The sequence below is a fragment of the Serratia sp. EWG9 genome, assembly GCF_019913725.1.
Taxonomy (GTDB): Bacteria; Pseudomonadota; Gammaproteobacteria; order Enterobacterales; family Enterobacteriaceae; genus Serratia; species Serratia ureilytica.
This window is the reverse complement of the sequence record NZ_JADNRO010000007.1, coordinates 226,573-284,243: the sequence shown is the minus strand read 5'-3', so window position 1 is coordinate 284,243 and position 57,671 is coordinate 226,573. Positions and strand designations below refer to the sequence as shown.

Sequence of the window (57,671 nt, the reverse complement as noted above, 5' to 3'; positions counted from 1 at the left end):
TTTATCATGGTGATACCCAGCCTGTTTTTTTGGATATTGGTTTTTCTGACCTTATCTATTTTTTGATTCTTTGATGTAAAAAAAAGCACCCGCGAAGGTGCTTAAAATGAAGCGAATTAAAAAATAGGAAGGGATGATTATGAGTTGTTATTACAGTTTAGAGATGATCTGCAATCCGCTGGAAATCAGCGCATCGACGGCCAGACCAATACCTTTACCGATGGTGCCGACAACGGTTTTGGCATCCGGGTTAACACCGGCAATCGCGGAAATGGTATCAATACCTGTACCTACCGCACTGCCAATCAGTGTGCCTACGTCACCAAAAAAACCAGCACCGTTAACTTGTTCAATTTCTACTGCGGATAGTTCTTTCATGATTGAAACTCCTTTTTCAGTTAGCCCTTTACTTCAGGCAATTTCATTATTGCAAATCAGGTCATTTTTTCAATAAAACTCGCGCTGTTTTTTTATACTATTGTGTTTTTTGTTAGATTGATTTTGCATCGTTAGATTATATATTGCCGAAGCCTGGGTTTTTATATATTACTCGCCTTGAACGGCGGCGGTTTTATGAGGTTATTATTTTAAATCGGAATGATATATACCAGAAGGGAGACCTTATGAAGGTATTGACGACGCCGGAAAGACCTTTCCGGTATGATGAGCTTGCGGATAAAATCATCCGGGAGGCCAGGAGCCGCTTGGGCTGCGCCGTTCTGCGGTTTTTAGACTGCATGATCCTGGGTTATGGCCCGCCGGTGATAGTCTTTGATATCTATAATAATCACGGTAAGTTGCAAACGTTCAAAGTCATTCTTCCTCTTGGGAGCGACAAGCAGCTAAAAAAAGATCACCTCGGGTTGGTTTCCTGCCTGGAGGCTAAAAAATTGATGAGGATAAAAAAAATATAAATCATCCCGCTCGTCAACGATGCCGCGTTATCTTTCTGCGCTGCGCATCACTCCTGAAAAATCGTTACTCCTACCAGGCATTTCTTGCGCGGGCGGCCGATGGGTTCGCCTTCTTCTTTTTTGTTGCCGTCGACATGAAAGGGCGGGAATCACTTACTGCCATAAAGTGTAGCTTTTTTTTATGCAATTTTTTTACAATAAAATGAATATGGTTATACTCTGTTTAATAGGGTCTGCGATGACCCCGCCGCCTCGTGCGAAAAAAGCATTATCCTGCCTTTATCATAAGTAAATTCCTAATGCATAAACGGATTCTCTTAACAATCAATGTCGCGCAATGTTATGTTCTATATTATGTGTTTTTTCGATATTTATCTGGATATATTGCGCTCTTGGAGTAAAATTAACGTATCAGAGAAAAATCTTAGCACCGTGATGCTGATGGCAATGATGCCTTATAAATATATCTTACGATAACAATTTCCCTTGCGAAGCGCGGCCGCTTACCGCGTCTTGCTTTTGTATGCTCTCCAGGGCAGATGATTTATATAACCCTATATATAAAATGCACTTTTGCGAGGCAAGGTCTTTTTTGCTTCGCCTATAACGCTTTTTTATTAAAAAGCACGTTAAAACAAAAAATAATCACAGCAATGATATTGCAGTAAGGAGAGTGAGCAAGCGTAGTCAAAAGGGAGGTTTGTTAATGGAGCGCGTCAATATCGCTATTGTGGATAAAAATCAATTCTTCAAGCTGGGGTTGAGTCTTGCCTTGCAAGAAGGTTTTCTCACGAATGGCATTAAGGCCAAGATCACGGGAGAAGAACGTGCCAACATCATATTCAGGGCGCCGGACAAGCGGGTGTCCATAAATTTTTGTCATACCCAGCTTTTGCAGGGCAACTTTTCTTCTATTCCGCTCTATTTTTCAATATTGGAGCATAAAAAGACATTCCCTAAAATTCATTGCAATTTGGAAGCCGGAAGTATTACGCGCAAAGACAGCGTGGCGGCGATCGTGGACAAGGTCATGTTCTGCTATCGCAAGAAAAATAGTTTGGTTTCAAGCTATTGCCCGCGTTGTCGTACCCAGTTGACCTTTAGCGAGGGGAAAGTGTGCCGTTTAATCCATCTGGGCTATTCACAAAACCAAACGGCGATGTTGCTCGGCATCAGCCCGAAAACGGTGAGTATTCATAAACGTTCGGCCATGAGAAAACTGAACATCGATAATAATATTGAATTCTTGCGCTGGTTAAAAATGCACAGCGACTCTTGTTAATCAGGGAAAGGAAGCGAACGGTCCGGCGCCGTATTATCAGCGGCGCTGAGCGGTCATCTTTTATTGATTTCCGCCCGGCATGGAATCGGTTTTATAGGGAGATAAAACATGGCTGTCTTTGTGAGAGAAGCGGTTTCTCATAATCATTTCAAATTATTGCAGGAGCTTTATGGCAGAGATTTGGGCGGGGAGCGTTTCCTGCACTGGAAGCATTTGCTCGATCCGCATTGTGGGGCGCAGATGGAAAAAACGGGCATATTTTACAAGGATCAAGAACGCTATCTCGGGATGTTTGTGTCCAGTTTTTATCCCTTTAAAATCAATGAATTGTCTTTTAATGTCAATATGCTTGGCGATCTTGGGATCCACCGTCAGGTCAAATCTTCCACCGTCTTGAAAGATTTTTTCCTGCAGGCCAGGCGTTCGGATGTGGCGGCGGATATCTGCTTTTCCGATGACAGGAAGATCAGGGTTTATGAAAAGATTTTTAGAAAGTATTTAACGACCAATACGCAAATTTATCCCTTTGTCGAATTAACCTTAAAGCCTGATAAGTTTATGGCCTTTCGTTTTACCGAGGGCGACCAAGCGCGGCAGGCCAGCTTTATCAATAATCTGGGGCGAGAAAAAGATCATCGCGCATTTGAATATATTGAAAAACATCCTCTGTATCATAAAATTCATTATATCAATAAAGGCAATCTCTACGCTGTGATTGGCTGTTCCAGTGAGTGTGCCGAACTTTTGGATATTTCCAATCCTTCCAGGGAGTGTTTTTCCTGGGCCATCGGCGTTTGTCGGCACCTGCATAGCCGTTGCAAAGTGATGATCCCTATTGGTTTTTACAAGTCGATTTGCGCTCAGGCGGCGGAGGTCATTGCAGAAAAGCGCATCAACATGCTGATCGGTTATTACTCAGAAAAGATAAGCGAGCTGATGCCGAAAGAGGTTTGGGTATGCCGCATGGATCGCCGTTAAGCAGGGCACGTGTATTCTAAATGGAGTGTTTGTCATGGAAGAGATTCCTGTATCACCCTATTCAAAAGTTTTTATCGATGAATATGACCGCCATCCAGGGGGCTGTAATTACAACGTATTGGTGCTGCAGCGTATTGAGGGCGCGCTGGATCCCATCAGATTACAAGCTGCGCTGAATGCGCTGGTGCAAGATCATGTCCTGCTGAACAGCCATATTCATGAACGGAATGGCGAACTGTATTGGCGTCGCAATGACGCAATCCATCCTTTGCAGCATTACACGGACCGCACGCTGCTGACCCAAGTGATTCGCCAGCCCTTCGACATTTACCGCGGGCCGCTTTATCGTTGGGCGCTTTTCGCCGAGGGGCCGGGGCGCTATACCCTGGCGCTGGTGGGCCATCATCTGGTGATCGACGGCGCGTCTTCCGACGAGTTTTTCTCATTGGTGAGCCAGTACTATGGTCAACAGCGGCTATCGACCCGCCTCGAGGCGGCCGAGATTGCCGCCATCAACCGGCAGCTGCAGCGCGAGGTGGAACAACTGGCCGCCGATGGAGCGCTGGCCCACTGGCGGGCCGAAGCGGCAAATTTGGGCGCGATAGACGTGCCCTTTGAGAAAAGCGGCGCCGTGCGAAACGATGAGGCGGCCGAGCTGCGTTTCCAGGTGCCCAAAGCGCAATGGAAAGCGCTGAAGCAGAGCGCGGGAATACGGCGAATGAATGACTTTCTGGCGTTGCTGGTGCTGTGGGGCATCTTGATGGCGCGCAGCGGCAATCAGGAAACGGTCTATATCAGCTATCCGGTGTCGATAAAAAAGGGGCAAAGATTTGCGCTTGGCGGGCATGTCAACACCAGCGTGATGCCCCTCTCGCTGCGTGACGGCGAAGGCTTCGCCGCCGTTTATCAACGCGCGCTGGCGTTTATTACCGCCGCGGCGCCGCACTCGCGCCAACGGTTTAACCAACTGCCCACGCAACAGGTGGTGCAGGCGTTAGGGATCCGCGCGATGCCGATTTCCTTTGCCCAAACCAACCTGCGCGATGCGGCATTGGCGCTGGCCGATTGCGCCACTTCGCCGTTGTTTGAAGCCAACCACGATATGGCCAGCGCGTCGCTTTCCCTGGAATATGAGGATCGGGCCGACAGCGATGCCTTGCAGTTCCGGCTGCGTTTTCGTCAGGACATGTTTGACGAAGATGACATGCGCGACTGCGCGGAACATTTCATGCGCTTGATGCAAGCGGCGATGCGCGCGCCTGACGCGCCTTTACGCCACCTCGCCTTTTATCCCGCCGCCGACATGCCGCCAGATGACGACGCGGCCCCCGCGTTGCCGAGAGAAACCCTCAGCGCCCGGTTTGAGGCGATCGCGCTGCGTTATCCGGATAAGATTGCGCTGGAGTTTGAGGGGCTGCATGTCAGCTACCGTGAGCTGAACGGCATGGCGAATAGCCTGGCGCGCGAAATTACGTTCCGCTACCAAGCGCTGACCGGGGGCGCCCCTCAGGCGGACACGCTGATTGCGCTGTACAGCGAGAAAAGCCTGGAAATGGTGGTGGCGCTGCTGGCGGTGCTGAAAACCGGTGCGGCCTATGTGCCGCTCTCCTGCAATTATCCTCAGGCGCGCATTCGGCATATTCTCGAAGAAACGCGCGCGCCGGTGCTCATCGCCGGGGAAAGCCTGCAGTCGGCCGCCGAGGCGCTGGCGGCGATGATGCCGCACGCCGTGTCCGTCCTCACGCTGGGCGATCTGAACCGCCTGCCGCACGAGCGGCAGAATCTGCCGGCCGTCACCGGCGCCGACCGGCTCGGCGCGGTGATCTATACCTCGGGATCGACGGGGATCCCGAAAGGCGTGATGCTCGAGCAACACGCGATGTGCGGGTTGGCGACCGCGTCCGGCATCGCTGTCACGCCCGATGACGTGTTGCTCTTCCTCTCGAGTCCGGCGTTCGATGCGGCGACGTTCGAGGTGTGGGGCGCATTGCTCAACGGCGCCAAATTGGTCGTCGTGCGCGACACGGAGGATATCGCCGGCGATGTGCCGCAGCTGGAAGCCTTGCTGCGTCGGCAGCAGGTATCGATTCTGTGGGCGACGCGCAGCCTGTTCGATCATCTTTACCTCAGTCACCCCGACCTGTTCGCCGGGCTGCGCTGTCTGCTGGTGGGCGGGGAAGCGCTGACCGCCACGCTGATGCAGCGCCTGGTGCGGCAAGCCAACCGCCCGCAGCAGGTCATCAATGGCTATGGCCCGACGGAATGCACCACGTTCACCACGATGTACGCCATCGCGGCGGACGAAACCCGCAGCAGCATCCCGATTGGGCGAGCCATACCGGGGCGCGAACTTCATGTGCTGGATCGCTGGCTGCAGCCGTTGCCGCCAGGGCTGGCCGGCGAGCTGTATATCGGCGGAGACGCGCTGGCGCGCGGTTATCTCAACCAGCCGCAGCAGACGCAAGAGCGTTTCATTACGTTGAACGGGCGACGCTTGTATAAAAGCGGCGATCGGGTGCGAGAGTTGCGCGACGGCAATCTGGAGTATCTCGGCAGAAACGATTGCCAGGTAAAAATCCGCGGTTTCAGAATTGAACTCAGCGAAATAGAAAATACGATCAATGCGCTGGAGGGCGTCGAGAAATGCGTCGTGGTGGATGTCGTCCATCGCGATAGCAAGCGCCTTGCCGCGTATGTGCTGATGGCGCGGGGCGAGCCGCTGGATCCTGCCGATTTGCGCGCCCGGCTGGAGCGGATCCTGCCGGATTACATGGTGCCGTCCAGCTATGTCGCGCTCGACGAGATACCGCTGACGGTGAACGGCAAGCTGGATCGCACGGCGCTGCCCGCTCCGCAATTCGCGCAAAGCGAGCGATATGCCGCGCCGCAGAATGCGCTGGAGGCGTTGATTTGCGCCCTGTGGGCGGAGATCCTCGGCGTTGAACGGGTTGGGGTGGATGACGACTTCTTTCGTCTGGGCGGCGATTCGATCCAAAGCATCGTGTTCACCAGCGAATTGAGCAAGTCGGGCTATCACAGCAACTCGCGTGCGGTGTTCGAAACCCGGAATGCGCGGGCGCTGGCCAAGCGCATCTTGCAGCAACGGGACGCGATTGCGCCGCTCAATGAACAGGGCGAGCTGCAGGGCGAATTCGAATTGCTGCCGATTCAGCGCTGGTACAACGAGCAGCCGCCGCAACATCGCGCTTTCTTCAACCAGACTTTTTTGGTGCGGGTGCCGCCGATGTCCGCCGAGCGCGTGGCCGATCTGGTCAACGGGCTGGCGTCGCGCCATGACATGCTGCGCGCGCGGTTTAGCGCCGACGATGCCGGCGCGCTGGTCGCGCAGCGCTATCTGTCGGTGGCCGACGGCGGCCCTTCATGGGGATACTATGACCTGGCGCTTTGTCGCCAAAGCCGCGCCGAACTTCTGCATCAATGGCAATCGGGGTTTGATCCGGTAGAAGGGCCGCTGTGCCGCTTCGTCTACATTTTCGACAGCAGCGCGCCCGGCTACGCGTTGATGTTCTGCGCATTCCATCATCTGATCATCGACGTGGTGTCCTGGCGCATCATTGTCAGAGACATGCGACGATTGCATCAGGGGGAATCGCTGTCGGCGAAAGGCACCAGCTACCGGCAGTGGGGCGAGACGTTAAGGCACTACGCGGCGAGCCGGCATGACCAATGCGCTTACTGGTTGGCGATGATCGCCGGGCAACCCGATTACGCCACGCTCAGCGAGGGGGCGCAGAGTCCGGCGTTTTGCCGCTTAGAGTGCGACGCGGCGTTGACGACGCTGTTGATGGACACCTGTCATCAGGCCTACCGCACCTCGACCCGCGAGGTGTTGCTGGCGGCGCTGGCGCCGGTGCTGCAGGCCTGGCATGGCCGTGCGGACAGTTACCTGACGCTCGAACACCATGGCCGCGATATCAATGACGATAAGATCCAGCTCGACGACACCGTCGGCTGGTTCACCGCCTTACTGCCTTTGCGCATCACCGCGCATCAGAGCCCAAAACACACGCTGCGCGCCATCAAGGACACATTAAGAAAGATGCCGGATCACGGCATCGGCTATTCGGCGCTGAAATACGGTTCAGCGTCGGACGACGAAGCGATAGCCTGTCTGCGGCGCCACCGCTTGCCGGCCATTTCATTCAACTATCTCGGCGTCTTTAACGAACAGACTGACGACGCCTTGTGGGCCTTGATCGACCAAACGGCGGATCTGGAAAACGGCGCGCTGCCGGCGAGCGACAATGTGCTGGATCTGGTGCTCTACGTGCACGGCGACCGGCTGAGCATCGTGATGTCGGGCTTATTGCCGCAGGCGACGCTGGCCCGGATCGGTTCGCACTATAGGGCGAGCGTGTCGGCGCTGGTCGAACACTGTTGCCACGAGGCGAGCCAGGGCGTTCGCCTCGCCAGCCCGGGGGACTTCCCCCATGCCGACGTCAGCCTCGCCGAGTTGGACCACTGGCAGCAACGTCATCGCATCGCCGCCGTTTTCGAGGCTACGGTTACGCAGCGGGAACTGATGTATTTCAACCGGCTTAACCGCGAGTATCAGATCGATCAGGCCGTTTATGAGGTGGCCGGCCCGCTGCAGCCGGAGGTGTTGAACCAGGCCTGGTCGCTGGCGCTGCAGCGATTTGAAATGCTGCGCGCCGGGTTTGGCGATCAAACCCGCCGTGGGCGGCCCAACGTCTTCATCTGCGAGACGCTGCAGGCGCCGATCGCGATCGAGGATTGGACCGATGCGCCGCCGTCCTCGCTGGAAGAAAGGATGGAAGCGCTGTTGGCCCGGGAACGAGAAACCTCGTTTGAGCTGGATGCGCCGCCGTTGATCCGCTGGCGCCTGATCAAGTTGAACGCCGATGAGCACTATCTGGTGCAGACCTTTAACCATATCTTGTTCGACGGTTGGTCCCTCGGCGTTCTGTTCGAACACTGGTTCAACGACTACCTCACCTTGCTGGAAGGGCGCGCGCGGCGCTGGAAATTAACCGATTTGAGCCGTTCGCCGCTTATGTGCGCGCGCACGGCGACGATCCCGAAGCGCAGGCGTTCTGGGCGGACTATTTGCGCGGAGCGCCGGTCAACCAACGTTTGCCGTTGAGCGCTTCGCCGGATGCCGCGCCGCAGGGGCGACGTATGCGGCAATATGGCGCGGAATTCACCGCGGAACAGGTGGCAAGCCTCACCGCGTTTTGCCGGCGCCAGGGGATCACGGTCAATCAACTGACGCAGCTGGCCTGGATGCTGGCGCTGGCCGAAGCGCTGGCCTGTGACGATATCGCGATCGGCACGACCATGAGCGAGCGCCCGGCGGATATTGAGCAGGTGCAGACGCTGTTTGGCCTGTGTGTCGCCAGCCCGGTGCTGCGCCTGCAGGCGATTCGCCGCCGGCCCATTTATGCGTTGCTGGCCGATATCGCGGACTCCCAGACGCTGAGGCAGAAGTACGCCTTTTCCGAACTGAACCGCTACGACGAACAATGGGTGCCCACTTCGCCGTTCGGCAGCCTGTTTGTGTTTGAAAACATGCCGCAACCGCAGAAGGATCCGCGCTTGCCGTTTACGTTCCGGGTGACGGATATCGTCAGCGGCAGCAACCACCAAACGGTGCTGTGCTTGTTCCCCGAAGCGGAACGGCTCGCCATTTCACTGTTTTATGATTCTCACGAGATAGCTCAGGAGGCCATCGTTGCGGTAGGACGCCGTTTTCAGGCCATTGCGCTCGCGATCGCCCACCTTCCGCCCGACAGCGAAATCCGCGCCGAAGACGGGATTATCCAGGCGGAGGAGGCGTGATATGTGGCTTGCTATCGACGGCAAAATAAAATACCGGGCGATCGTGAGCGATCTTGACGGAACCTTGCTGGATCCTGCCGGGCATCTGTCTGATCTGACGGTGGAAACGCTCAATATCCTGCATGCCCGCGGGCTGGAAATCGTCATCGCGACAGGCCGTTGCGATGCGGATGCGCGCGGGATTGTGGATGGCTTGGGGTTCTCGCCGGCGATCGTCTCCTGCAATGGCGCGATGGTCAATATCGAGGGGCGGCCGGTGGCGGATAAACGCTATTTCCTGCCTCGCGACAGCCAAATGATGTTGATGGATTACCTCTTCGCCTGTCCGCTCCACGTGACGTTGTTCACCCAGGAAGGATGGATGATGGCCGAAGAGAATCCGCATTTTGCCGACTATATCAAGACCTCGGGCGTCGCTTGCCGCTATGTCGAACCGGAGGCGATGAAACGGCAACCGATCCTGAAAGTGCTGCTGCAGGGTGAAGCGGCGCTGATCGAGCGGTTTTACGACGAGGTCAGTCAGGCTTTCGGAAAAACGCTGTCCATCTGTAAGTCCTCTGCGGAAACGATAGACATCATGGATAAGCATATTTCCAAGGCCAGAAGCGTGGCCGACTATCTGAGCGCCAAACAGATAGCGATGCGCGATTGCCTCTCTTTCGGCGATGCGATGAACGATTTGGACATGCTGCGCTGGGCCGGAACGGGGGTGGTGATGGGCAATGCCATGGGCGAATTGAAGCGCGCGCTGCCGTTTAACCCGATTGCGCTGCCCAACAGCCGCAATGGCGTCGCCGATTATCTCTGCCGTGAGTTCGGCCTGTTCTGACATTGTCACCGCCGCGCGGGTGAACGCATTGGCAACAGGGTCTTTCGTGGGCAGATAACAAGGAGGTGAACAAACAGTGAGGGTTTCATTTTTTCATTACTAAACATGTCGATAAATACAAAGGAGACAGTATGAAAGAACTGACTGAAGCAGAAGTCATGGCGGTTTCCGGCGCAGGCATCGCTTCCGATGCCGGCAAAATCCTGGGCAATGGCATTGGCGCCATCGTAGATGCCGGTACCGGTCTATTCGGGATCCACGCGGATGCGGCGGGCGCCGGCGCCAAACTCGGTGAGGGCATTGGCGCCGTCATCGATGCCGGGATTAGCGCCTTCTCGCAGCTGTTTGGCCGTAAATCGTCATAAGCCCGGCCCTTAATGAAAAGTGCCCGCAAGGGCACTTTTACTTCGCTCATGTCGGGAGCCGGAAGAACGGCAAAGGGAGAGTTCATGGCGAATAAAATCATCTTGATCATGGTCATCAATCTGTTCGTGGCGGTGGCGTTGGCGGTGTTTAACTTTATCTATATCCAAAAGAAGGTGGATATACGCGCCCCCAATGACGCCACGCCCTTTCAGGTGACCGAGAAAGCGCAGGGCAGGATCGTCTCCATGCAGCAGACTTCGGTATTTCTGAACAACAATCCTGTGGTGGCGTTTACCTTGGAAATCAACGCCAGGCGCAAACAGTTTACGATCGCTGACCATCGGGAGGTGGTGCTGTATATCGCCATGAGCCGTTATGAGGAAAACGGCGTTTACAGCCTATTGCTGGGCGAGAACGACAGAGACGTGGCGTTCGAAAAGGACAGCTTTGGCTATCCGATACGCTTTCATCAGGTGCTCTAGGCGCGCGGAAGGTTTCCTGCCGCCAGGCGGCGTAAAAGGGATTTGCCACGGACAAAGGGGGAGGAAAAAATGCTGAAACGCATCGGATACATCGCGCTGATTTGCCTGGCCTTAATCGGCGGCCGGCAGGCCATGGCGGCAGAGGAAGACCGCTGCTTTGCGGACGAACATCCCGCCTTGCACACCGTTATTCCTTGTTATAACAATCAGTTGGCCATATTGCCTCTGTCATATTCGTTAAAGGGCGTGGATAACGGCCATGACGTGTCGATACGCCATTATCGGTTGATGTCGCAATCCTGGTCGCCGCAAGACGCCATCCGGCCGACGCAATGGTGGCACGATGTGGATATTTATATCCCCAACGGGGCGCTTGCCCGTAAAGCGTTGGTGCTGATGAGCGATGACTGCGCTTGCGCCGCCGCAGGGGCGAGCGGGCCAGGCAAGCAAAATGCGGCGTTTTCCGTCGCTACGCCGGCGGCCTTGGCGGCGGAAAGTCACACCATCGTGATTGTCGTCAACCGGCTGCCTTATCCGTACCTGGAATATCAAAATGAGGGGCTGCGTCGTGCGGGGGAGGACAGCCAGGCCCGAGGCTGGCGATTGTTCCTGGACGATGCGGATGAATACTTGATGATGCCGCTGGCGATCCCCATGACGGCGGCCTTGTCGCAAACCATGACGCTGGCGCAGCGCGAATTGAGCCGATGGGGGATAGATAAATTCATCGTGGCGGGCGCGGCGAGCGGCGCAACCGCGGCGTGGCTGGCGTCATTGTCGGATGAGCGCATCGATGCCGTCGTCGCCATGTTCCCGGATGGGGTCGCGGCGCGGCAGGTCTTGAAGCATACCTATCGTACGTATGGCGGCCGTTGGCCGTTGGCGTTTCATCCTTATTACCAACTCGGCATCGATCGGCGCATAGAGACGCCGGCGTTCGACAAACTGATGCAAATAGCGGATCCCACCGCTTATCCGCCGCCGACGGCGGGAGAGCGGCCAGCGGCGGCGAAATATGTCATCATCGCCAGCGGCGACGAACGTTATCCGCCGGACAGCACGCGATTCTATTTCAGCGCTTCACCGGGAGAGATTTCGCTGCGCGCGATTGCCGATGGGGATCGCGCGGCAAGCCGGCCGGCCGCCGAACGCGCCATACTGGCGATGATCAAGCGCCGCCAGCGCGATATCGCGTTGCCGACGATCGAGGTGCAAGGCAGCGCCGCGGATGCTGCGGTGCGCACGCTGCGTTTTTCCGAACCGCCGGCCACCGTGCGACGTTGGAGCGCGCACAACCGCACGGCCCGAGATTTTCGTTATTCGTGCGGCGTACGCTTTACCCCGGAGCCGTTGGCTACAGCGGAGGCCGATCGCGGCGAGTTTCGTCTGGCCGCCCCGGCGCAAGGCTGGGAGGCCACCTTTATCGAGGCGGTGTTCAACGATGGGTTTATCGCGACCACGCCGGTCTTTATCACGCCTGACGATAACTATCTGTCCGCCGTTCCCGCGGGCGATGGTCTGGCGTGTGAAACCCTACCCGGCAGAGGGCTGGGGGAAGATTATCGCCATGACGATTAATTAGCGGCGCCGAAAAACAATAAGGCGGCAATGCGTTATTATGCGCGACAGAGCGCATTGTCGCCTTGTTTTCGAAATAGTGAACGGCGCCAGACAGAATATTTCTGCGTAACGCCATTTTCTCGTTGTCACATGACCGCGCCGGTTTCACGAACGGCGAATGCCTTATTCTCCTTCCTGTTCGATAAACCGTTATCGCCATGCTTTTCCTATTCTTCTGCTCCTCTTTCTGCCGCCGCGTCGTGATGCCTTTCGTAATATAACTGTCATTTATTTCAGGGCGAGTTTTATCGCCCGGCTTTCATTTTACGGCGATGTCGCCCGATTTTCCGGCTGAGGGGGAAATGAGGAGGATCTGGCGAAAGCGCCTTCGAATAGCGCGAGAATAAATTCCCTGGCGGCCAGATGATTGAATCAAGAAACGCCGATTTGGCGGTTTTTTCAAAATAAAATTAAGAATGATGCTAATTCTATTTGGGGTAATTATCTTTTCTCATCTTTACATTGATTTTATGTATTGCTAAAGGGGGAAAGCTAAGCATAATTAACTGTGAAAGGAGCGGAGCTCCTATTCTCCCTGTCCGGGTTCTCCGTGGCGGGGATATTTTGAAGTCTGTCTAATCAAAAGGAGAAGTACCCATGATGGAAAAAAAAGTGATTATGTTGGCATTTGTCGCGGCAGCGTGTTCAAGCGCTTTACCTGCTCTGGCAGCAGATGGTCAGGTTAATTTTACCGGGAATATTGTCGATGCTGCGTGCAAGGTCACGAATGACTTGAGTAATCCATTAAATGTTGTTTTGGGTGATGTGGCCCGAACGGCATTTGCGGGTGGCAAGGGATCAACGTCCAGCGCGACAAAATTCACGCTGGAAGTCACCGATTGTCCGGATACGGTAAAAAGCGCCACCGTTAAGTTCGACGGCGCGGCCGATAACGGCGACAGCAACGTATTGCAGCTGACCCAGGAAACGGATGTCGCTACCGGCGTCGGTATCCAACTGTCTGATATTTCTAACAGTGTTCTGCCGCTTTACACGGCGTCGACGGCTTATCCGTTGGCTTCCGGCAGCGGCGTGAAAAATAACCTCGATTTTACCGCCCGCTATATTTCCACGCAGGCAGATGTTACCGCCGGTAAAGCCAATAGCGTCGCCACCTTTACGCTGAATTATAACTGATAATATTTTCTTGCCCGCTGGTTCACAGCGGGCTGTATTGTCTCGGAGATAATATTATGCGTTTTAATCGCTACGGCGCCTTAGCGGCTTTCATTATTTTATTGTTTGCGTCTACGGTTCACGCCGGCGTGGTGATTGGCGGTACGCGGGTGATATTCAACGGCGAAAAAAAAGAAGCGTCAATCAGCGTGGAGAATCCGGATAAAGAACCGTATTTGATTCAGTCCTGGCTGGAGAATCAACAAAGCGGGGTGGATAAAATCGCGTTTATCGTTACGCCGCCTTTATTTCGGCTGGACGGCAACCAGGAAAATATGCTGCGCATCGTGAAAGTGGGCGATGACTTACCGAAAGATAAAGAAAGCTTGTATTGGATGAATATTAAATCCATTCCTTCAACAACCCAGGCGGGTAAATCGAATACGCTGCAAATAGCGGTCAAGACCCGCATTAAATTGATTTATCGGCCAGCGCCGCTGCTCCGCCAGGTGCCCGAAGAAGTGACGCAGCAGCTGAAATGGCAGCGTGTCGGTTCAGAATTAAAACTCACCAACCCAACGCCTTATTATATGAACTTTCATTATGTCCGCATCGGGGGGCGGGAAATGAAAGAGGTGGCGTATATCGCGCCGATGAGCAGCGAAATGTTTGCATTGCCCGTGGCGGGCGCAACGTCGGTAAGCTGGAAATTAATTAATGATTATGGCGGCACAGGGAAAGAACATCAGTCAGGTATTTAATCTGTAAGGGAAGGCAGACAGAGGGATAAAACATTTCAATAATGGAGCTAATGAATGATAACTCAAAAGCGTATATTAGCGAAGCGGGATGCTTGGCTGAAACGCATAGCCTTATTCACGGCAACAACGGCGGTATGCGGCAACATGGCTAATCCCGCCTTCTCTCGTGACTATTTTAATCCGGCGTTGCTGGAAACCGGGCGCTCAGGTCAGCAGCACGTCGATCTGTCGATTTTTGAAAATGGCCAGCAGGTTCCCGGCACGTATCGGGTCGATATTTGGGTGAACGACATGCTGCTGGAAACGCGCGAGGTGTCGTTCGCTCGGCGGGCCGGCAGCGACGAGAAGGCCGATCTGCAGCCTTGTCTGACGCGGGAAGATCTGAAACGGCTTGGGGTGAAAGTTGAGCTGTTTCCCGGTTTGGCCGGTGCCGATCGCTGCGCGAATTTGGCCGCGATCCCGCAGGCCTCGGCGCAATTTCAATTTAACCGCCAACGCCTGATGCTGAGTATCCCCCAGGCGGCGTTGGAAAATAAGGTGCGCGGATACGTTCCGCCGGAACAATGGGATGAAGGCCTGCCGGCGATGCTGCTGAACTATGGCTTCACCGGCAGCAACAGCAAGGGGCGCGATCGATTCACCCAGAGCGCAAGCAGTTATTACCTCAACCTGCGGCCGGGCTTCAACCTGGGCGCCTGGCGAGTGCGGAACTACACCACCTGGAGCTACAACAGCGCCGGCGGCGGGCGAGCGTCGGAGGATCGTTGGGACTCCGTCTATACCTACGCCCAGCGCAATATCATCCGCCTGAAAAGCTTGCTGACGCTCGGCGAAAGCAGCAGCCCGTCCGATGTGTTTGACAGCGTGTCGTTTCGCGGCGCGCAGCTGGCTTCCGATGACGACATGTTGCCGGAAAGCCTGCGTGGTTATGCGCCGGTGGTGCGCGGCATCGCGCGCAGCAATGCGCAAGTGGTCATTCGCCAAAACGGCTATGTCATCTACCAGAGTTACGTTGCGCCGGGCGCGTTTGAAATTTCGGACATGTACCCGACCGGCGGCAGCGGCGATTTGGAGGTGACTATCAAGGAGGCGGACGGCAGCGAACAGCACCTGACCGTTCCCTTCGCCAGCCTGCCGGTGCTGCAACGCGAAGGGCGGCTGAAATATGCGCTGACCTCGGGGCAATACCGCACTTACGATCACAGCGTGGATAAAAAGATCTTCTCGCAGGCCAGCCTGATTTATGGCTTGCCCGCCGGTTTCACCCTGTATGGCGGCGGCCAATTCGCCGGGCCGTATCAATCGCTGGCATTGGGTCTGGGCAAGAACCTGGGCGAGTTCGGCGCCCTGTCGGCCGACGTCACCCAGGCGTGGGCAAAGCAGGAGCATCAACCGAAAAGCGATGGTCAGTCGTGGCGCGTGCGGTACAGCAAAAATATCGTCGAGACGGGGACGAACTTCGCCATCGCCGGCTACCGCTATTCGACCAGCGGCTACTATGGGCTGCAGGAAGTGCTGGACACCTATCGCAGCGGCAACCGTTACGCCCCGATAGACCGCCGCAAAAATCGCGGCGAAATCACGCTGAACCAGAATTTATGGGAAGGGGCGGGGTCGCTTTCACTCAGCGCGGTCTCCGAAGACTATTGGGGCTCCGAGCGCAATATGCAGTCGCTGAGCGCGGGTTACAACAATAGTTGGAATGGCATCAGCTACGGTTTTAACTACAGCTACAGCCGGAATTCACAGGCTACTTACGGCGATTCGAACCGCGGGCGCATTTACGATCGCGATCAGATCTTCGCTTTCAACATCAGCGTGCCATTAGAGAAATGGCTGAGCAACACCTACGCCACCTACAACCTCAACACCAGCAAAAAAGGCAATACCAGCCATACGGCGGGCCTCAACGGCACGGCGCTGGCCGGCGGCAACCTCAGCTGGAGCGTACAGGAAGGGTATGGCAGCCAGGGCCAGGGCAACAGCGGCAACGCCAACGCCGACTGGCGCGCGACGTACGGCGAACTCACGGCGGGCTACGCCTACGATCGCAGTCAACAGCGCGTCAACTACGGGGTGAAGGGCGGGGTGATCGCCCATGAAGACGGTGTGACCTTCGGTCAACCGTTCGGCGAAACCGTCGCCCTGGTACAGGCGGCCGGCGCGAGCGATGTGGCGGTCGGCAATCAGGTCGGGGTGAAAACCGACTGGCGCGGCTACGCGATCGTTCCTTACGCCACGCCTTATCGCAACAATTCGATTCGCCTCGATGTCGACAGCTTGCCGGATGATGTCGATCTCGAGTTGACGAACCAGTCGGTCACGCCGACTCGCGGCGCGGTGAGCCGGGCGAATTTCAAAGCCAACGTCGGCAGACGGATTTTGATGAAGGTGACGGACTCGCAGGGGGCACCCCTGCCGCTGGGCGCCAGCCTGCGTCTTGCCGAGGGGGCGGCTCAGCCGTTCCTGGTCGGCGGCGACGGCGTGGTCTATCTGACCGGCATGGCGGAAAAGGGCCTGCTCATCGCGCAGTGGGGCAGGAATGGCGAGAACCAATGCCGCATCCGTTACCAGTTGCCGGCGGAGCCGCCGTCAGCGGGTCTCCAAACCCTAAACGGCGTTTGCCAATAGATCTCGCTCTATTTCCATCATGACTTTTAAGTGAGAGTGAAAATGAACGTTTTTCTCAGGATATTCGGTTACGGCGCCCTGGTGTGGCTGGCGACGCTCACGACGGCGGTTTATGCCGGCACCTGTACCACCAACGCGAAAACCGCCCGTATGGGGTTGCTGACGCTGGCCGTGGATCCGCGCATTGAAGTCGGCGAGCAGTTGGCTGTTCGAACCGAGAACAGCATTAACGGCACGACGTTTTCTTTTCTTTGTTCCGGTTCGGTCGCCTATCGCTCCATGTCGCCGCTGACGCCGAGCGCGCTGCCCGGCGTATTTGAAACGGGCATCGAGGGCGTGGGGGTGACGATTTCAGACTTATGGCAGAGCAATAAGAACGTGCCCGTCAACACGGCGATTTCGCCCAACTTGCTGACGCCGTGGATCAATCGAAACGATGTTCGGCTGACGTTTATTAAAACCGGCCCGATCAAAACCGGCGGCGATATGGGCGGGAAAATTATCGCCAGATATTATCTGGATTCGACCTCCATTTTGGATATCAGTATTTCCGGCATGAAGGTCATTCAGAAAAGTTGCCTGGTTGATTTGAACTATAAAAATCAAACGGTGAATCTGGGCAGCCCTAAACGCAGCGAGTTTAACGGCGTCGGCAGCACGGCGGCGTCTTCCGAACGCAATTTTTCCGTGGTTCTGCAATGTCAGGAGGACAATATTCCGGTTCAGGTCACGTTCGAGGCGGCCGGAAATTCGCCAGGCGTGGGAATGATTGATATCGCCGACGGCGCCGATGCGGCGAAGGGCGTCGCCGTGGAAGTGTTGGATGAGAACCGTAATCCATTAACGTTTTCCAGACCGATCAATTACCACACCGCGGCTGAAAAAGAGATCAGGATCCCCTTGATGGCGCGCTATAAGCAAACGGGAGCCATTAGCCCCGGACAGGCCGACGCGGTGATGACATTCACCATTACGCAGAATTAAAGAGACCCCTATTAAAAATATAATGTCGTCTGTTCGCGCGACATTATTGGTGGCATCAGGCGCTGCAGGCCGATGCCAATGCAATGACAACACGCATGTATGGCAGTGTTTGTCCGTTTAAATATGGAGATTAACCAATGAAAGAACTGTCTGTTATCGAAATGAATGAAGTGTCAGGCGCTTATTCCTGGGATATGAGCAATGGACTGTCGGGGCTGATTGGCAGCGCCGTCTCCAATGCCGCGGAAGCCGTTTCATCCATCGCTCTGGGCGCCTCCGTGGGCAGCATGGCGGGCGCCGTCATCGGCGGTAAGCACGGCGGCGACGGCGGCGGCCTGCTGGGCGTCGGCTCGATTGGCCAGGGCGTCGGCATGGTCGCCGGCGGCATCCTGGGCGGCGTAGCCAGCGGCGTGGCCGCAGCCGTTATTGGCTGGGACACCACGCTGGAATACTCCAAAAAAGGCCTCGATGGGCTGATTAACGGCACCATCAGCTAAATCCATACGCGGTCCAAAGCCGCAGCGTTCTCGCTGCGGCTGTCTCCCGGTCAGGCAAGCGCAGGTTCTTCCTATGAGTGATAATAAGAGCAGGAATATTTTCCGCCAGGAGGCGGTCAATTATCAACGTCAAAGATGGACCGGCAGGGCGCTGTTAATTTCCGGCGCGTCGAGCCATGTGATTGCCGCCACCTGTTTCACTTTTATTCTGATCCTGGCGGGCGCACTCTATTTTTGCGAGTACACGCGCCGGGTCGATGTTGAAGGCGAGGTGATCAGCATCCCGCATTCCACCAATGTGTTTTCCTCCCAATACGGTTACGTGAGCCAGGCATTCCATAAAGCCGGTGACGTCGTGGAAAAGGACGAGCCGCTGTATGTGATTGATGTCTCGAGAAGCACCACGTCCGGCAATGTCAGCCATATCGCGGCCAGCGAAATAAGCAAACAGATTAGCAATCTGGATTCGATAATCAGCAAGCTGAATAAAAATAAAACCGCCATGCTGGATAATTTACGCAAACAGATCAATAGCTATGAAAACGCCTATAAAGAAACCGAGAAACTGAACCTCAGCGCCAAAGAGGGGATGGATAAAATGCGCGATAGCCTGAAAAATTACGAACACTATTTGACGAAAGGCCTGATCACCAAAGATCAGTTAAATTATCAGCGCTCGCTCTTTCAACAACAGCAAAGCTCGTATCAGGCGCTCTACAGCCAAAAGATCCAGCAAAATATTCAACTGTCGCAGTTGCGCAGCGATTTGCTGATTCGCGCCGCCGATTACGACAATCAGATATCGCAAAGCGAATCGCAACGCAGTGATTTACAACGCCAGCTGGCGGAGTCCAATGCCGGCGGCCAGGTCATTATCAAAGCGCCGCTCAAGGGGAAAATCGAGTCGCTGAGCGTGACCGCCGGGCAGGTGGTCGAGAGCGGAAGCAGTCTGGCGCAAATCAAACCGATTGATAACATCAAATATTATCTGGTTTTATGGCTGCCGAATAACAGTTTGCCCTACGTGAAAATCGGCGATGGCATCAACATTCGCTATGAAGCCTTCCCGTCGGATAAATTCGGTCAGTTTCCGGGAAAAATAGAATCCATCTCGTCGGTCCCCGCCTCCCCGCAGGAAATGTCGGAATACAGCAGCGGAAATAAAAGGGAAAGGAACGCCTACTACAAAGTGCTGGCGTCCATCAGCGACACGCAATTCAGCGATAAAGGCAAATATCTCGAAATCAGCAGCGGGCTGCAGGCCAGGGTCATCGTCTTCCTGGATAAGAAACCGCTTTATCAGTGGGCGATCGCGCCTTTGTATGACATAAAAAACAGCGTCGTGGGGCGAGTCGATGAAGGACAATAATCTCTTTGAACGGATCAACGAGAAGTTAACATTCTCACTGCGCAAGCGGGTGCCGAGCATCTTGCAGTCGGAGTCATCGGAATGCGGCCTGGCGTGCCTCGCCATGATCGCCTCCTATTACGGGTTTAATGTGGATATGCTGAGCCTGCGGCAGCGATTCGGCATTTCCACCCAGGGTGCGACCCTGGGGACGATCTCTCAAATCGCGTCGCAAATCCAGCTGAAGACGCGCGCCTTGTCCTTGGACATCGACGAAATCAATCAGCTGAAAACGCCCTGCATACTGCACTGGAATATGAATCACTTCGTGGTGTTGGTTAAGGTGCAGCGCGCCGGTTTTGTCATTCACGATCCGGCCTTCGGGCGCAGAGTGATCGGGCTGCAGGAGATGTCGAATCACTTTACCGGCATCGCGTTGGAGCTGTGGCCCGACAGGGCCTTTCAAAAAGAGACCCTCAAGACCCGTTTGCGCCTGCTGGATTTGATGAAAAACATCGAGGGCCTGCCGGGGACGCTGCTCAAGATCTTTGCGTTATCGATAGTCATCGAATCGGTCAACCTGCTGCTGCCGGTGGGAACGCAACTGGTGACCGACCATGTCATTCAGGCGCATGACTACAGCCTGCTGACGGTCATCTGTTTGGGGCTGATCTTCTTCACCTTGTTCCGCGCGGTGGTCAGCATCGCCAGGGCCTGGATCTCCATCGTGCTCGGGACGCTGACCGATATTCAGTGGAAGACGACGCTGTTTGAACACCTGATGAAGCTGCCGCTGGATTTTTCGAAAACGGCACCTGGGGGACATTCAATCGCGCTTTTCCTCGCTGGATGCGATCAGAACCACCTTTACCAATAATATCGTCAGCGGGATCATCGACGGCATCATGACGGTCGGGCTGTTCGCGATGATGATGGTCTACGGCGGCTGGCTGGTCTGGGTCGTGGCGGGCTTCACTCTGATCTACATCCTCATCAGGATGATGACTTACAGAACCTACCGTCAATTCTCGGAGGAGCAGATCGTCAAGGCGGCCAAGGCCAACTCGCATTTCATGGAGACGCTGTACGGCATCTCGACCGTCAAGGCGCTGGGCATCAAGGAAACGCGCTCCAGCTATTGGCTCAATCTGAACGTCGACGCCGCCAATACCAATATCAAAATCACCCGATTCAATATGATGTTCGGCGGGATCAATACCTTTATCACAACGCTCGATCAGGTGGCGATCCTGTGGCTTGGCGCCATGATGGTCATCGACAATTCCATGACGCTCGGCATGTTCATGGCGTTCAATGCCTATCGCGGCCAGTTCTCTCAGCGGGCCTCGAGCCTGATCGACCTGGCGATCGGCTTGCGCATGCTGTCGCTGCACAATGAGAGGATATCCGACATCGTTTTTACCGATGCGGAGACGGAGTCCGCGCCGCGACAGGTTTTCCCCTCGGGCACGGGGATTGCCATTGAGGTAAAAAATCTTACGTATCAATATGACGCGCTGTCGCGGCCGATCTTCAAAGACCTGAACATGCGCATTGCGGCCGGCGAAAGCGTGGCCGTCGTGGGCGCCTCCGGCGCGGGCAAGACCACTTTGCTGAAGGTGATGTGCGGTTTGCTCAGCCCCACTTCCGGCCAGGTTTTGGCCGACGCGATGGATATCCATAAAGTCGGGGTGAATAACTACCGTAACGCGATCGCCTGCGTGCTGCAGGACGACCGGCTGTTCTCCGGGTCCATTGCGGAAAACATCAGCGGGTTTGAGGTCAATGCCAATAAAGAGCTGATCATGGCCTGCGCGATACACAGCAATATCCACGATGAAATCATGCAGATGCCGATGGGCTACGAAACCCTGATCGGCGAGTTGGGCAACGGCATCTCCGGCGGGCAAAAGCAACGCCTGTTTATCGCGCGCGCCCTCTATCGCCGCCCGAGTGTGCTGTTTATGGATGAAGCGACCAGCCATCTGGACGTTGAGAATGAGTCGGCGATCAACCGGGCGATATCTTCGCTGAATATTACGCGCGTGATCGTCGCCCACAGAAAGTCGACCATCGACTCGGCCGACAGGGTAGTGGTGCTGGGGGGCGAGAGCGGCGCGCCGGCAGGCGGCGGTGAATAAAGGGCGCTTGCCGGCGCTGGGGCGAAGCCGGCAATGCAGGCTGTCCCCACGGCGAAAATCGCGGTAAAATGCAGCAGTTGACCCTATCGCATTCCATCAGGCCGTCGAACCCGCTATGAAAACGCGCAAACCGCGCCGCCCGCCCGGGCGGTGGATCTATTACATCCTGCATGAAGACATGCTGTGGCCTTGCCCGGTCAAATGGGAGTGGGAGAGCGGCTATAACGCCTGGCTGCCGTTTTACTATTCCCCCACGCTGGAATTCGTCGCCGGCAACCCCGCCCGCGCCACCAAGGTCAGCAGCGGCCGACGTTAAGCGGGCCGCGCGTGCTGCTCGCCTTGCCGCCCGACGTCCGCTCACCTAAGATCATCTCATCACCCACAGGTTTTCCCGGAGCCCCCATGTTGACTCTGTTTCGCACGTCTCTTTGCGGCGCGGTGGCATTGCTGCTGCTCGCCGGTTGTCAGCAGACGGCGCATAAACCGGCGCCGCCGCTGCAGGCGCAGCTGGATCACATCGCTTCGATGCTGGCCGGCGGACACTTCCTGCGCGTGGACTGCGGGCGCAGCGAGATACCGGACGACGTGAAGCTGCAGCGCACCGCAATGCGCGCGGCGCAGCGCCGCGGCTGGGACACGCAGGCGGCAGGGTATCGGCAGTTGTCGGCGCTTACCCAGGCGCGTTACCTGACCCTGCAACAGGACAATCAGCTGCTGACGGAAAAATGCGCTGCGCTCAGCCGCAGCACCGCCCGCTTTATTGCGGCGGCGCAGGCCGATCAGGAAGATTACATGGAGTAGCGCGCCGGCATGCCTTTCGGGCGCGCTTTATGGGCGCCCCAAAATTCTTTGCAGGATAACGATTTATCGATCATCATTGAAATGATGTTTCACTTTTACCCATCGAGCCCATCTTGAACCTGTATGCCGCACTGCGTCAGCGCGTGGAAAATACGCGCTGGTACGCCAAACGGAAAAGCTACCGCGTGCTGTTCTGGCGCGAGATCACGCCACTGGCGGTGCCCATCTTTCTGGAGAACGCCTGTGTCCTGCTGATGGGGGTGCTGAGCACCTTTCTGGTGAGCTGGCTCGGTAAAGAGGCGATGGCCGGGGTGGGGCTGGCGGACAGTTTCAACATGGTGATCATCGCCTTTTTCGCCGCGGTGGATCTCGGCACCACCGTGGTGGTGGCCTTCAGCCTCGGCAAGCGCGATCGCCGGCGGGCGCGAGCGGCGGCGCGTCAGTCGCTGGTGCTGATGACCGGCGTGGCGCTGCTGTTGGCGGCGGGCATTCACCTGGCGGGCGAGCCTATCATTGATGTGATCGCCGGCGCGGCCTCGCCGGAGGTGAAAGCGCTGGCGCTCTCTTACCTGCAAACCACGGTGTGGAGCTACCCGGCGGCGGCGATTGCGTTGATCGGCAGCGGCGCCCTGCGCGGCGCGGGCAACACCAAGATCCCGCTGCTTATCAATGGCGGCATGAATATCCTCAATATCATCATCAGCAGCATCCTGATTTACGGCATGCTGGGCTGGCATGGCCTGGGGTTCGTCGGCGCCGGGCTGGGGCTGACGATTTCCCGCTATATCGGCGCCATCGCCATCCTCTACGTGCTGGCGATCGGCTTTAATCCGGCGCTGCACATCACGTTGAAAAGCTATTTCACGCCGCTCAAAATGAGCATCCTGTGGGAAGTGCTGGGGATCGGCATTCCCGCCAGCGTCGAGTCGGTACTGTTTAACGGCGGCAAGCTGTTGACGCAGATGTTTGTCGCCGGCATGGGCACCAACGTGATCGCCGGCAACTTTATCGCTTTCTCCATCGCTTCGTTGATCAACCTGCCGGGCAACGCGTTGGGATCGGCCTCGACCATTATCGTCGGTCGGCGGCTCGGCAAAGGCGAGATCGGCCAGGCGGAGCGGCAGCTGCGCCATATTTTCTGGCTGTCGACCCTTGGGCTGACCGCCATCGCCTGGGGCACCGCGCCGCTGGCCGGGGTGTTCGCCGCGTTTTATACCTCGCAGGATGATGTGAAAACGGTGGTGAAAACCCTGATCTGGCTCAACGCCGCCTTTATGCCGATCTGGGCCGCTTCCTGGGTCTTGCCCGCCGGGTTGAAAGGCGCGCGCGACGCCCGCTTCGCCATGTGGGTGACGATGCTCGGCATGTGGGGGTGCCGCGTGGTGGCCGGCTACGCGTTGGGCATCGAACTGGGCATGGGCGTGGTGGGCGTCTGGTTGGGGATGTTCCTCGATTGGGCGGTGCGCGGCGCCTTATTCTACTGGCGCATGGTCAGCGGGCGCTGGCTGTGGAAATATCCGCGAGCCAGGCGCTCGGACGCCGGGTGACGATCCGCCGCCGACAGCCGCGGCAAGGTCAATACAGCAGCGTCATCGCGCTGAAGAACAACAGCGTCAAGGCGATGATGATGAGGTTTTGCGTGGCTTTGCGCACCAGTTTGCTGGCGCTCAGGCGGCTATCGATGACGTAGAGCAGCGGCACCATCAGCAGCACATAGGCGAACATCAGCATGGCGGTAAAGGGCTGCAGGTTCATTCATGTTCCTCCTGGGCGTCATCATGGCCGATCAGGTGTATCAGCACGGCTTGCGTCTGGCGGTGCTGGCCGATAAAGGGCGACGTGGCCGGCGACGCCGGCGCGAACGTCAGGCCGGCGCGTCGCGTTTTCACCGCCGCTTGCAAAATCTTCTTTCGATGCTTCCGAGTATGGTCGACCATGCGCCTCCGAATAGGGCCGCCCGAAGGCGGCCGATCGTTGTATTGCCCATTAAGCTGGAGAGGATCGCAGCCGCTGCCGGGGCCGCAGAGGTATAATATTGCGAATGATAACCATTATCAATAATGGAAATGAAAAAATTAAGGGTATTGTGAGGGGGCAGCCGGCGGGGCGGGAAAAGAAAAAGCACGCCTTGCGGCGTGCTTTGCGGGGTACTAACGGCGGTGGTTACTTCTGATCGGGCAGGGCGTAAGCGACCACGTAGTCGCCCAGCTTGGTGCCGAAGGAACCGTGGCCGCCGGCGTAGATCAGCACGTACTGCTTGCCGTTGACCTCATAGGTCATCGGCGTCGCCTGGCCGCCGGCCGGCAAGCGCGCTTCCCACAGTTTTTCACCGTTGGTCACGCTGAAGGCGCGCAGGTAGTTGTCCGCGGTGGCGCCGATGAAGAACACGTTACCGGCGGTGGTCACCGGGCCGCCCAGCATCGGCATGCCCATTTTGAACGGCAGCGGCAACGGTGAGCTGTCGCGCACGGTGCCGATGCGTTTTTTCCACACGATGTCGTTGGTTTTCAGATCCACGGCGGAAATGTAACCCCAGGCCGGCTGTTTGCACGGCAGGCCGAACGGCGACAGGAACGGGTTCAGGGTGACGCCGAACGGCACGCCATACTGCGGCTGTACGCCGGACTCGGTACCGCTGCCGCCTTTGTCGCCTTCCGGCGGCTCAATCGGGTTGCCTGGGCCGCGCGGGATCAGTTTGGAGACGAACGGCAGCGCGATCGGGTTGGCGATGGCGATTTCGCGATCGGTATCGACGGCCAGGCCGCCCCATTCGAACATGCCCAGGTTACCCGGGAACACCAGCGTGCCCTGCTCGGAAGGCGGGGTGAAGGTGCCTTCATAACGCAGGCTGTGGAACATCACGCGGCAGACCAGCTGATCATAGATGGTCGCGCCCCACATGTCGGCGCCGGTCAGTTTCTTCTCAGGACGGAAGGTCAACTCGGAGAACGGCTGGGTCGGTGACAGGCGATCGCCCTTGGCTGGGCCCTGCGGTACCGGTTTCTCCGGCGCCGGCACCACCAGTTCGCCGTTGGTGCGGTTCAGCACGAAGATGTTGCCGGTTTTGGTCGGCACATAGATGACCGGCACTTTTTTACCGCTCTTGTCGGTAATGTCCGCCAGGGTCGGCTGCGCCGGCACGTCCATATCCCACAGGTCATGGTGGACCGTCTGATAGAACCAGGCCAGTTTGCCGGTGGAGGCGTTCAGCGCCAACAGGCCGCTGGCGTAGCGTTCCATTTCCGGGGTGCGATCGCCGCCCCAGATGTCCGGAGTGGAAACGCCCATCGGCAGGTAAACGATATCCAGCTTGGCGTCATAGGCGGCAGGCGCCCAGGAGTTCGGCGAGTTCGGCACGAAGTGGTGCTCGTCCGCCGGGATGGCGTTCGGATCTTTCGCGCCCGGATCGAAGGCCCACAGCAGCTTGCCGCTGTTGACGTCGAAGCCGCGGATCACGCCGGAAGGCTCGCGGTTGGAGTAGTTGTCGGTCACGGCACCGGCGACGACGATCACTTTATCGGTGATCACCGGCGGCGAGGTCGGCTCGTAGTTGCCCGGCGTCGCATACGGCATATTGCTCTGCAGGTTCAGCTCACCGTTGTTGGCGAAGTCCGGGCAGGGTTTGCCGGTTTCGGCGTCCAGTGCGAACAGACGGCCGTCGTTGACCGGCAGAATGATGCGGCGTGCGCACATCGCCGGAGCGGCGTCGCCGGCGGCGCCTGCGGCTGCGGCGGTTTCGTGGTAAGACACGCCGCGACAGGTGATGTGCTGGAAGGTTGGGTTGTATTTCAGCTGCGGATCAAACTTCCATTTTTCTTTACCGGTGGCGGCATCCAGCGCGAACAGCTTCTGGTGCGGCGTACACATGTAAAGGGTATCGCGGATCTTGATCGGCGTGACTTCGTTGGTGATCTCACCCGGATCGTTGGCGGTCTTCAGATCGCCGGTCTGGAAACGCCAAACCTCTTGCAGCTGGCCAACGTTTTTGTCGTTGATCTGGCTCAGCGGCGAGTAACGGGTGCCTTCCTGGGTGCGGCCATAGGCCGGCCAGTCGGCGCCGGTGGCGTCTTTCGGTTGTACCTGGGCGGCGTCAAGGGTGCCGTTAATCTCTTGCGGATCGTTGAACACGGCATAGGCCAGCGCGATGACGGTGATCGCCAGCGCCGCGCTCAGCGCGCCGTAGGCGAATTTGCCGTTGGCCACCAGCTTGCGGTAGATAAACGGCAACACCAGCCACAGGCCGAAGAAGAAGGTGACGTCCAGGCGCGGCGTCAGCGCCCAGAAGTCCGGGCCCACTTCCCACAGGGCCCAAATCGTGGTGCCCAGCAGGAATACCGCGTACAGCAGCAGCGCGGTGGCGCGGCGGCGGAACAGCAGCCAGGAAGTCGCCAGCAGCACCAGCCCGGCGATGATGTAATACAGCGAACCGCCCAACTTGGCCAGCCAGATGCCGCCGCCGAGCAGATAAAGCCCGCTCAGCGCGGCAAACAGCGCCGTTATGACGATAAGCGGCGATAGTGACGCTTTATTTTGCATAGCAATACCCTTACCAAAAATGAAAGTCCCCGATTTAGAGATTAAGCCAAATCGGAAAAAACACGCGGTTTCTCCCTATTATTTCAGCGAGAAGCCGCTAGGGTGACGTAAAACCCATCCCGTTTTTTAACCTTAAGGTGCTTTGCCTTATTCAAAGCGATAAGACAAGGTGGCGCCGCCACCCCAGTTGCGCCCCGGCGCCGGCTCGAAGTAGCGGCCGTTGCCTTCGTTGACGATCACCGAACCGACGTATCGGCGATCGAAAACATTGTCCACCCGGCTGAACACGTCCAGCGCCCAGCGGTTCCAGGTAAAGCGATAACCGGCGTTTACGCCGGCCACGGTGTAAGAGGGAGCCTGCGCGCTGTTGGCGTCATTGGCCTGAATGTCGCTCATGTAGCGCAGCTCCGCGCCGGCGTGCCAGCCTTCCGGCGGGGCATAGGCCAGCGAGGCGTAGCCCATGTTGCGGGCGATGCCCGGCAGGCGATTGCCGGCGGGAATGGTTTGGGCCGGGGTACAAACGGCTTTGCCGCACATCTCGCTGCGGTAGGTGGCGTCCAGCAGCGTCCAGGCCATATGCAGGCGCCAGTCCAGCGCGAACTCTTGATCCAGCGCCAGTTCCAGGCCGCGCCGCCGGGTTTTGCCGGCGTTGGCGTAGCTGGTGCGCCCACCGCTGCTTTCCGCCACCACCAGCTCGTTGTCGGTATCGGTCTGGAACAGGGCGGCGCTCACCAGGCCGTTGCCGAGGCGCAGTTTGCTGCCCAGTTCGACGGTGTCGCTGGTGGACGGCTGCAGGCCGATGTTCAGGCCGGCCTGGCCGTCGGGGCGATAGGAGAGTTCGTTGATGGTCGGGGTTTCAAAGCCGCGGCCGGCTGAGAGATAAACGTTCCACGCCGGATTGATTTTATAGTTGAGCGAGCCCATCGGCAGCCACTGGTGGTAGCGTTTGCTGCCGCTGTCGTCGCCGTTGCGCGGCGTGATGTAGTAGTCGGTCGAGTCGAAGCTGACCGTGCTGTAGCGCAGGCCGGCGTCCAGCGTCCAGTGCGGCGTCAGTTGCCAGGAGGTTTGCAGGTAAGGATCCAGGTTCCAGATGCGGTTTTTCTCGTTGCGCCGCTGGTCGCCTTTCTCGCCGTAGTCCACTGTGCCGTCTCGCAGAATAAAGTTTTCAAACCCCTGCCGGCGTTCGGTCATGGTTTCATAATCCAGACCGCCGATCAGTGTTACCGGTAACGAGGCGAGAGTATCCTCATGCTTCCAGCGAGTGTCAATGCCCTGATATTTTCTTTCCAGCACGATCACCCCGCCGGCGTGGGTAGGGTTGAGCTGCGGCCCGCGTGGAATGGATTGGTACTGTGTGGTGTGGCGCTCGCCGTGGTAGGCGGTCAGCGTCAGTTCGTCGCGCTCGCTCATCTGGCGCTGATAGCGCAGGCCGGCCTGAGTCTGATCGAGCGACTTGCGGGTGTTGTATTGATCCGCGCGCGGCGCCTGGCGCGGGTTTTCCTTCCATTCCGCTTCGGTCAGGCCGCCCGGATCGCCGGCGTCAATGGAGACGCTGTTGAACATCAGCGTCAGGGTACTGACGTCGTCCAACCGCACGCCGAGCTTGCCGTTGCCGAGGTTTTTCCGCGCGGCGCTGTGATCGCGATAGCCCTGAGTGGTGAAGCGGGTGCCGGAGATAGCGTAGTTGACGTCGCCGGCCTGGGTGCCGTCGCCGGTGGCGCCGGTCGCTTTCACCCCGTAGCGCCAGGTGTTGTCGCTGCCGAAATAGCTGCCGGCCTCCAGCGTTGGCGGCTGGGCGCCGGTCTGGGTGTCAACGTTGATCACCCCGCCCGAAGCGTTGCCGTACAGCGCGGAATAGGGGCCGCGCAGCACCTCGATGCGCTCGACGGAGTTGATGTCGATGTTGGAGGTTTGTCCCTGGCCGTCAGGCATGGTGGCGGGGATGCCGTCGACGTACATGCGCACCCCGCGCACGCCGAACATCGAACGGCTGCCGAATCCGCGTATCGACAGCTGCAGGTCCTGCGCATAGTTTTGTCGGTTTTGAAGCTGCAGACCCGGCACGCTGCCAAGGTTTTCCGACAGGTTAATCTGCGGTGCGGCGTTGCGCAGGTCCTGGCCGTCGATCACGCTGACGGACACCGGCGATCCCAGCTCGGTCAATCCGATGGGTTGCGCCATTACCACCAGCGTATCGCTGTCTTTCTGATCCGCCGCCAGGGCCGAACCGATGCAGACCGGCTGCAGCAATAACAGGGTTGCCGGGGTCAAGACGGGACGTTTTTTATTCATCAGATAATTCTGCCAATAATGCTGAAAAAATTGCCCGCAAGTGGGCGAAAATAGCCATTTGTGACTCCCTGTACTGGCATTCAATGGGAGGGAAACTGCATCCTGCAACGAGTATAGGATATTCCGACACCGTACGCTTTGGAATAGCGCAACTGAAAGATGCGTGTTTTAATTTAAGAAGATTCTCTTTTTTATCGATTTTTCCGCGATACCTTTAAATTAGATTTATTTATATTAAATATATTCCCATCCTTGATTTTAATTTATTTACAATAGTTATTTTATTTATGAATGAAAAGCCAGGATTCATTTTTAAATGATAAATTATTTTTTATATCATTGTTTTTATTGGTTTTAGTTTATTTGTGTTTTTGTGGCTTTATTTTTTATAAAAATAAAATAATATTCGCTCTTATGTTTTTTAAGTTTTCGCCTAACAGCTCAATCGCATAACCATCACGGTATTTATGTCATGCATAAATATCTATTCATATATTATTGGAATATATTAAAAGGGAATTGATTCATGGGCGCGATCATCGCTTCACCCTATACCCACACGTTTTGGAATGAATACGTCCTCAATCCACACTCCTGCGAGTACAACCTGGTGCTGGATCAGACCATTGAGGGGGCGCTGGACGTCGATCGACTGCGCGCGGCGGTCGACGGGGTGTGCCGGGACTATATTCTGTTTCACCATGTCCTCGACGACAGCTCGCCGCAATTACGCTGGGTAAAGACGGAGAAGAAAATTGCGTTGGAAACGCTTGATGCCGATTGCGATGCCGGTAAATTAATCAATACGCCGTTCGATCTCCGGGAGGGGCCGCTGTGCCGCTTTTACCTGATTGAGCTGGCGCCGCAGCGCTATAATTTGATCATTGTCGTTCATCACATCCTGATCGACGGCCTGTCCGGCCAGGAGTTCTACAACGCCGTTTCCGCCTATTACAATCGCGGGGCGGCCGTGGCGCCGCCGCAGGCGGATGAAACGGACATTTGTCGATTGTACCGGCGCTATGAGGCGGATATCGCGGCGTTGAAGCAGGACTTCGCTTCCGCGTCATTCTGGGGCGACCGGTTGGCCGAATGCGCCCCGCGCGTAGCGTTGCCTTATCTCCCCGGCGAAGCCCCCGAAGCCCCCGGCGCCGGCGAAGTGCGCTTTACGTTGCCGTTCGCCGAGTGGCAGGCGCTGAAGTCCGGCGTCAGGTATGCCAACCCATTCCTGATATTCAAAACGCTGTGGGCGTTGCTGATCGTCCGGCAATCCGCGCAGGACACGGTGCATATCGGTTATCCCGTCGCGCCGGACGGCGGCGAGCCGCTGTTCTTCGGCGCCCAGGTCAACACCGCGGTGTTTCCCTTAACGCTCGCCCCGCAAGCCACGTTCAACCAGCTGTACCGCGCGACGCTGGCCTACAGCAAAGCGCTCAAGGCGACGGGCAAGCTGCGGCACAGCCAATTGCCGGTTTATGACATGCTGAACCTCAGCCCGGTGCGCGAGCTGAACGTCAATTTCACTCAGGCTTACCTGAAAGATGCGCCGCTGGCGCTTGACGGTTGCCGCATCGGCGTCAATCACCGTTACAACGTCGATCTGGCCGGTTCGGAACTGCTGCTGGAGTATCAGCCGACCGAGCAGGCCTTTGAGTTTCGCCTGCGTTATCGGCCCGATCTGTTCGACGCCACGCAAATGGCGGAGATGGCGGATCAGTATCTCGGGCTATTGCGGCGTGCGCTAACCGAACCGGACGCGCCGATAGCCGCGTGGCCGCAGCTCACGGCGCAGCAGGTTTTACGCTGCCGCGACGCCTGGGAGAGCGAGCCGGACACGGCCGAACCAGGGGCGACACTGCTCGACGGCGTGGCCCGCCAGGCGCGCCGTCATCCGGAACGCATCGCCGTAACCGATGCCAACGGTTCGCTCAGCTACCGCCAACTGGCGCAGCGCAGCGATCGCCTGGCAATACGGCTGAGGGAAGAATATCGCCGGTTGCGCGGCGCCGCCATGCCGCCAGAGACGCTGATCCCGCTGTATCTGCAGCGCAGCGCGGAAGCGGTGGTGGCGATGCTGGCCATCATGAAGGCGGGCGGCGCCTATGTGCCGCTGGATCCCGCGGCGCCGGCGCAGCGCCTGGAATATATTCTGCAAGAGGTGAACAGCCCCATCGTCCTGACGGAAAGCGCATTGCAAGGGGCGGCGCAGCGACTGGCGCCGGACGGTGTTTGCCTGGCGGCGGATGAACCGCTTGCCGATGCGGATGCCGCGAGCCTGCCGAATGTCGAAGCCCGGCAATTGGCCTACGTGATTTACACCTCCGGCACCAGCGGGCGGCCGAAAGGCACGCTGTGTGAACACCGGGGCGCGGCCAACATGGTAAGGGGCCATACGCAGCGTTTGCTGCGCAATGAATCGGGCGCGCTCAACTGCCTGCAGTTCGCGTCGCTGGCCTTTGACGCGCACGTGTTTGAAGTGTTCATGGCCCTGAGCAACGGCCACCGGCTGTTCATCGCGGGCGAGGCGCAGCGGCGCGATCCGGCGCTGTTGTGCGGCCAAATGGCGGCCTGGGGCATCGAAGCCTGTTTCCTGCCGCCGGCGCTGCTTGGCACTTTGCCTGACCTGCCGGCTTCGGTGCGCTATCTCGCGACCGGCGGCGAGGCGACCGCGCAGGAGGCGCTCGACCATTACCTGGCCTGCGGCATGCAGGTTGCCAATCTGTACGGCCCGACCGAGGCTTCGGTCAGCGCCAGTCTGAATATTTATCGCCGCAACGGCGCGCGCAATATCGGCCACGCCATCGCCAATATGCGTTGTTATGTGGTTGACGAGCATGACAATCTGCTGCCGCTGGGGGCGGAGGGCGAGCTGTGTCTGGCCGGCGCCGGCCTGGCGCGCGGATACCTGAACCTGCCGGCGCTGACGGAAGCCGCATTCGTCGCCAATCCTTTTGAACTGCGTGAGCCTTACCGGCGCCTGTATCGCACCGGCGACCGGGTACGGCGCTTGGCCGACGGCAGCCTGGACTATCTTGGGCGACACGACCAGCAGATCAAGATCAACGGCTATCGCATCGAGTTGGGCGAGATCGAAATGCAGCTGCGCGCGCTGCACGAGGTGGCCGAGGCGGTGGTGACCCTGCGCCCCGGCACGACGGACCAACTGGCGGCCTGGTATGTGCCGAAGCCCGGCGCGACGCCGCAGGCCGGCGACATCTTGCAACGCCTGGCGGCGCAGCTGCCGCATTATATGTTGCCGTCGGCGCTGTCGGCGCTGTCGGCGCTGCCGCTGACGGTGAGCCGCAAGGTCGATTACCGGGCATTGCCGGAACCGCTGCCGGTGGAGCGGCAAACGGCGTTTCGCCAACCGGGCACGCCGCTGGAGACTCAGCTTTCTACACTGTTCAATCGGCTGCTGGGCGGCCATGTCGGCATGGACGACAACTTCTTCCGCCTCGGCGGCAACTCCATTATGGCCATCAGGCTGTGTCACGAAGTGAATAAATTGCCGGGGGCGAAGATCTCGGTGCTGACGTTGAATCAGCATCCGACGGTGGCCGCGCTGAGCGAGCATATCGCCGCTCAACGGCAGGCGCCGTCGGATGAGCCGCCCATCCTCCCCGGCGAGCTGCGGGAGGGGCCGCTGTCGCTTCAGCAGTCGCGATTGTGGTTTGTTCAGCAACTGTCGGCGGACGCCACGCACTATCTGTCGCCGGTGCTGCTGCGGCTGGCGCCGGACATCGATGACCAACGTTTTGCGGACTGTCTGCAGGCGATCGTCGAGCGCCACCAGATCCTGCGTAGCCTGATTCGCCAGAATGAGCGGGGCGAAGCCAGCCAGTGGGTCAGCGACGCCGTGCTGCCGGTGCCTTTGCTGACGGTGAGCGGCGCTGAGTTTGACATGGCGCTGGCGCAGGCCTGCAGCCGGCCGATGGATTTGACGCGCGAGCTGCCGCTGCGCGCCACGCGCTATCGTTACCGCGATGCGGCGGGCGGGGAAACGGCCGTTTGTCTGTTGGTATTCCATCACATCGTCTTTGACGGTTGGTCGCTTGAGGTGCTGCTGCAGGAACTGGACGCGCGCTATCGGGGAACGTGGCGTAAGGCGACAGAGCCGGCGCTGCAATACCTCGACTATGCGTGCTGGCAACACGCGCCGGAAAATGTGCAGCGCCGGGCCGACGAATTGGCCTTTTGGCAACGAGAGCTGGCGGGCTGGCAGCCGCTCTCGCTGCCGGTGGATTTTTTGCGGCCGGCGGTCTTCGACGTATGCGGCGACAACAGCGAAGTGCCGCTGCCGGCGGCGCTGGTGAAGGCGCTGGAGGCGTTGGCGCGCCGAGAGGGCGTGACGCTGCATGCCGTGATGCTGGCGGGGTTCATGCTGTTGCTTGCCCGCTACAGCGGTCAGAACGATGTCATGGTGGGCACGCCGCTGGCGAACCGCAATCGCCCTGAGCTGGGGAATCTGATCGGGTTCTTTGTCAATACGCTGCCTTTACGCCGGCAGATCGACCCCCGTCAGGGCGTCGCCGAGTTTGTGCGAGAGGTTGCGGCCACGACGCTGCGGGCGCAGCAGCATCAGACGCTGTCGCTGGAGGCGCTGGTGGACGCTCTGGCGCTGCCGCGCGACTTTTCGCGGCATCCGCTGTTCCAGGTCATGTTCGCGCTGGAGGGCGAGAGCGGCGCACCGACGCGTCCGGACTGGCTGTCGGTGGTCGATCTGAGCGCGGATGAGCGCACCGCCAAGTTCGATCTGACGCTCACGCTGACGCCGCAGGGGGAGCAGATGCGCGCGCGCTTCAACTTCGCGTCGGCGCTGTTCAGCAAAGCGTCGATGGATCGGTTGGCCGGCTACTATCTCGCCCTATTGCAACAGATGGCGCGCCACGATGACTGGCCGCTGGAAAATATTCGTCTGCAGCCGCAGAGCCCGGCGCTGCCTGCGGCGCCGGCCTTTAGCTATGCGTTTGAACGTTGCCTGCAACAGGATTTCGTGCGGCATGCGCAGCGCAATCCGCAGGCCGTCGCGGTGATCGACGCGCAGGGGGAAATGACGTACGGCGAACTGCACGAGGCGGCGTTAACGCTGGCCACTCAACTGCGTGTGCAGGGCAAGATGACCGGCGACGCCATCGCCGTCGTCGCCGACAAGGGGCGCCGGCAGCCGATCGCCCTGTTGGCGGCGCTGATGTGCGGCAAGGCGTTTTTGCCGATGGAGGCGACATGGCCGCCGCAGCGGCGGCTGAAGGTGATGGCGCAGGCCGGCATCAATACGTTGCTCAGCGATGCGCCCTGGGCCTGCGACGAGATCAACCTGGTCGAACTGAATGCCGACGGGCTGGCGGCGCAGTTGCCGCTGCCGGAGAGGCGCCTGCCGGCGGTGGAGGCCGGTCCTGACAGCCTGGCCTATATCATTTTCACTTCGGGCTCGACCGGCACGCCCAAGGGCGTGGCGATCGAACATCGCAGCGCGGTGAACATGCTGGAAGGCGTTCGGCGGTATTTCGGGTTCAACGAGCGGGATCGCAGCCTGGCGCTTAGCGCGTTGAGCTTCGATCTGGCGATCTTCGATATTTTCAGCCCGTTGAGCGCGGGCGGTGCGGTTGTGATGCCGGCCGAGCGAGATCGGGTCAATCCGCAAGCCTGGTATCAGCTGATGATGACACATCGAGTGACGCAATGGTTGAGCGCACCGGCCCTGATGGAGCTGTTGCTGGACTATGTAAACGGCGCGGGGCTGGCGGCCGGGCCTGCGCCGGCGCTGCGGGCTGTGATGGTGGGGGGCGACTGGATCGCCACCTCGCTGCCGGAACGCTGCCTGGCCTGGGCGCCGCACGTCCGCTTCTGCAGCGCCGGCGGCGCTACGGAGGCGGCGATCTTCACCATGCTGTATGAGGTGTCGCGAGGCGAGAAAATTCGCTCGGTCAGCATCCCTTACGGTAAACCGTTGCCGCACCAGCGTTGCTACATTCTGGATGCCGGACGACGGCCCGCGGCGCCGGGCGTGCGCGGGGAGATCTATCTGGCCGGTGAAGGGTTGGCGCGCGGGTATTACGGCGATCCGCAACGCACCGCCGAGAGTTTCTTCTGGCATGAGGAGCTGCAGGAGCGGGTGTATCGCACCGGCGACGCGGGCCGGTGGCTCGAGGACGGCAATGTGGAGTTCCTGGGGCGTCTCGATCAGCAGGTCAAGCTGAACGGCTACCGCATCGAGCTGGGTGAAATAGAGCATGCCGCGCTTGCCTATCCGGGGGTGACCGCCTGTTGTTGCGTGCTCGTCACCGACCCTCAGCCCTGTCTGGCCGCTTACTTCGCTGCCGATGAGGCGATCGCCCCGCAGGATTTGGCGCAGCATTTGAGCAGCCAACTGCCTCCTTACATGGTGCCGCAGGCGCTGATGCAGCTGGCACAGCTGCCGCTGACCGAAAACGGCAAGATAGCCCGACAGGCGTTGCCGCCGCCGAAAAGGACGGCGCGCGAGTTTGTCGCGGCGCAGAACGAGCGGGAGAACGCTTGCCTGGCGGTGTGGCGCGATCTGTTGCAGCGGCAGGATATCGGCGTGGAGGACAATTTCTTCTCGCTGGGTGGCAATTCCCTTCTGGCGATCCAGGCCTGTTACCAGATCGGTCAGCGGTTGGGGAGCGAGGTGACGTTGAGCGAGCTGGGCCGGTTCCCGACGATCCGTTCATTGTGCCGTGCGTTGCTGCGGCAGGGGGAGGGCGCCGCGCCGATGTCGATCCCGCCGCTGCGGCAACGCGAGTATCCGCTCTCCGCTTCACAGCTGCAGCTGTGGTTTATCGAGAACCTGAACGGCGGCGGCAATCTTTATCATGTGCCGATGCTGTTCCGTCTCGGCGACGATGTCTGTCTGACGGCTTACGAGCGCAGTCTGCAGGCGGTCGTCGCCCGGCATCAGGTGTTGCACAGCCTGATTGCCCAGAAGCCGTCCCAAATTGCCGTCGCCCGGGCCTGTGAACAAACGCTTTCGCTGGAGCGCGTGGCGCTGGAGGCGGCGCGCTGGCCGGACAGACTGCGGCAGGATATCGATCGGCCGTTTGCCCTGGAGGCGGAGTTGCCGATCAGAGCGAGCGTTTACCAGGTGGTGCAGCCTGATGGCGGGCGGGTGACTTACAGCCTGATCCTGGTGCACCACCTGGCGTTTGACGGCTGGTCGCAGCCGGTGCTGCTGCAGGAGTTGGATGCGCTGTATCAGGCGCAGCGGCAAGGGCGGGAGGCTGAGCTGGCGGCGTTGCCGTTGCAATATGGCGACTATGCCGTCTGGCAGCGGCGCTGGCTGGACTCCGCGTTGGCGGATGAGGCGAAAGCGTATTGGCGACAAGCGCTGGATGGGTGGCAGGCGCTGGAGATGCCGCTCGATTTCGTGCGGCCGGCGCGCTTCGATCATCGCGGCGCCAATCACGTCATCGCGCTGCCGGAGGCCCTGACGATGCAGGCGGCGCAGTTCGCCCGGCGGCAAGGCGTCACGCCGTTTGCGCTGTATCTTGCGGCCTTTAATCTGCTGCTCGGTTACTTCAGCGGCCAGCAAGACATTCTGGTCGGCACGCCGGTCGCTAACCGGCCGGTGGCGGAGACCCGCTCGGCGATCGGATTCTTCGTCAATACGCTGCCGCTGCGCTCGCAAATAGACGATGCGGCGTCGCTGAACGATTATGTGCATCGGGTCTTTGATGGCGTGCTGCAGGCGCAGCGGCATCAGAATTTACCGTTGGATCAGTTGATTGAGCTGCTGCAGGTGCCGCGTGATCTGTCGCGCCATCCGCTGTTTCAGACGCTGTTCGCGCTGGAAGAGGCGGGTGAAGCGCCGGCCTGGCTGGCGCCGCAGGATCTGTTGACACACTATCAGGCGGCCAAATTCGATTTGACGCTGAGCATACAGTCGGCGCCGCAAGGCGGCAGGGCGATCTTCAACTATGCCACCGCCCTGTTTGCACCGGCCACGCTGGCGCTGTTGGGTGAGTATTATCTGACGATCCTCACGCAGATCGTCAATCACGGGGAGCAGCGCGTCAGTCAGTTGGCGCTGGTATCGGCGAGTGAAACGGCGCGGCAGCGCGCCTTCCGTCAATCCTGTCCGCCGGCCTACGATTTCGAACGCGCCATCCATCATGATTTTATCCGTCAGGCCGAGCGCGATCCGCAGCGGGTGGCGATCGTCGATGAATGGGGTGAGCTGAACTACGGTGAGCTGTATCGGCGTGCGTTGGCGCTGTCGTTGCAGCTGCGCGAGCATGCGGATATGCGCGCCGACACCATCGCGGTGATGGTGGACAAAGGGCGGGCGCAAATCATTGCGGTGCTGGCGATCCTGATGGCCGGCAAGGCCTATTTGCCGCTGGACGGCGCCTGGCCGGAACGCCGCCGCCTGGATATCGTCGCGCAGTCGCAGACCCGGATTATCCTCAGCAGCCGGGCGTGGGCGGCCCACGGTAACGCCAGACTGTTGACGATCGATCCGCAAGGTGCGGTCAACGCGTTACCGCCGGCGGCGCCGGGTGAGCCGGTCTTGCCGGCGCCTTCCGCGCTGGCCTATGTGATTTTCACCTCCGGTTCTACCGGCACGCCGAAAGGGGTGGCGATAGAACATCGCGGCGCGGTGAACAGCATCATCGATACCTTGCACCAGCTGGAACTCGGCGCGGACGATCGCGGGTTGGCGCTCAGCGCGCTGAGCTTCGACATTTCGGTGTTCGATATTTTCGGCCTGCTGTCGGTGGGCGGCGCCATCGTGATGCCGTCCGAAACCGAACGCTATCAGACGGAGGCGTGGCATCGGTTGTTGATGACTCAGGGGGTGACCTTCTGGAATTCCGCGCCTTCGGTGATGACGCTACTGGTGGAGCAGTTGGAGTCCGCCGCATCGCAGGCGCAGTGGCCGCATTTGCGCAATGTGGTGCTGGTGGGCGAGGTGATCTCGCGTTCACTGCCGGCGCGCATTCGCCAATGGCGGCCAGGGTGCCGGGTAGTCAGCGCCGGGGGCGCGACCGAGAGCTCCATTTGGTCGATTTTGTACGACATTCCGGAAACGCCGATCCTGGCGCCCAGCGTGCCTTATGGCCGGGCGATGGCCCATCAGCGTTTCTATGTGCTGGATCGCCATCTGCGCGTGTTGCCGCCCTGCTTACCGGGGGAGCAGTACATCGGTGGGGCCGGCGTGGCGCGCGGCTATTACCGCAATCCGTCGCTGACCGAGGAAAAATTCATCTACCATCCGGAACTGGGGGAGCGGCTTTATCGCACCGGCGATGCCGGGCGCTATTTGCCAGACGGCAATCTGGAGTTCCTCGGCCGTATGGATTTTCAGGTGAAAATCAATGGATACCGCGTCGAGCTGGGGGAGGTCGAGCAATGTGCGCTGGCGTTCGGCGCGATCAAATCCTGCTGCGCCGTGGTGCTGTCAGAGGCGCATCGGCAGCGTCTGGCGCTGTATTACGTCAGTGAGGCGCCGCTGGAGGAGTCGGCGCTGCTGGCCTTTATGAGCGGGCAATTGCCGCTATACATGCTGCCTGCGGCGCTGGTGCGGCTGGAAGCGTTGCCGTACAACTCCAGCGGCAAGCTGGATCGCAAGGCGCTGCCGGCGCCGACGGCGAATGAGCCGCAGGCCTATGTCGCTCCCGCGAACGCGCTGGAGCAGCAGTTGTGCGCATTGTGGCAGGAGGCGCTGCAGTGCGAGCAGGTCGGCATGACGGACGATTTCTTCCTGCTGGGCGGCACCTCGATCAAGGCGATCTCCCTGTGCGTCGGCATGGGCGAACTGATGGCCGCGCCGGTGCCGGTGGTGCAGCTGTTGCAAAGCCGCACCCTGAAAAATCTGCTGGCCGCCAACGAGCGCCGTTTGGTCATGCCGCTTAACCGCCGGACAGACGGCGTGCCCACTGTGTGGATGATCCACCCGGCGCTGGTGGGCGCGGAGGCGTTTCATGCTTTCGCTCAGCCGTTGCAAGGGCGACTCAATTGCTATGGCGTCGATAACCATAATCTTTACCATCAACCGACCATCGACTCGCTCGGCGAGCTGGCCGAACGGTATTTAAACGACATGATTGCCGCCGGCCTGCTGCAAGACGCCGGGCCGGTGCGCATTCTCGGGTGGTCGCTGGGGGGCATCATCGCGCTGGAGATCGCCGCTCGCCTGGAGGCGCGCGGCTGCCGTAACGTGCGGCTGTATCTGCTGGACAGCTTCTACCGGCAGACCACGGCGGAGCTGCCGCTGGAGCAACTGCTGCCTGCGCTGGGCATCGAGGGGGAGGCGGCGACACGCGCCATGGCCGCCGGGCAGGCGGAGCGGCGGCTGTCAGAGGGAAGACTGAGCCGCCGATTGCAGACCACGAAAGTGACGCTGTTTAAGGCGACGGAGGGTAATCCGCAGTTGCCGGAGGCGATAACGGCGCCGCTGCTGGCGCTGGAAGATAATGGGCTGGGCGCGGTTTGCGCGCAGCTCAAGATTATCCCGCTGGCTTGTCACCACCATAATATCTTGCAGTGTGAGGAGGCGATCGGCAACGTACTCAATCAGGACGCCTGATTGGCTCACCGGCTCCGTACAGGCAGGCGGAGCCGGCAAGCCAGGCATTGCGGCGCAGGGGCCGAGGAAGGCGAGGGCTAACGCGGTCGCTTTCCTCTGCGCGCGTCAGCGGCAGCCGATATGGATAGCGACCGCATCAGGCGCCCAGGCCGCCGAGGCACAGGTATTTGATCTCGAGATAGTCTTCGATGCCGTATTTTGAGCCTTCACGGCCCAAACCGGAGTGTTTCATGCCGCCGAACGGCGCCACTTCGGTGGAGATCAGCCCTTCGTTGATGCCGACAATGCCGTACTCCAGCGCTTCGGCCACGCGCATCACCCGGCCGATGTCGCGGCTGTAGAAGTAAGCGGCCAGGCCGAACGGCGTGTCGTTGGCCAGTTCGACGGCGTCGGCTTCCTGGCTGAAGCGGATCAGGGGCGCCACCGGGCCGAACGTCTCCTCGCGGAAGATTTTCGCCGTGCGCGGCACGTCGGTCAGGATGGTCGGGCTGAAGAAATTGCCGCCCAGCGCGTCAGGCTTGCCGCCCAGCAGCACCGAGGCGCCGTGCTCGACGGCGTCGGCGATATGCTCGCGCACTTTCTCCACCGCGTCCGGGTTAATCAACGGGCCGATGGTGACGCCGTCATCCAGGCCGTTACCGACTTTCAGCTTGGCGACGGCGGCTTTCAGTTTGGCGGCGAAGGCATCGTATACGCCGTCTTGCACCAGAAAACGGTTGGTGCAGACGCAGGTCTGGCCGGCGTTGCGGTATTTCGAGGCGACCGCGCCGGCCACGGCGGCGTCCAGATCGGCGTCGTTGAACACGATAAACGGCGCGTTGCCGCCCAGCTCCATGCTGGTTTTCTTGATGGTGGGCGCACACTGGGCCAGCAGCTGCGCCCCCACTTCGGTGCTGCCGGTGAAGGAGAGTTTACGCACGTCCGGGTTGGCGGTGAGTTCGCCGCCGATGCCTTTGCTGGGGCCGGTTATCACGTTGCACACCCCGGCGGGCAACCCGGCGCGCTCCGCCAGCACGGCGATCGCCAGCGCCGAGAACGGCGTTTGGCTGGCGGGGCGGATCACCCCGGTGCAGCCGGCGGCCCAGCCGGGGCCGGCTTTACGGGTGATCATCGCCGCCGGGAAGTTCCACGGGGTGATGGCGGCGAACACGCCGATCGGCTCTTTTTGCACGATGATGCGGCGACCGGCCTGCGGCTGTGGAATGGTGTCGCCATACACCCGCTTGCCTTCCTCGGCGAACCATTCGATAAAGGAGGCGGCATAGGCGATTTCACCGCGGCTTTCGGCCAACGGTTTGCCCTGTTCCGCCGTCATGATGCGCGCCAGATCCTCCTGATTTTCCATCATCAATTCAAACAGCCGCCGCAGCTTGCCGGCGCGCTCTTTGGCGGTCAGCGCGCGCCAGGCGGGCAGCGCTTTTTTGGCGGCGGCGATGGCGCGAGCGGTTTCTTCGGCGCCGAAGGCCGGCACGTGGCCGATCCGCTCGCCGTTGGCGGGGTTATGAATGGCGATCGTGCGGCCTTCCTGGGCCGGCAACCATTGCCCGTCGATGTAATTGGCCTCGCGGAACAGCGTGGGATCCTTGAGGGTGGCGCGGATACTGATGCTCATGAGTCTCTTCCTTTGCTGAGTTCAACGGAGTGGTCTATTCCATACGGCTCCCCTTTACCCTAGCAAACTTTGCCGCCGCCGTTTGCCAACGCGACGACAAGATGGCCGTTTTCTCACTGCGCATCTTCTGTACAAAAAATATCCGCCGTCGGGTCGATACTGAAAGAGCAGGCATATGACCCTTTTCGATGTGATTAAAAGGAGTGTGCGAATGATGAAATCAGTGGACAGACATCTCGCGGCCTACGGCAGCGAAATGGATTTTTTGGCGTCGAGCATCGCCCTGATGGAATGGCAAGGGCGGCAGATTGACGCCGGGCAGGTGGCCGGCAATATGTCGGAGCAGCAAAGCCGCCTGTTCTTTGCGCGGTTGAATTATTTTCGTCAGCTTTATCAGGCCGCATCGGCGGCCGAACACAGCCTGTAATTTCCGATCCAGCCCCGCCGCCGCGGGGCTTTTCATTTCAGCTCAGCGGCGCCACACCCCGGTCGCCAGCGTCGCCGGCGAATACTCCAGATTGCGCCCTCGCCACGGCAGCGCCGCCGCAAAACGCCAGGCGCGGCGCACGTCAAATCGCCAATAGCGTTCCGCCCCTTCGACGCCGGGATCCCCTTCCGCCTGCCAGAGGATTTGCGTTTCCCCCTGCAGATGCAGCACGTCGCCGCGATCGAAATCGATGAACAGCAGCGCCGCCCGCGGTTCGGCGAGCAGATTGCCCAACGTGTTCATGTAGCGGTTGCCGCGAAAGTCCGGCATCCACAGCGTGTCGCCTTCCAGATGGATAAAGCCGGGGCGGCCGCCGCGATGGGAAATATCCACGCCGCCCTGCGGCAGTGCCAGGTGCGCGCAGCTGGCGACGAAGCAGGTGTCCGCGGCGCGGATCAGCGCCTGCGCCGCCGCATCCAGCACGGCCAAATGCTCAACCGGCTGCGGCCGGCTGTCCACCGGGTAGAGTTCGCGGCGCTGAATGTACTGCGGGCAGTTGCCGAAGCTTTGCTGAACGAGGATTTCCACCCGGTTTTTGTCGGTGCGGCCGATGGCGCCGTTGGCGCGGTTGCGCCGCCGGTTGCTGAAATCCAGCCCCAGCGCGCCGACCGGCTTGCCGGGCAGCAACAGCGCCTGGGCGGGATCGTCGCTGCGGCGCGGCGCGCTGATGCGTAAATGCGTGTCGTCCGGCGTGCGTAAAAATCCGGGCGGGCCGGTGAACAGGGTGGCGATGGGCCAGCCTTGTTCATCCAGCGTGGCGACAAACAGGTAGGGCAGCGCGGCGAAAAACGCGCGGTGCTGATCCGGCATCGCGGGGTAGATGCCGCCGCCTACGCCGCCAAACCCGGCCAGCGTCTGTGCGCGCAGCTCATCGGGATGGAACAGTTGCGGGATCATGGCGTCAGCTCCCTGCCGGTTCCGGCAGGGCCGGCATGGCAAAGAAGCCGGGCAGTGCAGCGATGCGCGCCGCCCAGCGACGTATCGCAGGGTAAGGCGACAGCGAAATGCCGCCTTCGGCCGCGACCGCCACGTAGCTGTGGCAGGCCAGATCGGCGATGGTGGGGTGTTCGGTGGCCAGGTAGTCCCGCTCGCTCAGATGCTGTTCCATCTGCGGCAGGAAACGATCGCTGACCGCCCGCGCCGCCTGATAGTCCTCCGGCACGGCGAATTGGGCGATCAGTCGGCAGGCCGCCGGGCCGTAGCGGACTTCACCGGCGGCTTTGGAAAGCCAGGCCTGCACTCGCGCCGCCGCGGCCGGCTGTTCCGGCAGCCAGTGGCTGTCCGGCGCATAGCGCTTCACCAGATAGACCAGAATGGCGTTGCTGTCGGCCAGCGTCAGATCGCCATCCTGCAAGACCGGGATCTGGCCGAACGGGTTGAGCCGGCGGAAGGCTGCGCTCTGCCGTACGTCCGCCGAGGCTTCGACCCATGCATAGGGCAGCGCCAGCATGTGCAGCAGCAACGCCACGCGATGAACGTGGCCGGAAAGCGGGGTGCCGTAGAGTGTGATGGTGGACATGGCGTTTCTCCTCAGTGCTTTTTGTCAGCATACTCTTGCGTTGAACGAGCGAAATCCGGCAATGTGGAAATTGATAATTTCACTTTTCGGAAGAATATATGGATCGGTTAGACGAGTTGGCGATTTTCGTGGCGGTGGTGCAGCAAGGCAGCCTGGCGGCGGCCGGGCGCAAACTGCGGCGTTCGGCGCCGGCGATCACCCGGGCCATCGCCGCGCTGGAACAGCGTTTCGGCACCCGATTGGTGGAGCGCACGACCCGGCGGCTGGCGCCCACCGAAGCGGGTGCGCGGCTGTTGGAGCGCGCGCAACGGCTGCTGCAGGATTATCAGGCGGTGGTGCAGGATACCGCCGAAGCGCAGCTGAGCGGCTTGCTGCGCGTTACCTCGCCGGTGCAGTTCGGCCGCCGGTACGTGGCGCCGGTGGGGATGGCTTTTCTCGATGATTACCCGCAGATGCAGATCGAAATGGTATTGAACGATCGCAATCTCGATCTGATTGACGAAGGGTTGGATATCGCGGTGCGCATCGGTCATCTGCAGGACTCTTCCCGCGTGGCGCGGCGCCTGGGGCAGGTCAGCCGGGTGACGGTCGCCAGCCCGGATTACCTGGCGCGCTGCGGTGAACCGCGATCGCCGGCGCAGCTGGCGGAGCACGCCACCATCGTCGGCACCCAGCGGCCGTCGCTGCGCGAATGGCGCTTCGGCCCGCAGGAAAACGGCGAGCGCGTGCGATTGACGCCCCGGCTGTTGCTCAACGACGTGGAAGCGCAACTGCTGGCGGTGCGCGCCGGCAAGGGCGTCGCCCGGTTGCTCTCGTATCAGGTGGCGGACGATTTGGCCGCCGGCACGCTGGTGCGGCTGTTGACGGATCATGAGCCGTTGCCGATGCCGGTACAGCTGGTGGCGCAGCAGGCGCAGCACATGCCGCTGAAGGTGCGCGCCTTTTGGGATTATGCATTTGAACGGCTCAGCGCCTTGCCGCAAATTCAGCCGGACGGGCGGGGGAAATAAACGCAAAAAGTTTCATGGGTTAAACTTTTTCATTATTCATCAGGTTTTATTTTACCGGGCGCGCATTGCTGATGCGCCCGTCTTGACAATAATTTTGTCGGTGCTAATAGTTAATTCACATCTTAAATAATAAACGAAGTTTAATATATGAAACCACTTGCGGGGAGTTATGACAACGGCGCCACGGTGGATAATGAAGCGGCTATTTTGACTTCATTTCAAACCCGCAGCGCGGCTGTTTATAAACAGACGCGCCATGAAAATAATATTGCTTATGGCAACGGTGAACGCGAAACATTTGATTGGCTCTATTCTGCAAAGCAGCATCAGGGGACGTTAATTTTTATTCACGGCGGCTATTGGCAATTTTGCGATAAGGCGGATTTCGCCTTTATCGCCGCCGGGCCGCTGGCGTTGGGTTTTGACGTGGTGTTGGTGGAATATGCGCTCGCGCCGGCGGTGGATCTCGACGAAATATGCCGACAGATCGGAATGGCGCTGGATGCCATTCAGCGCCGCCTGCCGCCGCACTACGCCCATCCGGTTTATCTGTGCGGCCATTCCGCCGGCGGGCAGCTGGCGGCGCTCTGGCAGCAGCATGCGTTGGTGGATGCCGTCTTTCCCATCAGCGGCCTGTTCGAGCTGGCGCCGCTGCAACAAAGCTATGTCAATCGGGCGCTGCAGTTGACCACGCGGCAAATTGAAACGCTCAGCCCGGCGCGCCGCCTGCCGACGCGCGGCAAGCCACTTACGCTGTATTACGGCGCATTGGAGCTGCCGGAACTGAGAGGTCAGTCGCAACACTATCATGCGGCGCTGCGCCAACGCGGGCTGCCGGCTGAACTGGTCGCGGTGCCAGGCGCCAACCATTTCACCATCCTGGATGCGTTGTTCGCCGCCGACGGCGCGCTGCTTCGCCAACTTGACCACCACGGGAACCACTGACATGCGCGAGATTGTAGAGACCGGGCTGCCGGATATCGGCCAGCCTTTTTCCTGGGCCACCCGGGGCGGCGGCATGCTGTTTACCGCCCACGGCCCGGTGCGGGCGGACGGCAGCATCGACACCGGCGCGCCGGAGCGACAGATTGCGCTGACCTTCGATAACCTGGCGCAGACGCTGAAGGCGGCGGGCAGCCACAGCGATAAGGTGCTGCAGGTGATCGTGTATCTTACCGACGTTAACGACGTTAAATGGCTCGATGATATTTACCGGAAATACTTTAATTATCCTTATCCCAATCGCTCCACGGTTATCGTCGAGAAATTGGTGGTGCCCGGAATGAAAATAGAAATTACCGTCAGCGCCATCGCCTGATTTAATTTCTCCTTAAGCCTGTCTTCATATTAATTCAATAACGAGTTAAGGATGCGTCATGTTTAAACAGATTGCACCTTCCGCCGCCGATCCTATTATGTCGCTGATGGAAGCCTATTTGCAGGATCCCAATCCACAAAAAGTGAATTTAGGCATTGGGCTGTATTACGATCGGCAGGGGAATATTCCGCTGATGCAGGCGGTTGAGGCGGCCGAGCAGCGGTTGCTGGCGCTGCGCCGCCCGCACGGTTATCCGCCGATCGAAGGTTCGCCGCAGTTCGCCCGTCAGGTGCAGGCGCTGCTGTTCGGTGAGCAACAGGCGGCCGACATCGCCACGGTGCAGACCGTCGGCGGCTCCGGCGCGTTGAAGCTGGCGGCGGATTTTTTGCGCCACTTTCTGGCGCGCGGTGAAATCTGGGTGTCCGATCCTACCTGGGCCAATCATTGGGCGATTTTCGAAGGCGCCGGGCTGCGGGTGAATACCTATCCCTACTTTGATGAAGCGGCGGGCGGCCTGCGTTTCGCCGCCATGCTCGACGCGCTGGACAGCCTGCCGCCCGGCAGCGTGGTCTTACTGCACCCTTGTTGCCACAACCCAACCGGCACCGATCTGACGGCGGAGCAGTGGCGCGCCACGCTCGCCGTGCTGCAGCGACGCAGTCTGCTGCCGCTGTTCGATATCGCCTATCAGGGCTTCGGCGACGGGCTGGAGGAGGACTGCTTTGCATTGCGCGAAGCGCTGAAAACCGATCTGCCGTTTTTGGTCTGCAATTCGTTTTCCAAAAACGTCGCGCTGTATGGCCAGCGTCTGGGCGCGCTATCGGTGCGCTGCGCCGACGCGGAAAATGCCGCCAACGTCAAAGGGGCGTTAAAAACGCTGATCCGCCGCAGCTACTCCTGCCCGCCGACGCACGGCAGCCAGATCGTGGAAACCCTGCTCGGCGACGCCGAACTTGGCGAGCTTTGGCGCAATGAGCTGGCGGAAATGCGCTCGCGCATCAAGCAAATGCGTGAACAGCTGGCCGCCGGGCTGGCGCAGGGCGGCTCTTCGCTGGATCACCGGCGCATACGCGATCAGCGCGGCATGTTCAGCTATACCGGCCTGAACGAAGCGCAGCTGCAGACCTTGCGGCAGCGCTATGCCATCTATCTGGTCTCGCCCGGCCGCATGTGTCTGCCGGGGCTTAACCCCGGCAACATTGACTATGTGACCGCCGCGATCCTCGACGTCACCCGCACCGCCTAACTCCGCCCGGGAGCACAGCCATGCCACAGATGAATGATTTTGAGCATATCGCCCGCCGCCAGGGCGGGTTGAACAAGCATCTTACCGCCGGGCAGATGTCGATGCTGGCGATCGGCGGCGCCATCGGCACCGGGCTGTTTCTCGGCAGCGCCTACGCCATTCAGATGGCGGGGCCGTCGGTATTGCTGAGCTACCTGATCGGTGGCGTCATTGCGCTGCTGCTGATGGGCAGCCTGGCGGAAATGACCTCCGAACACCCGACGCCCGGCTCGTTCGGCGACTACGCCGAATTCTATCTCGGCCCGCTGTTCGGTTTTCTGGTGCGTTACTCTTACTGGTCTTGCGTGGTGCTGGCGGTGGGCACCGAAGTCACCGCCATCGGCATGTACATGCAGTTCTGGTTCCCGGCGACGCCGACCTGGCCGTGGGTGCTGCTGTTCTCGGCGGCGGTGATCGTCGTTAACGTGATCGGCGTGAAATCGTTCGGCCAGGTGGAATACGCGCTGTCCACCGTCAAAGTGACGGCGATCGTGGCGTTTATTCTGATCGGCATCGGCATTCTGGCGTTCTCGGGCAACCCGGCCTACGGCCTGCGCAACCTGACCGCCGGCGGCTTTATGCCGTTTGGCGTCAAGGGCATGTGGTTCGCGGTGATCGTGTCCATCTTCAGCTACCTGAGCATTGAAATGATCGCGGTGGCCGCCGGCGAGGCGAAGAATCCGGTGATTGCGGTGAAGGCGGCGTTCAAGGGCACCATCGTGCGGCTGTTCATCTTCTACATGCTGTCGATCGCCCTGATGCTGGCCATCGTGCCCTGGCGCCAGTCCGGCACCGGCGAAAGCCCGTTCCTGATGGCGATGAACGTGATCCATCTGCCCGCCGCCGCCGGTATTTTCAACTTTATCGTGCTGGTGGCGGCGCTGTCGGCAATGAACAGCCAGCTGTATATCACCACTCGCATGATGTTCTCGCTGTCGCGCGCCGGGCAGGCGCCGGCGGCGTTGGGGCGCGTCAGCCGGCGCGGTATTCCGGTCAATGCGCTGGCGATGTCGTGCATCGGTATCGTGGTGTCTATCGTGCTGAGCCTGGTGGCGCCGGAAACCTCGTTCGCCGCCATGATGTCTATCTCGGTGTATGGCGCCTGCTTTACCTGGCTGATGATTTTCGTCACCCACCTGTTCTTCCGCCGCCGGCATCGGCAGACCCACCTGAAATTTCGCATGTGGGGCTTTCCCTATACCACCTTGCTCGGCGCCGGGCTGATGGCAGCGTTGATGATCTCGACGGCGTTTACCGAATTCTTCCGCATGACGCTGTGGTTCGGTATTCCGTTCACCTTGCTGCTGGTGGCGGTTTATCACTTCCAGAGCCGCCGCGCGGTTGCGCCGTCGCCACTCAAGGCGCCGGAGGTGGAGTAATAAGGGGAGGGGCTGAGGCGCATCTCAGCCCCGGGGATTAAAGCTGGCTTTTCGGGATCAGGTGGTCGCCGAAGCTCAGGCGCCGGCGGCCCGGTTCGATTTCGGTCAGCGGCGCCACTTCGTGCAGCGAGGATTTGCAGCGCTGCACCAAATCCTGATACTCGCGGGTGCCGGCGATCTTCCAGGCCAGCTCCTGTTCGGTCAGATCGCGCAGCACGCGCGCCGGGCTGCCGACCACCAGCTTGTTGGCTTCGATCACCGCCGCGGCTTTGACGAACGCCATCGCGCCGACGATGGTGTTCTCGCCGATCTCCGCACCGTCCATCACCACCGCGTTCATGCCCACCATCGCGTTGCGGCGAATGCGGCAGCCGTGCAGGATGGCGCCGTGGCCGATATGGCCGTCTTCTTCCACCACCGTGTCCTGCTGCGGGAAGCCGTGCATCACGCAGTTGTCCTGAATGTTGGCGCCGTCGCAGATCACCAGGCGGCCAAAATCGCCGCGCAGGCTGGCGTTCGGGCCGATATACACGTGTTTGCCGACGATCACGTCGCCGATCAGCACCGCCGTCGGGTGCACGTAACTGCTGGGGTCAACGACCGGCGTCAGGCCGTCAATCTGATACACAGGCATAGCGTGAGTTCCTTAACATGTAGGGTCGCGCGGCAGGCCGCCGAAGCGCCGATAGTAGCCGGCGGCCGGCGCGGGCAGGGCGCCGATGGTGGTCTCCGCCAGCGCGCTGACGTACTCCGTCGCGGCGCGATCGACCTGCTGATAGAGATTGATGCACAGATTGCGGGCGATCTGGCCCTCCCACTGGGCGGGCAGCAGCGCGTCCGGCAGCAGCGGATCTTTCAACACCACGCGACGGAAGAAGTGAATCAATAATAGCTTAATCTGGAAACAGCGCAGCGGCGTCAGCGCCGCCGGGTCGACTTCGCGCAGCAGCGCCATCAGCGGCCGGAAAGAGACGATAAACTCATGATAACCGGCCGCCACCTCGCTCAATGACCAGCAGTCGGCCACCAGTTTCTGCAGCGTTTGCTCGGAGCGGTTGTAGGGGTAATCGGCGCGGAAGTAGATCACCTGCTCGCTGGCGTTCAATTCGCCGAGCAGCGCCGTCACGTCGGTTTGCGCATGGGTGGGGGCGGCCATCAGGTTGTTGGCGATCTGCCCGAACCCGAGCCAGCCCAGCTCTTTTTTCAGCCGCGCGCGCGCGTTTTTTTCGGCGCATTCCAGCAGCAACAGCTCCCACTTGCCGTCCCAGGCAGGCTGCTCGCGCAGATAGATCTTCGATTCGGCGTGGCGGAACTGGCGCATGCCCTGCTCGGTCACGCGGTAGAAGCTGCGGCGGCCGATTTTCTCCACCGCCAGCCACCCCTCTTTCTGAAGGCGGAACACCGAGGTGCGCACGAAGCGATCGCCGAAACCGAAGGCCTCCAGCAGCGCGCTCAGGCTGCCGAGCCACACTTCGCCGCCGCGGTGGCTGAGCGCGTCGCCGTACAGCGAAATGATCAGCGACGTGCCGCTGATCGGCTGGGCGTCGACGGCATGGCGAATGAACTCATCCAGTTTATGTTCCATATTTTTCCATGGGTTAGCCTTCGATGAGCCACAACATTACCATAATTTGGGGCGGCGTCATCCGTGACGCCGTGCGCCTCAGCGCGGCCGCAGATCGACCACGCGCTGCGCCTTGCCTTCCGAGCGCGGAATATCGCCGCAGTTGGCGATGCTGACGTCGGTGCTGACGCCCACGATCGATTTGATGTGGTGGCGCAGCTGGTGGCAGATATCGCAACGCTGCTGATGGCTGAGGCTGAGCGCCGATTCTTTCAGCTCGACGCGCACCGCCAGCGTGTCCAGATGCCCGCTGCGGCTGACCTGCAGTTGATAGTGCGGCGACAGCTGCTCGAACTGCATGATCTGTTCTTCCACCTGCGACGGGAAGACGTTGACGCCGCGGATGATCAGCATGTCGTCGGAGCGGCCGGTGATTTTGCCCATGCGGCGCATCTGGCGCGCGTCGCCCGGCAGCAGCCGGGTGAGATCGCGGGTGCGGTAGCGGATCACCGGCAGCGCCTCTTTGGTCAGGGTGGTGAACACCAGTTCGCCGTGCTCGCCGTCCGGCAGGGCGATGCCGGTCTCCGGGCAGATGATCTCCGGCAGGAAGTGGTCTTCCCAAATGGTGGGGCCGCCGCCGCTTTCCAGACATTCCATCGCCACGCCCGGCCCCATCACCTCCGACAGGCCGTAAATATCCAGCGCCTTGATGCCCATGCGGGTTTCGATTTCGTGGCGCAGGGCTTCGGTCCAGGGTTCGGCGCCGAACACGCCGAGCCGCAGCGAGCAGCCGCGCGCGTCGCCGCCCATTTTGCGCTCCAGTTCATCGATCAGCGTCAGGCAGTAGGACGGCGTCACCATGATGATGTCGGGTTTGAAATCGAGGATCAGCTGCGCCTGGCGTTCCGTCTGGCCGCCGGACATCGGGATCACCGTGGCGCCGAGCCGCTCCGCGCCGTAGTGCGCCCCCAGGCCGCCGGTAAACAGGCCGTAACCGTAGGCGACGTGCACCTTGTCTTTGGCGGTGGCGCCGCCGGCGCGCAGGCAGCGGGCGACGATATCGGCCCAGTTATCGATGTCGCGCTGGGTGTAGCCCACCACCGTCGGGCGGCCGGTGGTGCCCGAGGAGGCGTGGATGCGCACCACCTGTTCCATCGGCACCGCGAAGGTGTCGAACGGGTAGTTGTCGCGCAGATCCTGCTTGGTGGTGTAGGGGAAGCGCGCCAGATCGCTCAGCTGCTTAAGATCGTCGGGGTGTACGCCCGCCTGATCGAACTTGCGCTTGTACATCGGCACATTGTCGTAGGCGTGGTGCAGCGTCCACTTCAAACGCGCCAACTGCAACGCTTCAATCTCATCGCGCGAGGCGAATTCGATCGTTTCGAGGGGCTGTGGATTTATTGTCATGGTTAGCCTCAGGGGTCAGACACGCTCAATGATCATGGCGATGCCTTGGCCCACGCCGATGCACATGGTGCACAGAGCGTAGCGGCCGGCTCGCCGTTCCAGTTCAAACAGGGCGGCCAGCGCCAGGCGCGCGCCGCTCATGCCCAGCGGGTGCCCCAGAGCGATCGCGCCGCCGTTGGGGTTGACCTGCGGGGCATCGTCCGGCAGGCCAAGCTGGCGCATCACCGCCAACGCCTGGGCGGCGAACGCTTCGTTCAGTTCGATGACGTCCATCTGCGCCAGGCTCAGCCCGGCGATCTCCAGCACCTTGCGGGTGGCGGGCAGCGGGCCGATGCCCATCAGCCGCGGCTCCACGCCGCAGGTGGCGGTGGCAAGGATGCGCGCGCGCGGCGTCAGGCCCTGGCGCGCCGCCATCGCTTCGGAGGCGACGATCAGCGCGGCCGCGCCGTCGTTCAGCCCCGAGGCGTTGCCGGCGGTGACGCTGCCGGGCTGACGGAACGGGGTTTTCAGCGCCTGCAGCTGATCGAAGGTGGTATCGGCGCGCGGGTGTTCATCCTGGCTGAACAGGGTGACTGCGCCTTTTTTACCGGTGAGGCTGACCGGCGCTATCTCCTGCGCCAGGTATCCCAGCGCCTGCGCCCGGGCGGCGCGCTGCTGGCTGCGCAGCGCAAAGGCGTCCTGATCGGCGCGGCTGATGTTGAACTGCGCCGCGACGTTTTCGGCGGTCTCCGGCATCGAATCGGTGCCGAACTCGGCCTGCATGCGCGGGTTGACGAAGCGCCAGCCGAGGGTGGTGTCGTACAGCTGCGCCTGTCGGCTGAAGGCGCTGTCGGCCTTGCCCATCACCAGCGGCGCTCGGGTCATCGATTCCGCGCCGCCGGCCAGCATCAGCCCGGCGTCGCCGGCTTTGATGCTGCGCGCCGCCATCGCCAGCGCGTCCAGACCCGAACCGCACAGGCGGTTCACCGTGGTGCCGGAAACGCCGACCGGCAATCCGGCCAGCAGCAGCGCCATGCGCGCCAGATTGCGGTTGTCTTCCCCGGCCTGGTTGGCGCAGCCGAGGATCACATCGTCCAGCTGCGCCCAATCCACCTGTGGATAGCGCTCCAGCAGCACGCGCAGCGGCAGGGCGGCGAGGTCGTCGGCGCGCACCTGGGCCAGCGCGCCGCCATAGCGGCCGATCGGGGTGCGCACGCCGTCGCAGATAAATGCCTGATTCATGCCCGATCTCCTAAAATGCTGTGACCGAGGCGGTGCGCGCGGCCGCGAAACCAGGCGACGGTTTTGCCCTGTTGATTGACGATTTCGACGTCATACAGCCCGGTGGCTTTGCCCTGATGGCGCATCTGCGCGCTGGCGGTGAGGCGATCGCCGGCCAGCGCCGGGCGGACGAAGTCGATGCTGCAGCCGGAAGCCACCGCCGCCAGCCCCTGGCTGTTACAGGCGTAGGCGAAGGCGGTATCCGCCAGGCTGAACAGCTGGCCGCCATGGCAAGTCTGGTGGCCATTGAGCATCTGCGGGCCGACGGTCATGCTGACCTGCGCGTACCCTACGTCGACGGCATCGATGTGCATCCCCATCGCCTGAGCGCAGGTATCTTGCTGGAACATCTGTTCGGCGCAGCGCTGAGCCAGCGCGCGCGGCGTATTGGCGTTCATTGTTCGGCTCCTGGGAAAGCGGCGGGGGAAGCGTAGCGGCGCAGCAGCGGCATCGGGCGATAGCGTGCCTCGCCGTAATAGCGTTGCAGGTTTTCCAGCGTCGTCAGGATGTGGCGCCAGCCGAGCGCGGCGCCCCAGGCGAGCGGGCCGCGCGGATAATTGACCCCGCGCAGCATCGCCAGATCGGTATCCTCGGCGCCGGCGACGCCTTTGTTCACCACGTCGAGCGCTTCGTTGGCCAGCATGGCCAGGGTGCGCATCGTCAGCAGGCCGGGGTAATCCGGCAACGGGATGACGCGTTTGCCGAGGGACTGCAGCAGACGGATCGCTTTGGCATTGTGTTGCGCGCCGTTTTGCGCCGCACAGCTGATGGCGATGGCGGAGGCATGCGCATAGTCGGCACAGAGATCGAACAGCACCACGGGCGTTCCACGTTCGTCGGCCAGTTGGCCGGCGGTTTTACCATTGGTTAACATCAGTGTAACGTCGTCGATCGTGACGTGCGGGCTGGTCTGGCCAGGTTGTTTGATCGCCCCCGCATTTTCGCTTAACAGCTGCGCCAAATCGGCCAGCGAAGACCAGTCGCCGTGCAGCGTAACGCGCTGCGGTAGCGCGGCCTGCGCCGGTGGCGCAAAGGCGATCATCTCTGCGGTGGGGCGTTGCGCGTCGTAGCGGTAGAAGCCGCGGCCGGATTTGCGGCCAAGGCGCCCGGCGGCCACCAGCTCCTGCTGCACCAGCGAGGGGGTGAAACGCGGATCCTGGTAGAAGGCCTGATACACCGAGTCGGTCACGGCGTAATTGACGTCCTGGCCGATCAGATCGGTCAACTGCAGCGGGCCCATGGCGAAACCGCCGGCGTCGCGCATTACCGCATCCAGGGTGGCGGCGTCGGCCACCCGTTCCTCCAGTGCGCGCAAGGTTTCGGCGTAGAACGGCCGCGCCACGCGGTTGACGATGAATCCCGGCGTCGAACGACACACGACGCTCTGCTTACCCCAGCGCTGAGCCAGGGCTTGCAGCGCGGCGAGGGTCTCGGCCCCGGTCTCCAGACCGCTGACGATCTCCACCAGCTTCATCAGAGGCGCCGGGTTGAAGAAGTGCAGCCCGGCCATGCGCTGTGGGTGTTGCAAGGCGCCGGCGATGGCGGTGATCGACAGCGAAGAAGTATTGCTGGCGAACAGCGCCGTGGGCGAGCAGATCGCTTCCAGATCGCGGAACAGGCTCTGCTTGATCGCCAGATTTTCCGCCACCGCTTCAATCACCAGCGCGCTGTCGGCCATTTGCTCGAGCGAATCGGCGCGTTCGAGACGCGCCAGCAGCGCCTCGGTGGTGTTTGCGTCGGCCTTGCCGCCGTCGACCCGCTGCCGCAGGCGGCGAGCGAGTTCGTCGATCGCGCGCTGGGCGGCGGCGGGGGCGATATCGAACAGCCGCACCGGGTGACCGGCGGCGGCGGCCACCTGCGCAATGCCGATGCCCATGGTGCCGGCGCCGATCACCGCCACCTGGCCGTTAAGAAGGGACGCGTTCATGGCTATTTCCCGCTGAAGTTTGGCGTGCGTTTGGCGAAGAACGCGCTGACGCCTTCGCGGTAGTCGTCGCTGCGGCCGCCCAATCGCTGCAGATCGCGCTCCAGATCGAGTTGTTGATCGAGGCTGTTGGTGGCCGAACTGTAGATGGCTTTCTTGATTAGCCCCAGACCGTAAGTCGGCTGGGTGGCCAGATGGCGCGCCAGCGTTTGCGTGCGGTCGGCCAATTCATCCGCCGGCACCACCTGCCAGATCATGCCCCACTCCAGCGCCTGTTGGGCGCTGATTTTGTCGCCCAGCATGGCCATGCCCATCGCGCGGGCGTGGCCGGCCAGCCGCGGCAGGAACCAGCTGCCGCCGGAATCCGGCACCAGCCCCAGGCGGCAGAATGACTGAATAAAGCCGGCATTGTCGGCGGCGATGACGATGTCGCACGCCAGAGCCAGCGCGGCGCCGGCGCCGGCCGCCACGCCGTTGACCGCGCACACCACCGGTTTGGGCAGGGCGGTCAGGCGGCGGATCAGGGGGTTGTAGAAACGTTCGACCGACAGGCCGAGGTCCGGCGCCTGTTGATCGGCGCTGACGTTGCGATCGTTGAGATCCTGCCCGGCGCAGAAACCGCGGCCGGCGCCGGCGATCAGCAGGCAGCGCACGTTGTCGTCGCGTTCGGCTTGCGTCAGCGCTTCGCTCAGTTGGCGATGCATTTCGTCGTTAAAGCTGTTGAGCCGATCCGGCCGGTTGAGGGTCAGCGTCAACACGCCGGCCTCGAGATGACTGAGAATCAATGCGTTATCCATAAATCAGCGTCCCTGATAGTTTGGCGTACGTTTTCGAAAAGGCGGCGATGCCTTCGCGGCGATCGTCGGTGGCGGCCAGGGTGACGAACTGCTGACGCTCCATCGCCAGCCCTTGGCTAAGGCCGGTTTCCTCGGCCTGTTTCAGCGCCTGCTTGGCGGCGCGCAGCGCCAGCGGCGCCTGACGGCTGATGCGATCGGCAATCTGCTGCGTGCGCTCCAGCGTCAGGGCATCGACGCACACTTCGCTGATAAGGCCAGCCTGCAGCGCGGTGCGGGCGTCGATGGCTTCGCCGGTCAGCACCATCTGGCTGGCGCGCGACTTGCCGACGCAGCGGATCAGGCGCTGGGTGCCTCCGGCCCCCGGCATCAGGCCGAGGGTGATCTCCGGCAGGCCGAAGCGGGCGCTTTCGCCGCCGATAACGATGTCGCAGGCCAGCGCCAACTCGCAGCCGGCGCCCAGGGCATAGCCGTTCACCGCCGCCAGCAGCGGCTTGCTGAACTGCGACAGCCGCTGCCACAGCTGCGGACGGCGATCCGCCAGCGCGGCCGGCAGATCCTGCCGTTGCAGCTCGTGCAGATCGGCCCCGGCGGCGAAGAAACGCGCCGCGCCGGCGATCACCACGGCGCCCACGCCGCTGTCGGCATCGGCCTGCTCCAGCAGAAACACCAGCTGTTCCAGGCAAGGGGTGCTCAGGGCATTGCGCGCCTCCGGGCGGTGCAGCGTCAGCGTGACCACGCGGTGCTGCTGCTGGCGCAAAATAAAGGGGGTATCCATCGCGGCTCCTAGACGTCGAAGTCCAATACCACGCCGTCGCCTTTCGGCCACGACTGGCAGCTCAATACATAGCCCGCCGCCAACTGATCCGGCTCCAGGCTGTAGTTGACGCCCATCTCCACCTGGCCGGCCTTCAGACGGCATTTGCAGGTGGCGCATACGCCGCCTTTGCAGGCGTAGGGCAGGTCGGCGCCCTGGCGCAGCGCAGCGTCGAGAATGCTGTCGTCCTGTTCGCCGAGCTCGATATCCAACCGGCGGCCGTCGAGCAGGATTGTCACCCTGGCGGCGTTGCGATCGCCGCTGTGGCGCGGTCGGGCGACCAGGCCGCTGGTGTTGAAACGTTCGCTGTGGATGTGGTTGGCCGGGACGCCGGCCTGTTCCAGCACGGTCTGCGCGTCGTCCATCATCGATTCCGGCCCGCAGATGAAGGCGTGGTCATAGTCGCGGAAATCCAGCAGCGCGCCGCCGATCGCCGTCAGGCGTTCACGATCGATGCGGCCGCTGAGCAGCGGGCTGTCGAGGCTCTCCTGGCTGAACAGGTACAGCGGCTGAAAACGCTGCGGGTAGCGGTTTTTCAGATCCGACAGCGCTTCTTTGAACATCATCGAACGGCTGTTGCGGTTGCCGTAGATCAGGGTAAAACTGCTGCCCGGTTCGAGCTGCAGCGTCGCTTTGATGATCGACAGCATCGGCGTGATGCCGGAGCCGGCGGCGATCGCCAGGTAATTGCCGCGGCGTTCCGCCTGCGGCTGATAGCCGAAGCGCCCCTGCGGCACCATCACTTCCAGCGCATCGCCGACTTTCAGCATACGGTTGACGAAGCCGGAGAAACGGCCCTGATCAATCGCTTTTACGCCGATCTGCAGCAGGCCTTCCTGCGGTGAACTGCAGATGGAATAGCAACGCCGCAGCTCTTCGCCGTTGACCCGCGCTTTGAGCGTCAGGTGCTGGCCGGGGGTGTAGCGGTATTGGTTTTGCAGCTCTTCGGGCACCCGCAGGGTGATGGCTACGGCGTCCGGCGTTTCGCGCTCGATGGCGGCGACGTTCAGGCGATGAAAGACCGTCATGGTGTCAGCGCTCCTATATGCATTTGAAGTAGTCGAACGGTTCCCGGCAGTCGCAGCAGCGGTACAGCGCTTTACAGGCGGTGGAGCCGAACTCGCTGATCTTCTCGCTGTGGGTGCTGCCGCAGCGCGGGCAGGCGACCGGGCCGTGGGCGTGCGGCCGATCGCAGGTGTGGCCCTGCGGGGGCGCTACGCCGTATTGCCGCAGCCGCTCGCGGGCGTCGGCGTTCATCCAGTCGGTGGTCCAGGCCGGGCTGAGGCGAATGTCCACCCGCACCGGGCTGAATCCGGCGGCCGTCAGCCGCTGCTCGATGGCGTTGAGCAAAAAT

The 57,671-nt window shown here is 60.4% G+C and carries 43 protein-coding genes and 2 pseudogenes (1 of these 45 running past the window's edge); 27 read left to right on the top strand and 18 right to left on the bottom strand.

The annotated features are described in order from the left end of the window. Window positions 1-150: 150 nt before the first annotated feature. Window positions 151-378 (bottom strand): hypothetical protein, encoded by a 228-nt coding sequence (locus ITX55_RS17365; protein WP_004935320.1) that lies wholly within the window; start codon window positions 376-378, stop codon window positions 151-153. A 245-nt stretch (window positions 379-623) separates the two neighbouring features. On the opposite strand from ITX55_RS17365, the gene ITX55_RS17360 reads away from it, so the two are divergent. The 20 genes and pseudogenes from ITX55_RS17360 (at window position 624) to ITX55_RS17275 (ending at window position 24,117) form a co-directional block, all read left to right on the top strand. Beyond that, window positions 624-914, top strand: coding sequence for a hypothetical protein (locus ITX55_RS17360; RefSeq protein ID WP_004935318.1), 291 nt, complete (start codon window positions 624-626; stop codon window positions 912-914). Between the two features lie 706 nt (window positions 915-1,620). Beyond that, a complete protein-coding gene (locus ITX55_RS17355) occupies window positions 1,621-2,196 on the top strand; it encodes a LuxR family transcriptional regulator (protein ID WP_004935315.1) in 576 nt (191 codons plus the stop codon). Window positions 2,197-2,304: 108 nt separating this feature from the next. Further along, a complete protein-coding gene (locus tag ITX55_RS17350) occupies window positions 2,305-3,174 on the top strand; it encodes a hypothetical protein (RefSeq protein ID WP_197782784.1) in 870 nt (289 codons plus the stop codon). A gap of 34 nt (window positions 3,175-3,208) precedes the next feature. Beyond that, a complete protein-coding gene (locus ITX55_RS17345) occupies window positions 3,209-8,299 on the top strand; it encodes an amino acid adenylation domain-containing protein (protein WP_370632701.1) in 5,091 nt (1,696 codons plus the stop codon). Further along, a complete protein-coding gene (locus ITX55_RS24105) occupies window positions 8,212-8,994 on the top strand; it encodes a condensation domain-containing protein (RefSeq protein ID WP_370632700.1) in 783 nt (260 codons plus the stop codon). The genes ITX55_RS17345 and ITX55_RS24105 overlap by 88 nt, the downstream gene beginning before the upstream one ends. 1 nt (window position 8,995) lies before the next feature. Continuing rightward, window positions 8,996-9,823, top strand: a complete 828-nt coding sequence (locus tag ITX55_RS17340; protein ID WP_089191971.1) for a Cof-type HAD-IIB family hydrolase — start codon at window positions 8,996-8,998, stop codon at window positions 9,821-9,823. 131 nt (window positions 9,824-9,954) lie between these two features. Further along, window positions 9,955-10,188 carry a hypothetical protein gene (locus ITX55_RS17335; RefSeq protein WP_004935304.1) on the top strand — a complete coding sequence of 78 codons (234 nt, stop codon included), beginning with the start codon at window positions 9,955-9,957 and terminating at the stop codon, window positions 10,186-10,188. A gap of 84 nt (window positions 10,189-10,272) precedes the next feature. Then, window positions 10,273-10,671, top strand: coding sequence for a hypothetical protein (locus ITX55_RS17330; RefSeq protein WP_042784953.1), 399 nt, complete (start codon window positions 10,273-10,275; stop codon window positions 10,669-10,671). Window positions 10,672-10,740: 69 nt separating this feature from the next. Continuing rightward, entirely contained in the window at window positions 10,741-12,249 is a 1,509-nt protein-coding gene (locus ITX55_RS17325) for a PhoPQ-activated protein PqaA family protein (protein WP_223085232.1), read from the top strand. 639 nt (window positions 12,250-12,888) lie between these two features. Next, window positions 12,889-13,428 carry a fimbrial protein gene (locus ITX55_RS17320; protein WP_004935293.1) on the top strand — a complete coding sequence of 180 codons (540 nt, stop codon included), beginning with the start codon at window positions 12,889-12,891 and terminating at the stop codon, window positions 13,426-13,428. 56 nt (window positions 13,429-13,484) lie between these two features. Continuing rightward, on the top strand, window positions 13,485-14,168 hold the full coding sequence (locus ITX55_RS17315) for a molecular chaperone (protein ID WP_033632666.1): 684 nt from the start codon (window positions 13,485-13,487) through the stop codon (window positions 14,166-14,168). A gap of 54 nt (window positions 14,169-14,222) precedes the next feature. Further along, window positions 14,223-16,799 (top strand): fimbria/pilus outer membrane usher protein, encoded by a 2,577-nt coding sequence (locus ITX55_RS17310; RefSeq protein ID WP_164057818.1) that lies wholly within the window; start codon window positions 14,223-14,225, stop codon window positions 16,797-16,799. A 42-nt stretch (window positions 16,800-16,841) separates the two neighbouring features. Beyond that, on the top strand, window positions 16,842-17,783 hold the full coding sequence (locus tag ITX55_RS17305; protein WP_033643645.1) for a fimbrial protein: 942 nt from the start codon (window positions 16,842-16,844) through the stop codon (window positions 17,781-17,783). A 137-nt stretch (window positions 17,784-17,920) separates the two neighbouring features. Then, window positions 17,921-18,280 (top strand): hypothetical protein, encoded by a 360-nt coding sequence (locus ITX55_RS17300; protein WP_004935280.1) that lies wholly within the window; start codon window positions 17,921-17,923, stop codon window positions 18,278-18,280. 73 nt (window positions 18,281-18,353) lie between these two features. Next, window positions 18,354-19,649 (top strand): HlyD family secretion protein, encoded by a 1,296-nt coding sequence (locus tag ITX55_RS17295; RefSeq protein WP_004935276.1) that lies wholly within the window; start codon window positions 18,354-18,356, stop codon window positions 19,647-19,649. After that, window positions 19,636-20,908 (top strand): annotated as a pseudogene (locus ITX55_RS24230) (peptidase domain-containing ABC transporter); the annotation flags it as partial. The gene ITX55_RS17295 and the pseudogene ITX55_RS24230, both read left to right, overlap by 14 nt. Further along, entirely contained in the window at window positions 20,894-21,769 is an 876-nt protein-coding gene (locus ITX55_RS24225) for a peptidase domain-containing ABC transporter (RefSeq protein WP_370632702.1), read from the top strand. The pseudogene ITX55_RS24230 and the gene ITX55_RS24225, both read left to right, overlap by 15 nt. 115 nt (window positions 21,770-21,884) lie before the next feature. Further along, window positions 21,885-22,085 (top strand): hypothetical protein, encoded by a 201-nt coding sequence (locus ITX55_RS17285; protein ID WP_015378375.1) that lies wholly within the window; start codon window positions 21,885-21,887, stop codon window positions 22,083-22,085. 86 nt (window positions 22,086-22,171) lie between these two features. Continuing rightward, a complete protein-coding gene (gene gspS / locus ITX55_RS17280; RefSeq protein ID WP_108681373.1) occupies window positions 22,172-22,570 on the top strand; it encodes a type II secretion system pilot lipoprotein GspS in 399 nt (132 codons plus the stop codon). Between the two features lie 113 nt (window positions 22,571-22,683). Next, a complete protein-coding gene (locus ITX55_RS17275; RefSeq protein WP_033650790.1) occupies window positions 22,684-24,117 on the top strand; it encodes an EmmdR/YeeO family multidrug/toxin efflux MATE transporter in 1,434 nt (477 codons plus the stop codon). 28 nt (window positions 24,118-24,145) lie between these two features. Here the strand turns inward: ITX55_RS17275 and ITX55_RS17270 are convergent, their stop codons facing one another. The 4 genes from ITX55_RS17270 to pqqU all read right to left on the bottom strand — a co-directional run bounded on the left by ITX55_RS17270 (window position 24,146) and on the right by pqqU (window position 29,398). Beyond that, window positions 24,146-24,325 carry a hypothetical protein gene (locus ITX55_RS17270; RefSeq protein ID WP_015378373.1) on the bottom strand — a complete coding sequence of 60 codons (180 nt, stop codon included), beginning with the start codon at window positions 24,323-24,325 and terminating at the stop codon, window positions 24,146-24,148. Further along, window positions 24,322-24,507, bottom strand: coding sequence for a hypothetical protein (locus ITX55_RS17265; RefSeq protein ID WP_033643635.1), 186 nt, complete (start codon window positions 24,505-24,507; stop codon window positions 24,322-24,324). The genes ITX55_RS17270 and ITX55_RS17265 overlap by 4 nt, the downstream gene beginning before the upstream one ends. A gap of 226 nt (window positions 24,508-24,733) precedes the next feature. After that, window positions 24,734-27,106, bottom strand: coding sequence for a glucose/quinate/shikimate family membrane-bound PQQ-dependent dehydrogenase (locus tag ITX55_RS17260; RefSeq protein ID WP_223085231.1), 2,373 nt, complete (start codon window positions 27,104-27,106; stop codon window positions 24,734-24,736). Between the two features lie 147 nt (window positions 27,107-27,253). Then, window positions 27,254-29,398, bottom strand: coding sequence for a TonB-dependent receptor PqqU (pqqU, locus tag ITX55_RS17255; RefSeq protein ID WP_046896518.1), 2,145 nt, complete (start codon window positions 29,396-29,398; stop codon window positions 27,254-27,256). A 526-nt stretch (window positions 29,399-29,924) separates the two neighbouring features. Between pqqU and ITX55_RS17250 the strand changes: the two genes are divergently transcribed. Then, a complete protein-coding gene (locus ITX55_RS17250) occupies window positions 29,925-39,941 on the top strand; it encodes a non-ribosomal peptide synthetase (protein ID WP_223085230.1) in 10,017 nt (3,338 codons plus the stop codon). A gap of 136 nt (window positions 39,942-40,077) precedes the next feature. Here the strand turns inward: ITX55_RS17250 and gabD are convergent, their stop codons facing one another. After that, entirely contained in the window at window positions 40,078-41,553 is a 1,476-nt protein-coding gene (gene gabD, locus ITX55_RS17245) for an NADP-dependent succinate-semialdehyde dehydrogenase (RefSeq protein WP_089194911.1), read from the bottom strand. A 211-nt stretch (window positions 41,554-41,764) separates the two neighbouring features. On the opposite strand from gabD, the gene ITX55_RS17240 reads away from it, so the two are divergent. Continuing rightward, the gene (locus ITX55_RS17240) at window positions 41,765-41,980 is read left to right on the top strand and encodes a glycogen synthase (protein ID WP_004935234.1); all 216 of its coding nucleotides are present in this window, start codon (window positions 41,765-41,767) and stop codon (window positions 41,978-41,980) included. 42 nt (window positions 41,981-42,022) lie between these two features. Here the strand turns inward: ITX55_RS17240 and ITX55_RS17235 are convergent, their stop codons facing one another. Both ITX55_RS17235 and ITX55_RS17230 read right to left on the bottom strand, forming a co-directional pair. Then, a complete protein-coding gene (locus ITX55_RS17235; protein WP_047025405.1) occupies window positions 42,023-42,937 on the bottom strand; it encodes a pyridoxamine 5'-phosphate oxidase family protein in 915 nt (304 codons plus the stop codon). Window positions 42,938-42,941: 4 nt separating this feature from the next. Next, window positions 42,942-43,559: a glutathione S-transferase family protein gene (locus ITX55_RS17230; RefSeq protein ID WP_033643625.1), complete on the bottom strand. Its 618-nt coding sequence runs from the start codon at window positions 43,557-43,559 to the stop codon at window positions 42,942-42,944. A gap of 98 nt (window positions 43,560-43,657) precedes the next feature. Between ITX55_RS17230 and ITX55_RS17225 the strand changes: the two genes are divergently transcribed. The 5 genes from ITX55_RS17225 (at window position 43,658) to ITX55_RS17205 (ending at window position 48,551) form a co-directional block, all read left to right on the top strand. Then, window positions 43,658-44,569 (top strand): LysR family transcriptional regulator, encoded by a 912-nt coding sequence (locus ITX55_RS17225; RefSeq protein WP_108681039.1) that lies wholly within the window; start codon window positions 43,658-43,660, stop codon window positions 44,567-44,569. 147 nt (window positions 44,570-44,716) lie between these two features. After that, window positions 44,717-45,514: an alpha/beta hydrolase gene (locus tag ITX55_RS17220; RefSeq protein WP_060660544.1), complete on the top strand. Its 798-nt coding sequence runs from the start codon at window positions 44,717-44,719 to the stop codon at window positions 45,512-45,514. Window position 45,515: 1 nt separating this feature from the next. Further along, window positions 45,516-45,887, top strand: a complete 372-nt coding sequence (locus tag ITX55_RS17215) for a RidA family protein (RefSeq protein ID WP_033643621.1) — start codon at window positions 45,516-45,518, stop codon at window positions 45,885-45,887. Between the two features lie 58 nt (window positions 45,888-45,945). Beyond that, window positions 45,946-47,133 (top strand): amino acid aminotransferase, encoded by a 1,188-nt coding sequence (locus ITX55_RS17210; RefSeq protein WP_108681037.1) that lies wholly within the window; start codon window positions 45,946-45,948, stop codon window positions 47,131-47,133. A gap of 20 nt (window positions 47,134-47,153) precedes the next feature. Further along, window positions 47,154-48,551: an amino acid permease gene (locus ITX55_RS17205; protein WP_108681035.1), complete on the top strand. Its 1,398-nt coding sequence runs from the start codon at window positions 47,154-47,156 to the stop codon at window positions 48,549-48,551. A gap of 37 nt (window positions 48,552-48,588) precedes the next feature. On the opposite strand, the gene paaY is transcribed toward ITX55_RS17205, so the two are convergent. The 10 genes and pseudogenes from paaY to paaD all read right to left on the bottom strand — a co-directional run. Next, window positions 48,589-49,185 carry a phenylacetic acid degradation protein PaaY gene (paaY, locus tag ITX55_RS17200; RefSeq protein WP_033643617.1) on the bottom strand — a complete coding sequence of 199 codons (597 nt, stop codon included), beginning with the start codon at window positions 49,183-49,185 and terminating at the stop codon, window positions 48,589-48,591. A 12-nt stretch (window positions 49,186-49,197) separates the two neighbouring features. Further along, a complete protein-coding gene (gene paaX / locus ITX55_RS17195; protein ID WP_033643616.1) occupies window positions 49,198-50,136 on the bottom strand; it encodes a phenylacetic acid degradation operon negative regulatory protein PaaX in 939 nt (312 codons plus the stop codon). Window positions 50,137-50,214: 78 nt separating this feature from the next. Beyond that, entirely contained in the window at window positions 50,215-51,522 is a 1,308-nt protein-coding gene (paaK, locus tag ITX55_RS17190; RefSeq protein ID WP_016927188.1) for a phenylacetate--CoA ligase PaaK, read from the bottom strand. A gap of 15 nt (window positions 51,523-51,537) precedes the next feature. Next, window positions 51,538-52,743, bottom strand: coding sequence for a 3-oxoadipyl-CoA thiolase (pcaF, locus tag ITX55_RS17185; protein ID WP_108681033.1), 1,206 nt, complete (start codon window positions 52,741-52,743; stop codon window positions 51,538-51,540). Beyond that, complete coding sequence (gene paaI / locus ITX55_RS17180; protein ID WP_033650803.1) at window positions 52,740-53,180, bottom strand: hydroxyphenylacetyl-CoA thioesterase PaaI; 441 nt, start codon at window positions 53,178-53,180, stop codon at window positions 52,740-52,742. The genes pcaF and paaI overlap by 4 nt, the downstream gene beginning before the upstream one ends. Next, window positions 53,177-54,709 carry a 3-hydroxyacyl-CoA dehydrogenase gene (locus tag ITX55_RS17175; protein ID WP_108681031.1) on the bottom strand — a complete coding sequence of 511 codons (1,533 nt, stop codon included), beginning with the start codon at window positions 54,707-54,709 and terminating at the stop codon, window positions 53,177-53,179. Before ITX55_RS17175 ends, paaI begins: the two co-directional genes overlap by 4 nt. A gap of 2 nt (window positions 54,710-54,711) precedes the next feature. Then, entirely contained in the window at window positions 54,712-55,503 is a 792-nt protein-coding gene (gene paaG, locus ITX55_RS17170; RefSeq protein ID WP_047025413.1) for a 2-(1,2-epoxy-1,2-dihydrophenyl)acetyl-CoA isomerase PaaG, read from the bottom strand. A 3-nt stretch (window positions 55,504-55,506) separates the two neighbouring features. After that, window positions 55,507-56,278, bottom strand: a pseudogene (gene paaF, locus ITX55_RS17165) (2,3-dehydroadipyl-CoA hydratase PaaF). Window positions 56,279-56,286: 8 nt separating this feature from the next. Further along, window positions 56,287-57,345, bottom strand: coding sequence for a 1,2-phenylacetyl-CoA epoxidase subunit PaaE (gene paaE, locus ITX55_RS17160; RefSeq protein ID WP_033643610.1), 1,059 nt, complete (start codon window positions 57,343-57,345; stop codon window positions 56,287-56,289). Between the two features lie 13 nt (window positions 57,346-57,358). Next, window positions 57,359-57,671: the 3' portion of a 1,2-phenylacetyl-CoA epoxidase subunit PaaD gene (paaD, locus tag ITX55_RS17155; protein WP_042784925.1), read on the bottom strand. Its footprint extends 185 nt past the window's final position; the window shows 313 of its 498 coding nt (coding positions 186-498); its start codon lies beyond the right edge, outside the window; its stop codon occupies window positions 57,359-57,361.

Excerpts from the sequence above, each read along its gene's own strand:
- ITX55_RS17360 (WP_004935318.1), top strand. The coding sequence starts at position 624 with ATGAAGGTATTGACGACGCCGGAAAGACCTTTCCGGTATGATGAGCTT.
- ITX55_RS17285 (WP_015378375.1), top strand. The coding sequence starts at position 21,885 with ATGAAAACGCGCAAACCGCGCCGCCCGCCCGGGCGGTGGATCTATTAC.
- paaY (WP_033643617.1), bottom strand. The coding sequence starts at position 49,185 with ATGCCTGTGTATCAGATTGACGGCCTGACGCCGGTCGTTGACCCCAGC.
- ITX55_RS17215 (WP_033643621.1), top strand. The coding sequence starts at position 45,516 with ATGCGCGAGATTGTAGAGACCGGGCTGCCGGATATCGGCCAGCCTTTT.
- ITX55_RS17295 (WP_004935276.1), top strand. The coding sequence starts at position 18,354 with ATGAGTGATAATAAGAGCAGGAATATTTTCCGCCAGGAGGCGGTCAAT.
- ITX55_RS17320 (WP_004935293.1), top strand. The coding sequence starts at position 12,889 with ATGATGGAAAAAAAAGTGATTATGTTGGCATTTGTCGCGGCAGCGTGT.
- paaX (WP_033643616.1), bottom strand. The coding sequence starts at position 50,136 with ATGGAACATAAACTGGATGAGTTCATTCGCCATGCCGTCGACGCCCAG.
- ITX55_RS17220 (WP_060660544.1), top strand. The coding sequence starts at position 44,717 with ATGAAACCACTTGCGGGGAGTTATGACAACGGCGCCACGGTGGATAAT.
- ITX55_RS17325 (WP_223085232.1), top strand. The coding sequence starts at position 10,741 with ATGCTGAAACGCATCGGATACATCGCGCTGATTTGCCTGGCCTTAATC.
- ITX55_RS17230 (WP_033643625.1), bottom strand. The coding sequence starts at position 43,559 with ATGTCCACCATCACACTCTACGGCACCCCGCTTTCCGGCCACGTTCAT.
- gabD (WP_089194911.1), bottom strand. The coding sequence starts at position 41,553 with ATGAGCATCAGTATCCGCGCCACCCTCAAGGATCCCACGCTGTTCCGC.
- ITX55_RS17260 (WP_223085231.1), bottom strand. The coding sequence starts at position 27,106 with ATGCAAAATAAAGCGTCACTATCGCCGCTTATCGTCATAACGGCGCTG.
- ITX55_RS17240 (WP_004935234.1), top strand. The coding sequence starts at position 41,765 with ATGATGAAATCAGTGGACAGACATCTCGCGGCCTACGGCAGCGAAATG.
- paaE (WP_033643610.1), bottom strand. The coding sequence starts at position 57,345 with ATGACGGTCTTTCATCGCCTGAACGTCGCCGCCATCGAGCGCGAAACG.
- pcaF (WP_108681033.1), bottom strand. The coding sequence starts at position 52,743 with ATGAATCAGGCATTTATCTGCGACGGCGTGCGCACCCCGATCGGCCGC.
- ITX55_RS17310 (WP_164057818.1), top strand. The coding sequence starts at position 14,223 with ATGATAACTCAAAAGCGTATATTAGCGAAGCGGGATGCTTGGCTGAAA.
- gspS (WP_108681373.1), top strand. The coding sequence starts at position 22,172 with ATGTTGACTCTGTTTCGCACGTCTCTTTGCGGCGCGGTGGCATTGCTG.
- paaG (WP_047025413.1), bottom strand. The coding sequence starts at position 55,503 with ATGGATAACGCATTGATTCTCAGTCATCTCGAGGCCGGCGTGTTGACG.
- ITX55_RS17355 (WP_004935315.1), top strand. The coding sequence starts at position 1,621 with ATGGAGCGCGTCAATATCGCTATTGTGGATAAAAATCAATTCTTCAAG.
- ITX55_RS17305 (WP_033643645.1), top strand. The coding sequence starts at position 16,842 with ATGAACGTTTTTCTCAGGATATTCGGTTACGGCGCCCTGGTGTGGCTG.
- ITX55_RS17345 (WP_370632701.1), top strand. The coding sequence starts at position 3,209 with ATGGAAGAGATTCCTGTATCACCCTATTCAAAAGTTTTTATCGATGAA.
- ITX55_RS17365 (WP_004935320.1), bottom strand. The coding sequence starts at position 378 with ATGAAAGAACTATCCGCAGTAGAAATTGAACAAGTTAACGGTGCTGGT.
- paaK (WP_016927188.1), bottom strand. The coding sequence starts at position 51,522 with ATGACAATAAATCCACAGCCCCTCGAAACGATCGAATTCGCCTCGCGC.
- ITX55_RS17205 (WP_108681035.1), top strand. The coding sequence starts at position 47,154 with ATGCCACAGATGAATGATTTTGAGCATATCGCCCGCCGCCAGGGCGGG.
- ITX55_RS17300 (WP_004935280.1), top strand. The coding sequence starts at position 17,921 with ATGAAAGAACTGTCTGTTATCGAAATGAATGAAGTGTCAGGCGCTTAT.
- ITX55_RS17210 (WP_108681037.1), top strand. The coding sequence starts at position 45,946 with ATGTTTAAACAGATTGCACCTTCCGCCGCCGATCCTATTATGTCGCTG.
- ITX55_RS17235 (WP_047025405.1), bottom strand. The coding sequence starts at position 42,937 with ATGATCCCGCAACTGTTCCATCCCGATGAGCTGCGCGCACAGACGCTG.
- ITX55_RS17340 (WP_089191971.1), top strand. The coding sequence starts at position 8,996 with ATGTGGCTTGCTATCGACGGCAAAATAAAATACCGGGCGATCGTGAGC.
- ITX55_RS17225 (WP_108681039.1), top strand. The coding sequence starts at position 43,658 with ATGGATCGGTTAGACGAGTTGGCGATTTTCGTGGCGGTGGTGCAGCAA.
- ITX55_RS17250 (WP_223085230.1), top strand. The coding sequence starts at position 29,925 with ATGGGCGCGATCATCGCTTCACCCTATACCCACACGTTTTGGAATGAA.
- ITX55_RS24225 (WP_370632702.1), top strand. The coding sequence starts at position 20,894 with ATGATGGTCATCGACAATTCCATGACGCTCGGCATGTTCATGGCGTTC.
- ITX55_RS17335 (WP_004935304.1), top strand. The coding sequence starts at position 9,955 with ATGAAAGAACTGACTGAAGCAGAAGTCATGGCGGTTTCCGGCGCAGGC.
- ITX55_RS17265 (WP_033643635.1), bottom strand. The coding sequence starts at position 24,507 with ATGGTCGACCATACTCGGAAGCATCGAAAGAAGATTTTGCAAGCGGCG.
- pqqU (WP_046896518.1), bottom strand. The coding sequence starts at position 29,398 with ATGAATAAAAAACGTCCCGTCTTGACCCCGGCAACCCTGTTATTGCTG.
- ITX55_RS17270 (WP_015378373.1), bottom strand. The coding sequence starts at position 24,325 with ATGAACCTGCAGCCCTTTACCGCCATGCTGATGTTCGCCTATGTGCTG.
- ITX55_RS17330 (WP_042784953.1), top strand. The coding sequence starts at position 10,273 with ATGGCGAATAAAATCATCTTGATCATGGTCATCAATCTGTTCGTGGCG.
- paaI (WP_033650803.1), bottom strand. The coding sequence starts at position 53,180 with ATGAACGCCAATACGCCGCGCGCGCTGGCTCAGCGCTGCGCCGAACAG.
- ITX55_RS17175 (WP_108681031.1), bottom strand. The coding sequence starts at position 54,709 with ATGAACGCGTCCCTTCTTAACGGCCAGGTGGCGGTGATCGGCGCCGGC.
- ITX55_RS17315 (WP_033632666.1), top strand. The coding sequence starts at position 13,485 with ATGCGTTTTAATCGCTACGGCGCCTTAGCGGCTTTCATTATTTTATTG.
- ITX55_RS17350 (WP_197782784.1), top strand. The coding sequence starts at position 2,305 with ATGGCTGTCTTTGTGAGAGAAGCGGTTTCTCATAATCATTTCAAATTA.